The following is a 43989-nucleotide window of genomic DNA, read 5'->3' as shown; positions in this document are numbered from 1 at the left end:
GGAGTAGTTTTGTAACAAAGTTAGAATACAAAGCTCAATGGTTCGGGAAAACGATTCTGAGAATAGGACAGTTTGAGCCTTCTTCAAAACTTTGTAACGTTTGCGGGTATTATAATTCACATCTAACACTAAAGGATAGAGAATGGACTTGCCCTGATTGCAAGACTCCGCATGATAGGGATATTAATGCTGCAATTAATATCAAAAAGTTCTCTCTCCTTGACCAAAATCTAATAACTATTTGACACCTGCGGAACGCAGGGAAGAGCCTATGGACTTGTTCTCGAAAGAGAGAGGGATGAAGTAGAAAGCCCCATAGCTTTAGCGTGGGGTAGTCCACTGGAAAAATAGCTTGAAAACCACGAAAATCAGGATAAATAGCCCGACCCCTATCTGGATGAGAATTTTTCCACGCTCAACGAGCTCTTTTCTGGCTTTAATTACTCCGTAGCAGACCTGTCCCAGGCCTATTCCTGAGGGGAAAACCAGAGGCCACATGTAGATTCCGCTTTGCAGGTTCCCTGTTGCGTACTGATAAAAAAGAACGAAGCCTAACATATTGAGGGTCCAGCCGAGGGAAGCAAGCCGCTCTCCTAATTTAGTTACGGATTCCATAGCTGTAGCAAAGAAAAACATTCCCAACACTATTAGATAGAATGGCAGCGTAAACTTTCCAAGGCTAATTTGTTTAGAAACGATAACCACAAAGACCGCCACAAGAAGTAAAAGGATAAGTACAGCCGTTATTATACTGTAGTCTTTTCCTTTTTCCAGGTTTTCTTCCATGCCGCCCCAAACTAACAGATCTTATTCCTGAAACATTATTTATATTAAATATTATATAATTTTTGTAATTATATCCTTATATTTGATTCTCTCACTTATAATACGCAATTTTATCATTTTACTTACAATTCGAAGAAAAAGTAATATTTCCTGAACAACTAACTTAAATGCATAGGGGGTTTGCAACTGGCACAGAAAACAATTGAAAAATCTGAGGAAGAATGGAAAAAGGTACTTACGCCTGAACAGTATCATGTCCTGCGGGAGAAAGGTACGGAAAGACCCTTTTCCGGCAACCTGTACTATAACAAGGAAAAAGGAGTTTACACCTGTGCTGCCTGCGGCCAGGAGCTTTTTTCCTCGAATACCAAATTCGAGTCCGGAACCGGCTGGCCAAGTTTCTACGATGTGATTTCGAGTGACAGGGTAAAGCTCAAAGAGGATACCAGCTATTTCATGAACAGGATTGAGGTAGTCTGTTCCCGCTGCGGAAGCCACCTGGGTCATCTCTTTGAAGACGGGCCTGCACCAACCGGGAAACGCTTTTGCATTAATGCCGTTTCTCTTAATTTCAAGAAAGAAGGAGAAGAAGGCAAGCAAGGCGAAGAATTAAAGTAAAGAGATTAAAAGTAAGAAAATTAAAAGTAAGAAGGTTTTTGGTCAAGCTTTTTTTTCAAAAAGCTTGTGTAATCCGGATAAGCCCAATCTCTGTGATTTCTAGATTTTACGGTTGCGGATGGGGGGTTAAGGTAAAACTTGAAACTGGAAAAAAAATATATTGAGATAATTGGGTTTTTAACCTTTTTAATCTCTTACCTCTTATTTTTCAACCTTTTATTTTCCGTCGAGGGATCCGACCTTCCGGTCTACGCTCCAGGCACGCTTATTTTTGCCTTTTTCGGGTACTGGCTCGGAGGTTACCTGTACGAGAAATATTTAAAATGAAACGGATGAAAAGGCTTGCTGGAAAAATTACTCCGGTTATCACAACCTTAGACATATCTATATAGAGATTTTACTGAACTTTGATTTTCATAATATTTATTATAGATTATAACAATCTATTGAATAGATGTTAAAAGCGATAATTTTTGATGTGGATGGGGTTCTTGTAGACTCCATGCGTTTCCAGGCCGACGCCTGGGTTAAAGCCTTCAAGGAAGTTGGTATTACCATAACCAGGGAAGATATTTACGAGCTCGAAGGCTCAAACAACAGGAGGTTAATTAAGTCAGTTTTCGAAAAGGCCGGAAAAGAGCCTGAACCCTGGCATTTAGAGCAACTGCCTGAAAAGAAACGCGAAGCTCTTGAGTTTGATCAGATAAAACCCTTTGAAGGCATTCTGGATTGCCTTAAGGAGTTAAAACGGCATTTCAAGCTCGCCATGGTTTCCGGGTCACACGTCGATACAGTAACCAAAGTTGTGAACAAGTATTTTTCTAACTGCTTTGAGGTAGTAATTACCGGCAGCGACATGGAGCGCGGGAAACCTGATCCTGACCCTTACCTCAAAGCCCTTGAAGAGCTTGATCTGACAAAAAACGAGTGCATAGTAATTGAAAACGCACCTCTGGGGATAACTGCCGCCAAAAGGGCAGGGCTTTACTGTGTTGCAGTTGCAAGTATGCTTGAGCCTGAAAAGGTGGAGCACGCGGATCTCGTGCTCGAAGATCATGCTGCCCTTCTCGACTATCTGAAGAGCCTCATTCCCGAGTGATCAAGGCTTTTTCTGATCATTTTTTTCTGATCATTTTTTCTGGTCATTTTCTTCACTCAACCAAAGGTTTGCAAAAGTATTGCGGGAACTGAAGAGGCTTTTTAAAAAGTTTTTTCTCTAAACCCTTTTTCAAGCATTTCCCTTACAGCACGGGGCCCGTCCAGTTCTCTGGCAAGCCTTCGCAGCCTTTCGGTTTTATTCCTGTACCTTTCTTCTTCGAGAACTTCCCGAATACATTCGAGGACGACCTCAGGAGGTGTGGAATAACTTAGTATCCTTCCATAGGCTTCTTCCTCAATCACTTCAGCATTATTCTCCTGCTCGCTATGCCCTCTGTCAGGGAAAGAAAGGATAGGAATCCCGAAGCTCAGGGCTTCCATAATGGTACTGTGCCCTCCGGGAGCTATTACTGCATCAGAACTTTTCAGGTATGGGTAAGTATCTTCTATGAACTTAAGAAGCTGTACATTTTCCGGCAGGTCAACAAGCTTTGAGGGATCAAATGAAGGGCCTGAAATCAGGGTATAATTAATGGATTGTTCCAGCTTTGCTGTTTCGAGTACCTTTCTGAAAATAGGTTCTCTGTACCCAAAGCCCCCTATAAGGGAAACAATATGCGGCTTCTTAAGGGGAACCTGCTCCACTTCTTCGTATTTTTCTTTTACAAGGGGGCCACTGTAGAACAGCTTTTCCTGAATTTTACTCCGAAAATTCAGGTTTTTCTTGCAAACGGTATAAGGAAGCGGATAATCAGGAATAATTATTTTGTCTACCTTTTCAAAAATCTGGTTGTAGAACCTCCTGGTCACTTCCCCAAGAAGCCTTAAGGATACTCCTCTATTTTTAAAAAATTCTTCCATATTTGATTGGTTCAGGATAAGGTATACCGGAATTCTACGTTTAAAACCAGCAAGCGTTCCCAGATAATAGCTGTCCGAAAAAATGACATTCGGGTCTATCTCTTTTATCAACTTCAGAAGTTTCGGCCCCCCTAAAATATCCGCGTTTTTGAGGGTTGCCTCAATCGAGCCTGTGAAATCCAGGGTTCCAGCCTTTCCGATCAGCTTTATCTCTGAAGGGATTTCATGTGTCGAATATCCTGCCTTTTCAACCATTTCTTTTGAATATCCATAAGCTCCGAAATGCACTTCGTGCCCGCCAGCCAGAAATTCTTTCCGAGCGCAAGACTGCGGCTTGTATGTCCAAGCCCTTCTCCACAGATTAAAATTATTACCTTCATTCTTATCCCTCTTTTTCTGAATGTTCTTATTCCCTATTCGCTTTTCGCTCGGATTTTTTATCTTTCTGTCTTCAGTCTTTTTCATTAGATTTTTCTTTAATCTCTTTTTCAAGAAACTTCCTTACAGCTGCAGGTCCGTCAAGTTCCTCTGCAAATTCTCTCAAGCTTCTGGTCTTCTTGTAGTACTCTTCCCCTTCCAGAATTCCTCTAATACAGGCAAGAATAACTTCCGGCCCTGCAAGGTAGCTCATTCTCTTTCCGTATCCCTCTTCTTCAAGTACGGTTGCATTATTTTCCTGTTCTATGTGTTTTTCATCCGGAAAAGAAAGCAGAGGGAGTCCGAAAGAAAGACTTTCAAGGATTGTTCCATGTCCTCCTGCAGTGATTACCAGGTCCGAGCCTTTGTAATAAGGAAACGGATTTTCCGTAAAGCCTACAAATTCAACGTTTTCCGGGATTTTTGGGAACTGTTCGGGATCTATTCCGGGCCCTGAAATAAAGGTATAGTGGATACTATGATCCAGTTCTGCAGCCTCAAGTACGCTCCTGAATATGGCTGCTCTGTATCCGAAAGCACCAATGGTTGAAAGGACGTTTGGGCGCTGGAAGGTTTTTGACTCAACTTCACTATATTTGCACCTGATAAGTGGGCCGCTGAAGAAAATGGTATTATTGATACTTTTTGTAAGTTTGAAGTTTTTTCGGTTTACAGAATATGGAAGCGGATAATCAGGCACAATGATGCCATTTACACTTCTGAAGATGTAGTTGTAAAAGCTCTTGACTAATTCTCCTGCTACTGTCACCAGGAAATCCTGATTCTGGAAAAATTCCACCATATTGAACTGGTGACCAATAAAATAAACAGGCGTTCTCTTAGCCCGTGCAGCAAGAATACCTGTATAGTAGCCATCCGAAAGTATGACATCAGGTTTGAGTTTCTCAATCAACCTCAAAAGTTCTCTGAATCCTGAAAGGGAAGTATTCTTGAGGGTTTCTTTAATGGACTTTTTGATATCAAAGATCCCGGCCTCTCCGGCTAGCGTTATTTCAGGGGGAATTTCATATGCCTGATATCCTGTTTTTTCTACCAGCTTTTTTGAGTTCCCATATGCCCCAAAGTATACTTCATGCCCGCCAGCCAGAAACTCTTTTCCCAGAGCAAGACCTCGACTTGTGTGGCCAAGCCCTTCTCCGCACATAAAAAGTAAAATTTTCATTTTATTCAATCCCGGTATTTACCTTTCTTCCATTACTCTAAACTGCTTCTATGGGCTTAAAACTTTCAGGAGTAATTTGCATAAAAATAATCTATTCTGTACGAAGCAACCGTATATTCAAAAATAGAATGAAGAGATTCAGGAGCAAATCCAATTTAAAAGGGAGTAACATGGGAAATTTGGGTTTAATAGATGTTGGCATATTTTCCGGTCTGTTCGTATCTTTTTCTGGTCTGTTCGTATGTTCTTGTCCCACGCTACTAAGTAATAATACTCATTTCCTGTTTATATATTTTTCTTCTTTTCTATGTAATTGGCTAATTAAGTATGGATATTTAGCCTCAAATGTATATTTATTTGTCAGAATTTTATTTTCTGAATAAAATACCTTTGAATCCATCTTACGAAACTGATTAAAGACTGTCAACTGAGGCCTTGTTCGTGATAAGAAGAAACCTTTGAATCACCTGAATAAGGAAATCAGTTGTTTTCATGAGTAGCATTGTAACGATCAAAAATAACACTCAGGCCAGTTTTTGAAAGCCGCTCTTCCCTCGGCACAGAAATATGAGGCTCCTGGGTTTCTGCCGGAGAATATTTGACAGCCAGTACTCTCATTATACCCAGTACGAGCAGTAGAGTCGCCAAACTTAAAACAAATTCGTACCCGAATTTTTGTGCATAAAGTCCAACAGCGATTTCACGCAGGACTATTAGAATTGTGGCATCCGTTATATCCGTAAGCTTAATCCGATCGTTCTCCTGGTAATCCACGAAGGCTTTGAAAAGGTCAATGACAATAAAAACCGTCAGTACACTTGTCACCATATGATTGAATCCGCTTTCAAGGGATTCAAGCAAAATAAAACGAATATCCAGTAAGGTTTTTGCCATCCCCACAACTAATGCAAGCAGCAATATGTAAAGAAAAATCGTACTTATCATGTCTGTTACTTTTTTGAACAATTTTATGCTATCCACATCTTTCCTCCTAATATTGGCTGCATTACTCATATTTTTCAGATCATATATACTCTTCCGCATTATTCTATATAGTAATCTCCAAGAACCTATTGTTCGATTTTTCATTATTTTTATTGATCTTTGTTTGCCGGACATGGGACTTTTAGTTTCCCTGTTGTACTATTATTATTCTCAACAAACTTATTAATCGAAAACTTTGTGAGCTTACCGAAAGTTCTGTGAATGTAACTTACTAATTACCCTCTTCTTTCATCACGAAAACAGTATCTAGAGTCAATTGTTAATTTCTTCTCCTTATAAAAACAGATTTAATAACCGATTTGATTTAACTGAATTCACTCACATTCAAAGCAAGTTAATCGTAGGACAGCAATGTTTATTTAAGTATAATATAGATCAACTGTAAATGGACGGTAAAGAAAGAAAAGATCCTCGAGAAGCTAACCTTCAAGAGACTAAGCCTGAAGGAGCCGATTTTATAGAAGCTAATCTTGAAAAGGCAAATCTTATAGGTGCTAACCTTAAAGGGGCTGACTTTAAAGGAGCTAACCTTAAAAAGGCTAAACTCCAGGGAGCTGAACTTCAGGGAGCTAACTTTGAAAAAGCTAATCTTCAAGGAGCTAAACTTCAAATGGCCATACTTTGCGGAGCTGACCTTGTAGAGGCTGACCTTCAAGAAGCTAACCTCCAGAGAACCGACCTTACAGAAGCAAATCTTGAAAGGGCTAACCTTCAAGAGGCTAACTTTAATGGAGCTGATCTTCAAGAAGCCAACCTTCAAGAGGCTAATCTCCAGAGAACTGCCTTTATAGAGGCTAACCTTGAAAAGGCTAATCTTCAAGGGGCTAACCTTCAAGAGGCTAGCTTTAATGGGGCTGACCTTGAAAAGGCTAACCTCCAGGGAGCTAACTTTCAAGGAGCCGACCTGGAAGGGGCTAACCTCCAGGGAGCTAAACTTCAAGGAGCTAATCTTCAAGAGGCTAATCTCCAGAGAACTGACCTTAGAAAGGCTAACCTGGAAGGAGCTTACCTCGGAAAGGCTAACCTTGAAAAGGCTAAACTTAAAGGAGCTAACCTTAAAAAGGCTAAATTTGAGCAGACTAACCTGGAAGAGGCAAAATTTAAAGAAGCCAGCCTTCAAGGAGCTAACCTTATAAAAGCTAAACTTATAAGGGCCAAACTTCAGGGGGTTAACCTTAAAGGGGTTAAACTTGAGGGTGCTAACCTTATAAAAGCTAAACTTGAGGGCGCTAACCTTCAAAGGGCTAACCTCACTGGGGCTAACTTTAATGGAGCTGACCTTCGAAAAGTCAACTTTAGAAAGGCTAATCTTAAAGGGGCTAAATTTAAGGAGGCAAATTTAGAAGGGGCTCAGCATTTATTAATTGACCAGCTTTCTAATGTAAAAACACTTTATAATGCAAAATTAGATGAAAAACTTTCAACAAAATTAAAAGAGATGCATCCTGAGCTGTTTAAAGCATCTGATTAAGAGCCTATCCGAAAAGTGTATAGCCTATTGCAGTTTTCAAAATAGAAATATTCACAATCTAACAGGTACTCGATATTATAGACCTATTGTACCTTTTAACATGTATTATTGGCTTTCTGGATAGTCTCTGAGATAAATAACCCGCGAATAGGTGCTTTTCACTCACAGTAAGTGATCGTCAGTCGTTATCTTTTTCCTTACATGCCTTTTTCATTCAGGGGCAATTTGCTTAGTTTAAAAAACACTTTACCTGGACTTTCTTATAGGAAAATTCCAGTATCCAGTATTCTTATTAATTCTTATTATTTTTCAACGAACCCGGTAGAGCTATTTTTCCTGTTTCACTCTAAGGATTGGAGATATCGTGAATTTCAAAAAAGATTATACCATAGCAATTATGCCATAACAATTATGCCATAGCAATTATACCGTATCAATTATACCATAGTAATTGTAACACATAACAGGCAAAAATCAGGATACTGAATCGGTATCATTCCTCAAATGTCTGCAAAATCCAGTCTTTTATCTCATCTCTGACTCGCCTGAAGACTCTGAGCCGCTCTTCTTCTGATCCAACAGCCGCGGCAGGATCTTCAAAACTTTTGTGAATTACTCCTCTTGCTCTGGGAAGTCTGGTCGGAAGCTCCGGATTTGTGCTGCAGATAGGACAGGCCGCTTTAGCCCGATCGCAGACCGTGACCGCTAAGTCAAATACAGTATCCTGAAATTCCTGGAAAGCTTTGGAGCGCTGATTGGATACATCGATGCCGATTTCCTTCATGACTGTAACAGCGTGAGGATTAACAGTTGTGGCTTCAATGCCGGCGCTGTAAGCCTCGTATCGATTTCCATAAATAGCCCTTAAAAGACCTTCGGCCATCTGTGACCTGGCTGAGTTATGGGTACACAGAAAAAGGACCTTCTTCTTTTCCTCTGGTCTCATACTTGTTACCATCTTATTATTATTGCGCATGATGATAGATTAGCATTGTGATTGTTCCTGCATCCGGTTTCGTGAGGTCTGGGATGCCAGAAAATTTCGCTGGTTTTAGTTTTCATTTTTTTAGCTTCATTCTGTGTCTCTTTTACAATCTGGTCTAAACTCAGATTATATTATACTATCAACAACTTTTTCTTTTTCTCCTCCCGAGAAAACTCTGCAAACTTGCAGATGCCAGCGCGTGCAATCGGATTCTGGCGCATCAATTTCAATCAGGTTGTAACACTGAGACATTTTTCCACGAACTTTGGAAGAGCAGACGGTTCCCGCACTGATGACAAGCATATCGTTTAACCTCCAGACCCAGGGGATGTGCCAGTGCCCGCAGAGTACGAGGTTCACACCTGAACGGTCCAGGAGTTCCAGGACATCTCCTGCGTCTACAAGTACATTATTTCCTCTGCCAGTCCTGGGAATTGGAATAAGGTGGTGGTGCAGGGCAAAAATTTTGAAACTGCCTAATGAGAAAATAGTCTCTATCCAGCCGTAATTCTCCCTTCCTATGTGCCCTTCTTCAAGCTCAGGCTGGGAAGAATCAAGCCCTATTACAGTGACTTCGTCAAAGTGCCCGAAAGTCGATCTGGTTTTGAAAAGATCCTCAAAAAAGAGGTAACCTGCGTTTCTGGAGTCATGGTTTCCTGGAACTATTACCTTGTTTTTGCATTCAATCCTGTCAATGAATTTTTTTGCCCCATTATACTCGGCTGCAAGCCCATTCTCAGTCAGGTCGCCGGTGATTATTACAATATCCGGAGAGTTCAGATTTATGTTTTCAAGCATTGAATCTGCAATCTCAGGCATATAATATGCCTCTGAGAAATGAATGTCTGAAAGATGTACTATTCTTTTGATATCTATTCCTCTGTCTTACTCATTCAGTTTCGACTTTTAGAATAGAATTCATAGGGTAATATATGTATTTATCCGATTTAGCCTATATATAGGAACGAAATTAGGATATTCATAGACAAAATATCTTTACTATATAGTTTATTATACTTCCAACAGTGATTGATATTTTTTTCTCTTGGTATTCTTTGTTTGAAACCTGTTTTCCAGCTAACCTGCGAGAAAACAAAAATGTGCATACGAGGAATTGAATGCAAAATGTAAGTACTTGAACGTCCGGAGATGTTAACTTATTAATTTATGGGCCACAAAAAATAAAAAAAAGAAATTTAAGATACAGACTTACTGTAATAAAAGTAACATGGGATAATTAAGTAAATTTCTACTGATAGCATATTATCCGGTCTGTTTGCGTGCTGGTTGTTCGTATATTTTTGTCCCACGCTACCAATCAATGATATTCTTTCTCATTATATATATTTTCCCGTTTTCTATGTAATAATCTCATTAATTATTGTTATCTGTTTCAGAAAACAATATTTTTTATTTTTCATGTTTTTCCTTCGGAGATTTTGGGGAATACTCTATCCTTCAAATAGCTTTTTTTGCAAAAATGGGCTTAAAATTCTGCTTTTCCATCTGCTCCTTTTGTTTATTTTATTTATGCTATGACCGATAGATAATCTGCTCACAATCGTTTTCCTTCTTTTTCGCTTATTTTTTCCTCCTTTTCACCTATGTGTTCTTTTAATTTTATATTTAGTGTACTTACTTATCTACACATTCAATTCACTTAATTTAAATATATGAGTTAAATAGAAAAACTATATTCTTTAGCGAAATCTCTTTATACTCGTCCTGCATTCTTTTTACTAAGTAAGAATTCTTGAACCTTTTCACTGCAAGGAATTTCTGAATAAAATGGTCGTGCTTGTTTATGCGAGGAAAAACCGGAAACAATGCTAAAACAACTGTAAGCTCTGAGGTTGCAGAAACTCTTCTTCAGGAAGGATGGAAGAAAATGGATCTGCATGTACACTCTTCCTGTTCCTATGATGTCCCTCCTGTGAGGGCAATGCATCCTGCAGTTCTCTTTGAAAAAGCAAGGTCGAAAGGGCTTGATTTTGTGACTTTTACCGACCATGATACTGTCAAAGCTTACGATCTGCTTGGTTGGGAAAGGGAAGGACTGGTTCCAGGGGTTGAAATTTCACTTAACGACCCTGAACACATAGGACACACTCTTCACGTTAATGTTTTTGAACTTGATTCGGAAGAGTTCAGGGAACTTGAGTTGATTGCAAATCAGGAACGCGATTTTAAAAGCTTTATCCGCTATCTCAGAACTCACGACCTTCCCCATATGTATAACCATCCCTTTCAGTTCGCTATCGGAGACCGCCCTAATCTATGGGCTGTACCTGAACTTATAAAGCAGTTTCCAGTTGTTGAATATAACATGCAGAACTTAACGGAGAAAAATCTCATAACTGCAGCACTTGCCAGGAAGTACGGAAAAGGGCTTGTTGCAACTACAGATAGCCACACAGGAGGCATGGGAGCTGTTTACACCCTCGCAAAAGGGGAAACTTTCAGGGAGTTTTTTGAAAATGTTAAAAAAGGAAGGTCATATATTGTGGTTGAAGGAGGGGCCAGGCGACATATTACAAAAGAATTGAACTCCTGGATTGAGCTTGTTTTTACCATGGATAGACAGTTACGAGAAGATCTGAGTTTCACTACAAAGGTCCCAAGCTTTGATAGAGTAATAAGTCTTTTTGCAAATGATAGAATTAAAGATTTTCCCAGAATTAACAGCCTGGCAATGAAATTTTTCCAGAATTTCTCAAGGTCGGGACTCCCTGCTTACATGTACATAAGGGCTGAAAAGCCTATGGTATCCAGAATAGAAAAGATCTTGAATCAGATAGCATGAGTTATTGGGTTGCTTAAATATCCGGTAATGTTTAATTTAAATCAAGTTTATAAGTTTTTTCACAGCTTTTCTGTTTTTTTGCTAAACCCTTTTCCCGCCAATTCTTTTGTAGAATCAGATGTATTTTTAACGCAGCCTGCCAAAGTAGATTTTTCGCTTTTTAGCACCCTATCTGTCTTTAATTCTATTACACTATCAATAACTTGCTCTTTTCCAGAGGAAAATGAAAAAAACCAGAAAATAAGTAGTGGGAATTGAGATGTAGAACATAAGTATGTTAACGTCTCAAAAATGTCAACTTATTAACTGGTAAATCACAAGAAATAAAAAGAAAAGTTTTGAGGGATTGGTTCACTGTAAAAAAGTAACATGGGATAGCCAAGTAGGTTTTTTTTACTTATGGCACGGTTTCTGGTCTGTTCGTATATTTTTTGTCCCACGCTACTATTTATCGATAGTCCTATCCTGTATATAGGTTTTTTCTTTTTTTCTATGTAATTATAAAATAAGTATTGTTCTCATGTCCAGGGAATATATTTTCTCTTTCGAATACAATTCTAAGATTTTTTGACCTGATTTATTCTGCTTCTCTTCTTTACTTCTTTATATTATTTCCTTTTTTAATCGGTTCGTTAACTGAGTGAAAGTCCCTCAAACCTGCAAACCTTTTCAAAACCTGCTTGATCGCAAACTTTTTCAGAAAAAGTTTGATCAAAAACCCCTGGAAGCGGCGTGGTTAAGCGGCGCAACGCAAACCTTTTTAAAAACGGTTTGACCGAAAACGACGCAACTGTGTGGTCAGGCGGCGAAACGCTTGCAGGTCAATGTTTGTGGTCAAAAGGGTGGATTTATGGGCAAGAGAAACTGTTTTTCAACTTTTTCAAGAGGGGTAATTTACAAAGTGGGTTTTCTCAGGGTTGCAGATATGTCTCGGATTTAAAATCCGGTGTGAACTTTTCGTGTCTGCCGTTATTATTAATCATTGACGAACTGAAATGCAAGTGTTTATACGCAAAGATATTGAGAATTGGGGTAGGAACAGAAATAAGGGTACAGGGCGACAAAAACAATGCAAAAATACGGGTCAAAGGTAGCGAGAAGTATTAAGAAATCCAGGGATTAAAGACGAGTTTAAAAAAGAAAAAGAGAACCGGAGGGTTCGGCTTAGAAGCCGTAGTTCTCCGGCAGGAAGACTTTAACTTCACTCTTGTATTTTGTAAGGCAGTCGTCCATGAAGGTGTCCATGTCGTCTGTGAGGGAGTCCAGGGATGCCTTTGCGTCTGCGAGTGCTTTGGTTTCGAACCTGGAGAGCTCGAGCTTGCCGGCTGCACCTTCGCTGACAATGTCGCAGCATGCGATTGCAGCGTTCTTTGCCCTGAGGTAGATGTTGTCTCCGTCCTTGACAATTGCTTCGCCGACTCTGTATGCATTGTCGTATGCGAGTACGTATGCCTGGGGGTCTCTGTACCTGTCGGAAAGCATGAGAAGGTCCCTGAGAACTTTGTCGTTCTTGGTTTCAAGAGCGGTGTTCATTAGGGCGCAGTCGTATGCCAGGGTTTCGGACCAGCACTGAACAGTTGTACCACCGAATTCACCGTGGTATTCAACAGACTCGTTGGACCAGCAGTCACAGCACTGCATAATGAGGTTACCCATTACATCAGAGTGAGCGCAGGTGGAGGTCTTACCTTCCTGGGTCATCGGCATACCGGTGATGGCTTTAATGATGACGTTTTCATATCCGCAGTCCTTACCAGGGCCTTTTGCGCCGGCTTCGTATGCAACGAGGGACCTTGGGGCAGAGATTGCCCTTGCGAGAATTGCGAGGGTGTGGGCAAGGTTCTTGTCGAGCAGTCCACCGCCGATGAACATTGCGGTGTTTGCCTGGGCGCAGTCGGTGTCACCAGCTGCAACAGTGCCGGTCTTCTGTGCAATTGCTGCAATATCGGACCAGATCATTTCCATATCAATGGAGCCGAGACAGCCGATTGCATAGAGCATACCAGCAATGTCGTTCCTGAGAACTGCGTAGTCGAATACTTCCTTACCACCCATGCTCTCTACGGAAAGCAGGTCAGCACCGGCCTTGGCGCATTCTTCAAAGGCTTCGAGGAAGACAGAGTACTTGTCGCCTCTAAGCTGGAGGAAGTCCCTGTTCTCACGGATGTCACCGATTGTGTGGCGGAGTGCGCACTTTATGCCGTATTCATCGTGGTATTCTTCCATGATGGTTTTCTGGGCATGTGCAACTTCTGCTCCCCAAGAGGGGTTGTTGGACATCTGCTGAACGTGTTCGGTTTCGAGGATGACTGCCGGGAAACCGACCTGGACCATTCTTGCCATAATGTCGGTAGTGATCCTCTCGTATTCCTTTACGAGCTTTTCCTTGGATGCACCGGCTTCTGGCCTTGGGGCATAGTTAACTTCAGGAATTGTATAGCCTGCACCGATCTCGAGACCGAGGCCTGCTTTTACCGGGTACTTGGATACGCCGAAGGTCATCTCGTCTGCGCTTGCGTATGCCATTGAAGTGTATCTTTTTGCTGCCATTTAACTCACCTCAGTGCTTGTGGAATTTGTCTCTTAATGCTGCGATATCTGTAGTACCTGCAACGATTGCGTCAGCAATCTTGGGGGCGTCAGCGGCTTCTTCACCGTATACACCAAGTGCATACTGGGATACGAAGTCCTGGTTAACTGCGCCGCCACCGCATGCGAATGGAATCTTATATCCTTTCTCAAGGAGTTTGTCGTTAACTTCCTTGAATGCATACATGGTGGTGGTCATGAGTGCAGTGCCTGTGACCAGGATTGGGTTGTTTGAGGCAACTGCTGCAATGACTTCGTCCACAGGGACGTCCCTTCCGAGGTCAACTACATTGTAGCCGTTTGCCCTGAGGAGAGCGGTAACGATGTTCTTTCCAATGTCGTGAACGTCACCTTCTGCGACGTGGCAGACAACGGTTCCCTTTGTTACAGGAGCAGTTTCGGAGTTTTCCTTACAGAATTCGATACCATCGAGCATGGCGTCAGCAGACATCATGACATTGGGCAGGAAAATTATACCTTCATCATAGAGCCTTGTGACAACACCCATACCGACCATGAGAGCGTCATCGATAAGAGCAATGGGGTCCCTGCCTGCATCGATTGCGGCCTGGAGACCCTCGATAACGTCATCTTCTTCTCCTTCGAAGATGGCCTTTGCGATCGGGTAGATTAATTCGTCCTTAGGATAGATCTCTTCTGCGGCTTCTTCAGGCGTCATTGCCTTTTCCAGAGCCACATTGTATCTGGTTAACACTTTTTTCAGACTTGCCTCTGTAAAGTCCAACATATTTTTAAACCTCCGTTTTGGTTTTTAGCAAAAAGGTCGCTACCGTCCCCGGGTCTGCAGTCCCGGAGATATCAGGCATCGTGAGGTTCCGGCTTTACCTCCGTGAAGTTCTTTCTTTCGGGGTATTCAGCCCTGAAAAAATCCGCAACGCATCCGTTCTAAGGATTCTATCACCAGATTTTCCTCAGCATCTACCAGCGAAAAATTTTCTTCTTCTCACCGGAACTTTTCCTTTTTGATTGATTCGCTTTTGATTGATTCGCTTGCCTGTAATGCTGACAAGCGTATACAGCATAATTAGGGGAAATTATCACATATACCATAACCGACGGAAATTTTTTCCTGGTTTTTACGGCGCAATATGGGGTCTGAAATTTTGAGCCGATTGCACGGCTTTCTACCCTCAAATTTTTTGCTGTTTTTTCTCTTAATAAACGAGCCTTAAATTTTTGAGATGATTTGGCAAGTTCCCTCAACTTTTTTTAGACGTGTGGGTCGAAACTTGATAAATCTTTTTGAACAGTGCAATTATTCAGATAAAGCCTATCAAAAATTTCAATGTTCGTGCTTTGCTCTCTCAATTTTACACAACTTGATTATTCACTCAGTCAGGGTGCAGAATTTTCTACTCTACCCAGTGATACCGTTTTCATGGGAACCGGGGATTTTCCGAAACTCCTGATATTACATTGTCTAGTTCCCTCACGTTTAAAATTATTCATCCAAATCCTTTTATATAAATGGATATATCGAATATCCCCAATATATGGCACAAACGCTTCTTCCTATGCAGGTCGTACAGGACCGGACCGGAACTCGAATTTTCATCCGTCTTCGTACGGAGATTTTAGTGTCACATGATACAGATATTCTATATTTAAACAAAAACGCGATAGAAGTGGTTTGAATGCAACATGAGTTAATAGATGTCGTATTTCGTTCCCAGAAAAGAAAAGACCTCCTTTTACTCTTGGGAGAGGAACCAAGAACAATGGAAGAAATTAAAACCCTCCTTGATGTTTCTCCCACGGCTATCTTACCCCAGATCAAAAGGCTTACAGACAGCGACCTTGTTATTCAAAAAAATGGCAGTTACGAATTGACAGATATGGGAGACCAGGTGTTTAAAAAAGTTCAATCCCTTGTCAATGTCCTTACTTTGCTCGAACGAGACAATTACTGGATCGAACACGACCTGAGCGGAATTCCTCAGTATCTTCTCGACAGAATAGGGGATCTGAGGGACTGCAAGCTGGTTGAAGCCGATCCGAGCCAGATTTTTGAGCCAAGTACGGAACTTTTGAGTTTCTTCTCTTCTTCACGTTATCTTATGGTATTTTCATCCTTTTACAGGCCCGAATTCCTACCCCTTTATACAAAGCTCGGAAGGCTGGAGTCGGAAGTCACCCTTATCTTCACGGAGTCGGTGCTCGAAAAAATCCTGCATAATTATGAAAAGAAAATAAGGAAGCTTGCTACGCTGCAAAACACCGAACTTTTTGTCTGTAATGACGGGGTCAAACTGGCTGAACTTATGGTATCGGACCGTGGGATGATGATCTCTCTCTTTGATTGTAACGGAAGATTCTATCATAATTACATGTCCTGTTCCGAACCTGAGGCCATAAACTGGGCAAGGGAACTTTTTGAATTCTATAAATCAAGAGCCTGGCAGATCGAGAGTGAAAAGTGCATTGATAACTTTGTCTGTACAGTCGAAAGCGGAACTTTTCCGGAATCTATGCTGCTCAGCCTGCACTGAGGTATAAAGGCAATTGTAAGGTAGATTGTAAGACAATTTGTGCAGACCTAATCTTTAGAGTCTGTGCAGACTTGATCTTTAGAGTCAGATCCCCCAATGAAATTCCAGATATCACTCCAGAATCGCTTTCCGGAGGTTAAATTGAATGAGTATGGAACTGCAGTTAATAGACATAATTTTTTTTTCGGACAAGAGGAAAAATTTGCTTCTGCTCCTGAAGGAAGGGCCAAAGACAATTGAAGAAATTAAGACCGCGCTTGACGTCAGTTCCAGTCCTATAATGGCCCAGATCCGCATTTTGCTCAAGGAAGGGCTGCTGGTGCAAAGAGGAGACAGCTATGAGCTCTCGATAAAAGGAAAGCTTATTATTCCCAAAATGGAACCTCTTCTCTCCACTTTCCAGATTTTCGATGAAAACCATGATTACTGGGCAAGACAGGAGTTGCGGACTCTTCCTCCCCACCTGCTGGACCGGATTGGAGAACTTGGCAGCTGTAGAGAGCTTTTACCCGAGAGAACCCATATCTTTGACTACCCTCCTGAGATCATGGACCCACTTTACAGATCAAGGACAGTTATGGAAATCTCTTCATTTTTCCGCCCCGGATATCCGAGCCTCTATCTGGACCTTGCAAAAAGAGGTATTGAAGTTTCACTTGTTCTGGAAAGGCCAATCTATGAAAGACTGATTTCCGACTACACGACAGATGCAGAAAAGTTCTTAAACCTGGAAAACACGCGCCTTTTTGTATGCGACCATAAAATCGAGCTTGCTTCCAGCATCGTTACCGATCGGTTTGTTTCTCTATCCATGATCTCTAAAGAGGGAAGATACTATAATCATGAAATGGTGAGTTTCGAGAAAAGCGCTCTTGCCTGGGGACAGGAGCTTTTTGACTATTACAAAGATATGTCCGAACAGGTAACTGAGATTTAACTAAAATTAACTGAAATTTCAGTTTTTTGTTCCCAAAGTTTGAAATAGCCTTAAGTTCCAGCTTCTTTAATCAATGAAAAAGCAAGGTTTTCCAGCAGTAATTGATGAAAATACTGAAATCCTGATTCTCGGGTCTCTTCCGGGCGACGTTTCTATCAGGAAACATCAGTACTATGGGCACCCAGGCAATGACTTCTGGAGGCTGCTCGGCAGTATTCTCGGAGAAGATCTTCAGGGTATGAATTATCAAAACCGGCTTGAAACCCTGAAAAGCAATAAAATAGGGCTCTGGGATGTGTTTAAAGCCGGAAAAAGGGAAGGAAGCGAGGATGCAAAGATAAAGGACGAAGAGATAAACCGATTTTCAATGCTGAAAGATATGGCTCCGAACCTGAAGCTGGTTCTTTTTAACGGCAAGAAATCCGGACAATATGAACCGATTGTAAGGGCAATGGGGTATGAAACAAAAGTCCTTCCCTCTTCAAGCGGAGCGAACCGGCGATTTCCGAAAAATAGGAAGTCAGAATGGGAAGCAGCTTTCAAGCGTTGATAGGCCAGGCGTTGATAGGCTCTTCCTGATCTCCACAATCTCCCCACTCCTCGAAATAATCTTATTTTGTTTGCAGAATCTATTTAAAACGTGTAATTCCTGTCTTTTCAGGTTATCTTATCTCTATAGCATGTATGGGGCAAGCTTCTTCACAGGCTCCGCAGTCTACACATTCTTCTTCATCTACGACTGCACAACCTTCGTCCTCGTCAATAACGATTGCTTCTACAGGACACTCCTCCACACAGGTTCCACAGCCTGTACATTCTTCTTTCTTGACTTTTGCTGGCATATTTTTATAACTCCTTTCTTTCGTTTTTCTCCATACCTTTTTCTATACTTCTCTATTACTCTTCTAAACTACTCTGTTCCGATCTACTGGGATCAGTATTTCTTAAGTACATCCGGGATTTAGAAGCTAAATTTATCTGAAATCTAAGTTAGTCTGAACCCATTTTTATTTATGTTATTTTATATATAAATTTGCTCTTAAAATTCACCAACCCTTTTTGCAGCCAGGCTTCCTTTTTTGTTCTTTTTCACTCGCCGATTATTCGGTCTTCTCCCAATCTATCCAAAATTTCAAGCAACTTTCTTTTACGTCTGTTAATTTCCCTTATCTCCCCGAGATAAGCTTCCCACTCTTCTTTCTTTCCAATGGACTCCAGAGTTTCCTTTATTTTTCGGAAATACATTGATGCTGTTTCATATGAGCTTACTTTTGTTTCGGAGATCAAACTTTCTGCAAGTTTTTTCCATATTTCAACTGCGATTTCAGGATATTTGCCCTTTATTGCATCAGCAATTTCATTTTCTGAGACGGAATCCCTGTATTTTTCGGTCCCACTCCTGCTTTTTTTAAGCTCTTCGTACCAGTGGACTGCTTCGTCAGCATCATTCTCTTGAATAGCTATCTGTATTAACAGGTCAAGGACAGGAGGTTTGATTTTTCTTAAAGAGCCAGTCTCCAGAAGCCCTGTTTTCGGGAGAATTTCAGGAAGGATTGAAGATTCCTCCGCAGTTTTGGCTTCCTTGGCTGGCAGCTTTCCGTTTCTCAAGTACTGGAGGGCAGCCTCTCGGATTTCCTGCCATTTCCCGATTTTTCCGGCTGCTTCCCGCATCTTAATATAGCTGGCCAGCTGGGGAAACCTGAAAAACTCTTCCGTTTCAAGAGCAGCTACAAAAAGCCAGTTTTCTTCCTTTTCTTTAATCTCAACAAGCATCTGCAGGAGCTCCCTGGCATTGCCAGGTTTATCTTCTCTGCTCTCTTTAACTCCCTTATAGATCCATTCTTCTGCTTTCTTTTTTTGTCCGGAGCCGAGTAGTTCTCTGACAAGCCTTAGATAATTGCCTGTTCTTTCGGCTTCGAGTTCGGAGATCGGGATAATCTCTTCAGAAAGCCCGCCTTTTCTCAGGGCATCAATAAGCCTGTCAACAACATAATCTCGTTCCCAGGATGAGTCCTGCAGGACACCTTTTCCTTTTCCGGTTTTTTGCAACCGGGCTTTCAGGGCTTTTGCAAATAACCGCCACTCTTCCCGAGTAAAGTCTCCTTTCCAGAAAGTATGCTCATTAAGAATGTTGTAGTTGTCTTTTAGCTCAAGCTCAAGGGCATAAAGCATTTTCTTATGTGCAGGAAGAGAAGATTGAGGTAACGCTCTGAACACCACGTCCATGCAGCTTGAAATTTCGGTTCCGATTTTTCCTTCTTCGTCATATTCCGCAATTTCCTCATACCTGTCCATAAGCTCTTTTCCTATCTCGAGCAGCTCATCAGGATGGCCTGAATCAAGGATACTTTCCAGCCGAACCTGCACGTTTGAAAAATCAGGCACATCCTCGCCTTCGGAACTCCAGAAATCATAGTCCTCAGTTTCTTTCCAGAGCTTGTCCAGCTCGGAATATATGCTCCGAATAATTCTCTCCGGATTTTCGGATGCAAGGCTCTGACGGTCTCTGAGATACCTGGCAAGCCTGACATCTCTTTTTGCAAACGCTGTCAGTATTTCGATTAATTCCGATTTTTCCAGCTGTTCCAGATACTCACGAAAGGCCAGTGAAGATTCCTCGGCCCCATAAGCTCCGGAAGTGCCGGCTCCTGCATACCGTCGCCTGGATCTTTCAATAAACAGGTCTTCCTCAGTAATAACCGGGATGTCTTCTCCCTGCTCTATATGGTCGAGATATTCGAGTACGACTGCAACTGCGTGTTTGCACTCATATCCAACAGGGCAGGTGCAGGTCGAGCTTAGTTTCCCGTTTTCCAGGTGCACTTCTGTAAAATACTCTGTTGTCCCCTCTACAAGGGCAACCAGGCTGCCCGTGGAGGTGCATTTGATTTCTTTCACCCGCCCTTCTTCCTGGTATTTGATCCCCTTTGCAGTGGCCTTATCTCCAGCCCAATTCTGGAGATCGCTCCATTTGAGTTCCTTGAAAGTGTGGGGATCTTTGCTTTCTTCTGGCATATATGATTATTTATACGCCGTAATATAAAAATAGAATCATGAGCCGAATTATAAGCTCGGCCATAGAATTCGGTCTTTTAGTCCGGCTGCAAACCAGCGTTAAGTAAGGAAAAAATCTCATATTTTGAATGTTAACCGAAATGGCACGGATATTAAAGTGTTAAAGCGGGCATATCCTTCAGGAATCTTCTTCTACTTTCCGGAGCCTTCTGTTGCCTTCAGGAATCTTCTGCCAGATAGATCCGTGTTGTGAACTCCGTTCCGCCATCGGGTTTAAGTTCAAGCTCTCCGTCCAGCTGATCTACCAGTGCATTTACCAGTTGCAGGCCAAGTGTATCAGGGTTCTCGATATCAAGTTTTTCAGGAAAACCCACACCGTTATCCGAAACTATCAGAATAATTCTTGTTCCCTTACATCTTTCCTTATACTCTTTATCCTCATACTTTTTATCTTCAAACGGTTTATCTTCACATTTTTTACCTTCAGATCCTTTATCTTCGTCTGCGAAGGGTTTACTTTCGCTCTTTTCGTCTTTATAGAGCCGGATTCGGATTTCCCCTTTCCTCTGTCCTGGAAATGCATGTTTTAATGAATTCGAGACGAGCTCATTGACAACAATTCCGAGGGGAATTGCCATATCCACATCGAGGAAAACATCCTCTTTGAGATCGGTTTGCAGGCCTACTCCGGGATGATCAACCCTGTAAGTCTGGAAAAGGTTCTCGACCAGTTTCCTGAGATATGCTGCAAAGTTGAGTGTCTCGGTATTCTTTTCCTGATAAAGTTCCTCATGGATAAGAGCCATGGATATGATCCGGCTCTGGCTCTCCCTGAAAGCTTCTCTCACTTTTTCGTCTTCGAACTTTTCAGCCTGGAGATCCAGAAGTGAAGAGATTACCTGCAGATTATTTTTGATCCTGTGATGAATCTCCTTTATGCGGGCTTCTTTTATTTCGCTCAGAGCTTCTTCTGCCTCTTTTTTCTCTGTAATATCGTAAACTGCCCCTTGATACTTATCTGACTTCCCATCCCTTCCCGGAATTTTCTGATACAGCTCTTTTATCCATCTTACTTTTCCGTCCTTACATACTATCCTGTACTCAAATTCGGTATCATGAGCACGGGCAGAATTTTTAATCATGGTTACCTGTTTAAGGACAGCAGGTCGATCTTCTGGATAAATGATGTTCATCCACATAACCTGCGTAGACATGAAATCCTCTTCACTATATCCGGTAATCTCTTCGACAGTCCCGTGAGTGAACTCAGGAATAAGGTCTTCATCAAGCTGAAAAGCAATTCCCTTGAAGTTATGTATAAATGAACGGTATTTTTCCTCGCTTTTTTCCAGCCTTTCCTGGGTGAGCTTTCTTTCAGTAATATCTTTAATTATTCCGAGAATTCTGTTCACTTTACTTTCTTTATCTTTCAGGCAGACCCCGGTGTCTTCAATAAAAATGTAATTTCCATCCTTTTTCGTGTATCTGTATTCTGAACGGTAAGTGCCCCCATCCGTAAGACACCTGTGGTAAGCTTTCTCTATATTATCCCTGTCTTCCGGGTGAATCCTGCTCAACCATAATTGAATGCCCGCATCCTTGAAATCTTCAAATGGAAAACCCGTAAGTTTCTCAATATTGCCTGCCCAATCAGCATAATCTTCCTCTACATCGTAATCGTATACTAACTGCCCTGTCTGTTCAGCAATTATACGGTGTATTTCTTCACTCTTTTCAAGCCGTTTGCGGGTAAGTTTCTCTTCTGTAATATCCTTGACTACCCCAAGAACTCTATAAGTCTTGCCATCCTCGTTTACGAGATATGTCCCTGTATCCTCAACGTAAATATAGGTCCCGTCTTTTTTCCTTAGCCGATACTCTACACGCTCTCTTCCGCCGGTTTTCCTGGCTTGCATAAAGTTTTCAATCACATAATTCCGGTCTTCAGGATAGATATGCTCTATCCAGTTCTCCAGAGTAAAATTTTTAACCTCTTCCAGGCTGTACCCGAAAACTTCTTCAACAGCGCCTGCCCAGGAAAGCCTGTTATTTTCCAGATCGTTATCATATACTAGCTGTCCTGTCTGTTCGGTGACGATTCTGTACCTCTCTTCAATTTCTTCAAGGGATTTTTCGGATTTCCTGAGGCTGGTGATGTCCTGCAGAACCGTAACAAGCCCAAATATGTCCCCGCTTTTATCCTTGAAAGTGGATCTATTTACAAGGAAAATTCTTTTTTCTCCGTCTGCAAGGACCATTTCCTGCTCATGAGTCCGGCTTCCTCCTGACTTCAAGAGGTCGATGTCAACCTTATCCCATTCCCTGCAAATTTCCAGGAACTGCCTTCCGTCCAGTATAGCTCTTTCGGGAAACCTTTCTACTAATTTCCTGCAGATTTCAGATGAGGTGAATCCAACAATTTCCTTCTCAGGGAGACCGATAACCTGTCTGGCAAATATCTCATTAACCCCCAGATACATCCCATTCTTATCTTTATAGGAGATGGGATTGAGTATTGTATCAAGCATAGTTTTAAGAAATTGAAAGTCGCCCTGAATTACAGGCTCGTTTTTATCACTTGCCGGAGTCTGGCTGCGGAATATCTTGCCTGCGGCGTTTAACTTTTTAGTGCTCTCATCTTCCGGTTTTCCAGGTTGCTGCTCTCCACTTTTCATTTGCTTGGCTCCTTTTCCTGGCTTCATAAGCTCCTGGCGCTGCATTAAATGGAAAACCCTCAAATTTCGCCAGATGCGATTATTCCGTTTGAGCTCAGAATTCTTTTCAGCAAAACGGCCTTTTAAGGTTTTTACTCGAATCGTACGATATTTTTATAAACTATTCTATGGCCTTTATAAATTTATACATATACATTGAACAAATTCACATTGAACAAATTCCTGAGTCGCAAACCTTTTCAAAAAACGCTTGATCACAAACCTTTTCAAAAAAGGTTTGATCGAAAACGCAAACTTTTTCAAAAAAAGTTTGATCAAAAACGGCGAAAGTCTGTGATTGAGACTGATAATAATCCCCAAACCCTATCCGGCGTGATCAACCGGCCCAGCGGTTGCGGCCCAACGTTTGCGACCCAACGGTTGCGCTCAAGGAGGCTAATTTCTAATAAAGACACTGAGCTGCACTGGAAGGGCTGAATTATGGGCAAGATAAACTATTTTTCAATTTGCTGAAGAGGGATAATTTATCGATATGAAACGGTGCTTTTAACTCGCCCAGGTAGGAGAATTTAAAAAAGTTGAAGCTTTTCCAGGTCTTCTTTCTGGTTTATGAAAAGTTAAATGAGTCTTTTCGTGTGGCCGGAATTTATGGAAACTTGAGCGGGTTAACTGCGTTTATCTATCTTAAGCTATGAAGAAATTTCGATTTTTCCTCTTCCTCCTCATTTTCTTTTTCTCGGTTTTTACTTTCTTCCTCTTTTTTCTTTGTTTTGAGGTTTCTCTGAGTTTTCTGAGAGATGTGGTGGGTTAAAATGAGCGAGGCTTAATGGATTAATTTTCAATAAAATGAATCCGGAGGAAAGAGTTTTTAATCGAATTCAAGAAAGGGAAAGATCTGAAATATGGTTAAAACTACCTGAAACGATTGTTAATTTTTAGATAGACTGGGGATTTTTCCTTAGGCGGATTGGTGATTTTGCTGTTCAATCAGCAAAAATAGTTGAGATATATTACTTTTTTGGATAACAAAGAGCGTTTTGAGTAAGTCATCCTTATATTAAAAAACAATTTCCAGAGTGGAACCCCTTTTCGCTGAGCTAACTTAAGATACTTTATTCAGAATTATTGTTATCTGGAAACATATATAATTCATAACATATATCTGATATTTAATAAAAACTTCCTTTTGGATGTATAAAACTCTTTAATTCTGGGGGAAATTCTGGGGGAGCGAGCAATCGGGCGATGATAATTCCCTTGCGTAGTGTAGACGCCGGATCTTTCAGGCTTCTGGCTGTTTTATTTTTTTGCTCTAACTTCTGGTTTACTTTTGATTTTGTCTACTTCTGAGGCAGGAGTGAAATTACTTTCAGCCAGGTATATAGAAGGGGGTGATTATATTATTTTATGCGAATGTGGGGAGTTAGTAGAGGAAGACACTTTTAAAGATTATATACAAACTTCGGCCAATCCTTCTACAAGAACTATAGGTCATCGAAAGTGCGGGATAATTTTCAATTTTATTGACGGTAAAAGTCCAAAGAAATATTCTTCTCGAAAAGAATTGAAAATACTGGCCGCTAAATTTGCAGGTAAAAATGAGCTGCTTACGGAAAATACAGAAAGATTTCTGCTTGAAGTGGACCGTCTAAAGTCCTGCGGCCAATTCTCCGATGCCGAAATCCTGGTTGGTGCATATAAAAAAATACTGGAAGCTGCTGGAAGCGAAAAGCGCCCTGAAAGCCAACCCGAACGAAACCGGGGCCTGATAGGCTGATTTAGAATGTTCACTTCGGTAATGTCAAAGCGTGCATACGGAATCCACATGAAACCTTATGCTGATAATTTCGAGCACCTTCTTGATGAATTCTCCAGAATCGATCGACTGATCCGCAGCTACCTTAAAGTGTTTCAGGCAGGGCTTTCTGAGCCTGTTGATGAATTTAGAGGACTTTACGTTTCGGAAGCTGAAATCGAGGCATTTCTAGAGTCCCGGGGTCTTGAAACGGGGCAAAAGCTTCTGCCGGATTCCGTACTGGAAGAGGTCGAAGCTGCACGCAGGGATAGCAATATCAGAAACGTAGAGAGCCTGAAATGTGGCAGGGAACTGAGGCTTCAGATTTTATCCGAACTTTTCAACCTGGATACCTTTGAGATTGATGTGCTTTTAATCGGGCTTGCCCCGGCACTGGATCTCAGGTATGAGAAAATCTATTCTTATCTTCAAAACGATGTGACCAAAAAACAGCCTTCAGTCGACCTGGCTCTTAACCTGCTCTGCCCGACAATAGAAGCAAAACTTCAGGCAAGAGCGTATTTCTCGCCAGTCTCTACCCTGCTCAAAAACAATCTGATCTACCTTGCAGGAAAAGAAGCAGGTGAGTATCCTGAAAAGCAGCACTCTGTCATATCGGCTTTCATAAAAGTAGATGACAGAATAACTGACTTTTTACTCGGGTTCAATGAGCCGGATTCGCAAATTCTGGGTTTTTCATATCTCATAAAAGCAAAAAATTCCTTTGAGACCCTGATCTTGCCCGAGGACCTGAAAAACAGGTTGCAGGACTCTGTAAACTGGCATCTTCAAAATAAAATTCCTTTGAAGGTTTTATTCAAGGGGCCTCACGGAAGCGGGAGAAAAGCTACAGCAGAGGCTGCCTGCAGGGAAGCTGGGATTAATCTGCTTATCGTTGATTCGAAAGCCTTTTCCAGGCACGGATTCTCTGAAATTGCGGATCTGGTGCTCAGGGAAGCGCTCCTTCAGGAATCAGCCCTTTATCTTGAAAACTTTGATGTTCTGGCTGCAGATACAGAGGTCGGGCTTTTCATGAAAAATTTCCTTCATGACCTGAAGACCTTCCCAAACTGGGTCTTTCTGGCGGGAAGCTGGTCCTCCGAACAAAAAGAAGACCTGCAAGAGAACCTGATGGACGGCCTGGTAAATTACGGCTTTCTTCCTTTCTCCTTTCCCGTCCCTCCTTATTCACTGAGAAAAAAGTTGTGGGAAGCTTTCCTTGAAGGAAACTCCCTTCTGGAAGAGAATGCGGATCTGAAAGAGCTTGCGAGCAAATTCAGGTTCACAGGAGGCCAGATAAAAGATGCGGTCTGTACGGCAAAAGAGATTGCAAGGGCAAAAAACCCGGATGTTCCGGCATTGTCGGCAGGGACTCTTTATGAAAGCTGCAAAATCCAGTCAAACCAGAAACTGAGCGCGCTTGCCGTGAAAATCAGCCCGCAATATAACTGGGGAGATATCATTCTTCCGGGAGATACCCTGGAACAGTTAAAAGAAGTCTGCGGCTTTGTCAGGTACAGGGATACTGTGTACTCAGACTGGGGTTTTGAGAAGAAATTGTCTCTAGGAAAAGGTTTGAATGTGCTGTTTTCTGGCCCTTCGGGGACCGGAAAAACCATGGCAGCGGAAATTCTTGCATCGGAAACTCAGCTGGACCTCTATAAAATAGACCTTTCATGCGTTGTCAGCAAATACATAGGAGAGACTGAAAAGAATTTGAGTAAAATTTTCAAAGAAGCTGAGACCTGCAATGCAATTCTCTTCTTTGATGAAGCCGATGCTCTTTTTGGCAAGAGATCCGAGGTGAAAGACGCCCATGACCGTTATGCGAATATTGAGACCGCTTATCTGCTCCAGAAAATGGAGGAACATGAGGGGACCGTGATACTTGCGAGCAACTTCCGAAAAAACATGGACGACGCATTTCTTCGCAGGCTGCATTTTACAATCGAGTTTCCTCTTCCCGATGAAAAATCCAGGGAACTCATATGGAAACATACCTTTCCTGCCGAAACTCCGCTTGGGAAAGATATTGATTTTGCTTTTCTCTCAAAATTCAAACTTACCGGGGGTAATATCAAAAACATAGCGCTCTCAGCTTCCTTCCTGGCCGCAGCCGGCTCAGGAGAGGTTGGAATGGAACATCTAATCAGGGCTACAAGACGTGAATATCAGAAAATTGGAAAACTTTTTACTGAAGCTGATTTTGGGGAGTATTCCAGATTTTTGAAATAAGGGCACAGGCCCTGTTTACAATACAGCCTTAAAACTACGGATTTTCCTGAGTGGGAAATCTCTGTCCATTATTTTCAAGCAATATGGGGGGATAAGATCATTGTCTGATTACAGAGCAATAGCTGACGTTGGAGAGACCTTGATTGAACTTTTAAGGGACAACATGCAGGACCTGGTTGACAGGGACTCAATAGTGTTATTTTCTCCTGGAGAAATCGATTTCAATGAGAATGTGCGGCTATCTCTTTTTCTGTATCAGGTGCTTGAAAACGCCCACCTGAAAAATCAGGAAATGCAGGTTGCAAATCACACAACGCTTACATTTCCGCCGCTTACCCTTGAGCTATATTACATGTTGACATCGCATGTAGCGTCAGGAGCCCAGGATAAAACTGCCAGGTCGCTGGAAGAATATACCGTACTCGGGAGGGCTCTTAGAATCCTGTACGACAATTCCATTCTGAAAGGTTCGGTTCTGAAGGGAAACCTGGACAAAAACCAGGAATTGCACATCGCGATAACTTCCCTGAGCCTGGAAGACCTGGCAAAAATCTGGAGTACCTTCCCGAATAAGCCTTTCAGGCCTTCAGTTTGTTATGTGGTTACTCCTGTAAGTATCGATTCGGAAAGGGAAATGGGTGTTCAGAGGGTGGTGTCCAGGGAAATAAACTATGCGCAGATGAAGGCCGGTAACGGGGGAAAATGAAATGGCTTTTTCCAGGCTCTGTGAGACCGATACCTGTACTGTATATCCTGGGGATGTTCGAACTCTCAAGCTGTCTTTTGCAATCTGGCTGATCGATGATTATACAGAAGACAAACCTGTCGGCGGCATCCGGATGGAGATTAAAAATACGGGTAAAAAAGCCTTCAGGAACCTCAGCGGATATTATTGTTTTACGGGACTTGAGGCAGGGAGTTACACTGTAAGCATCAAGCCTGAGCTGTATTTCCCTGAAGAAATAATAGCCGATATGTCAGCTTTTTCCGATCCGAAGAACCCGGTAGTTGAAGTTAACGGTAAACCTGAAATTGCCCTTAAACCCAACCCGGGGTATCCGTTCCCTGCCATTGCGACTCTTGTTAGAGGTCTGATAGAGTCAGGCTCAGGAAAACCGGTAGCTGGCCTGAGAGTTCGCGTGAAGGGAAAAGATATAGAAAATCTCACAGACAACAGGGGAGAGTTCGTACTTTACTTTAAAAATGTCGTAAAAACCGAGGAAGTAATCCTGATAATAAACGGAGAGCCTGGTGAGCACTCCATAACAGTAGAAGAAGGAAAAACAGTTTCTGCAAAAAAAATTTTGATACCGTGAATAACTTAATAACGCAGGTTTTTGAGAATCGGGCAAACTTCAAAATCAGAAATCGGGGGACTGCCCGGATATAATGTTGATCTATGATCAAAATAGGGGGAATAAATATACCGGAATATTTAGCACCAGGGGTATATATTGAAGAATTCGAAATCGGGGCAAAACCTATCGAAGGTGTCAGTACAAGTACGGCTGGATTTGTAGGCTTTGCGGAAAAGGGTCCTCTTAACAGGCCGACTCTGGTAACGAGCTTTGCGGAGTACCAGAGTATTTTTGGGGGGTACCTGTATAAAGATGGCCAGCTTGACGATACAATATATAATACGATACGCTGGCTGCCTTATGCGGTAGAAGGTTTTTTCAGCAACGGAGGCAAGCGAGCATATGTAATCAGGGTAGCTGGCAAAAATGCAAAACCTGCTTCCGGTCATATACCGGACATCTCGGGAGTTACGACTACACTGGTTGCAGACGCTAACGCAGGATCTTTATTGCTGGATGTCAAGGATGCAACAAACCTCAACCCTGAAGATCTTGTATTTCTCAGGGACGGCGCCCTTTCGGAATACATACAGGTGAAATTTGCAGGTCTTTCCAAAGCCCTTGCCCTGAACACGCCACTGACAGGTGGCACTCAGGAGGACGGGACTTTTCCTCCAGGCACTAAGATCGTAAAACAAACTATTGGTTCCACGTTCACTTTAAAAGATGATGTGAATGCAGGCGATCTAAAAATTAATGTCGACGAAGACGTTAGCGGGTTAGCCGAGGATGTAATACTTTTACTCAGGGGCAAAGAAATCGAGATATGCATTGTCAAGGCTGCCGACGCAGGCGCAAAGTCAATTGAAGTAAAATCTCCTCTAAAGTTTAAACACGCTAAAGGTGTGAAGATAGATCTGGTTTCCGATTCGACACCGATAGACCCGCTTTCTGAACTGGAAAATGGAGATTTTATTATCCCGGTTGATCAGGCTGCATCAGTGAGTAAAGACGATGCTGTCAGGATAGGTGAGAATTATTTCCTCATTAATGAGGTAACAGGGCCCGATATACTGCTTATTACGAAAGACAAACTCAGGTACACACACAACGTGATAGCAGGTCAAAAGCCGCCGGAAATAAAAAAGCTGGTAGACGCTATCAAAGTCAATGCCTCAAACGAAGGAAAATGGGGTAACAGCATAAAAATAATAATAAAAGATAGTTCCCTTTCTAAAGCAAAACTAAAAGGAGACGTTGCAAATAAAGACACCTTTGAACTGAGTACCGTAAACGGTATGGAAAAAGGAACCCTGCTGAAATTCGAATCTACTGACAAAGACCCCTCCTATGGAGTGGTAAAAGAAGTCATCAACACCGGAGACAGTAAAAAAGTACAGCTCTATGATAAAATCTCTGAAACCCTGAAAGATGGTATAAACGTTTCTTCAGTTGAATTTGATCTTATTGTCCGGTTCAACGGTTCTGAAGAAGTCTTCAACCAACTTTCCATGAACAGCGATCACAGCCGCTACATAGAAAAAGTAATTACTGAAGACAGTTCGCGCCTTATAACAGTAGAAAACGTCAGTAGTACGGGAGACCCGGCTAAAAAAATCCCATTGCCCACACTGGATAAGGAGCCCGGATGGCTTCTTACTGGAGGAACTGACGGAGCCCCGGCAGATGCAAAGTCAGTTGAGCAAATCTACGAAGGCAAGGATGATGTAATCCCTGAAAACAGGAAAGGGATCTATGCGCTGAAAAACAAAGACGATATAAGCATAATTGCGGTTCCGGGAATCACTGCACAGGCAATACAGGATAAGGTAATTACCCAGTGTGAAGAATTAAAAGACCGGTTTGCGGTTCTGGATCCAGCCCAGGGTGCCGACCTCGATGAGGTTCAGGAACAGCGCAATTTGTACGATTCCAAATATGCTGCCCTTTATTATCCCTGGATTCAGGTCTATGACCCGGTTTTCCTGAAACCGGTCAACGTTCCTCCAGGCGGGCATGTCTGCGGAATTTATGCCCGCAGCGATACCGAAAGGGGGGTCCATAAAGCTCCTGCGAACGAAAAAATCAACGGGGTACTGGATCTTGAAAAGTATAAGGGTAGTGCAAGGATTATTACGAAAGGCCAGCAGGAAGTCCTGAACCCTAAAGGGGTTAATTGCATTATTCCTTTCCCGGGCAGGGGGATCAGGGTCTGGGGTGCCCGTACAATTTCCAGTGATTCGCTCTGGAAATACATAAACGTCCGCCGCCTGTTTATCTATATCGAGAAATCCATTGAAAGAGGAACACAATGGGTCGTTTTTGAACCGAATAATGAAAAGCTCTGGGCAAGGGTTAATGCAACAATAACCCAGTTCCTTACCGGGGTCTGGCGGGACGGGGCGCTTATGGGGACAAAGCCTGAAGAAGCCTTTTTTGTCAAATGTGACCGTACAACCATGACCCAGGACGATATTGACAACGGAAGGCTGATATGCATTATCGGGATTGCTCCTGTAAAACCTGCAGAGTTCGTTATCTTCAGGATAGCCCAGTGGGCCGGGGGATCTGCAGCGACAGAGTAATTGCTGGCAGAAATTCAAGTGAAAACTGATTAAAATCATTCAGAGAAGGGGGATAAGATATGGTAAGAGCAGATCCATACAGACAGTTCAGGTTCAGGGTAGAAATTGACGGGATCACTCAGGCAGGCTTCAGTGAATGCACTTTCGGAGACACGACCACCGATGTGGCCGAATACAGGGAGGGAGACGAGTCCCCAAGGCCCAGAAAGTTGTCAGGGCTGACAAAATACGGAAACATAACTCTCAAGTGGGGCATTACGGATTCACTGGATCTATACAACTGGAGGCAGCAGGTGATAGATACAGGCGCCGAGGGAGCGCGGAAAAATTTGTCGATAATCCTGATTGATGAAGCCGGGGCAGATAAAGCCCGCTGGAACATTGAGAGAGCCTGGCCAAGCAAGTACGATCCCGCTGACTTCAATGCCAAGGGGAATGACGTGGCCATAGAGACCCTTGAAATCGTCCATGAGGGTTTCAAGCGGGCTTCGTGAGAGTGCTGAATGTCTTTTTAGAGAAATTTAAGGGGGAATTTTTCTGGAGTTTCAAACCGAGTTTGATTTCACCCTGCCTAAAGGCTATGTGGACAGTGAGGGGAACCTTCACAATAAAGGTACCATGAGGCTGGCAACAGCTGCGGATGAGATTCTTCCCCTGAAGGATCCGAGGGTCAAATCCAATCCTGCATATTTGACTGTAATTTTGCTTTCCAGGGTTATTACGAAGCTTGGGTCCCTTGAAAACATTAATCCGGCTCTCATAGAGAATCTTTTTGCTTCGGACCTGGCATACCTTCAGGATCTCTATGCAAGGATCAATGAAAACGCTGCAAACGAAATCCAGGCAGTCTGCCCAGAGTGCGGGCACAAATTCGAATTAGAGGGGCTGGAACCGGGGGAATGACCGGCTACCCCCTCGAGAGATTGTACGAGGAGGTAGCCTTCATTGCCTATCATTTCCACTGGCCTCTTGAGGAGATCATGACGCTTGAACACAGGGACCGCCAGCGCTGGTGCGAGGAAATCTCGAAGATAAACCAGCACCTGAGTAAAAACCGTGAAAGAAGCATCCTCGAGGCCGAATAAGGAAGGAGAAAACGCCAGGAACAAAAATGCGAAAAGCGGAGATAGAAAACGGAAGAATAAGGAAAAAAAGACAAAAATAGGAAGACTGAGGCAAAAAAACGGAAAACGATGAATATTGGGGTAAAAAACAGGAAAATGGGAAAAAAGGCAGTTTTGCTATTTTATGCAGGCATTATAAAAGGCCAGATGCCGGGGTTTATGGAGGGGAGATAGAATGGCAGGTACGGCAGGGAAACCGGATCCCTACATGTCTTACCGTTTCAGGGTGGAAATCGGGGGGATTACTGTTGCCCAGATGTCCGAGGTAACCGGGCTTCAGGCAGAAACGGAGACAGAAACCTATGAGGAAGGCGGGGTCAACAATTTTGTGCACATCCTTCCTAAAAGGACCAAATACAGGAACCTGGTCCTCAAGCGAGGCATAACCGAGCTTGATCAGATCTGGCAGTGGCATCAGGATGTTATCAACGGCCGATTTGACAGGAGAGACGGGGCTATAATCCTTATGGATTCGGCAGGGAATGACAAATGGCGATGGGAGTTTTCCGGGGCTTATCCTGTTCAGTGGACGGGCCCCGAATTAAGAGCCGACAGCAATACGGTAGCGTTTGAGACTGTAGAGCTTGCCCACCAGGGTATCTGGAAGGGGCGCAGATGAAGAACCTGAAAGTCCGGGGAACAGGCAGACTGTGTGGAACAGGCAGGCGACATATTACGGTATCGAACCCGAATTTCCATTCCAGGTTTATGAAAAGACATTCTTCCGTGAAAAAGAGATTCTTAAGTTTCCCTTTGCTGTTTTTCAGAGAGGGGGTCGGAGGAGGTCAGGTCTGGAAAAACCAGTTTTGTTTCCCGGTTCACTTTCAATTCTTCAAGCAAATTCTTTCCCAGGCATTCTGTAAAAAAGAAACGAGAGTTGAAAACCGGCTTTTGCAATTCTCTCTCCGGGGAGGGGAGCACGACGTACATCAAGGAGTGCCGGATATCCGGGGCATGATTCCGGGAAGTCGGGACGCTGCTCGAAAAATGATACCGAGCACTCAAAAAGGCGTTCATTTCCGGTATTCATCAGGGAATGAGGGTTTTCATCCATTATTGTATTCGGTAGCAGCCGGGAAGATCCTGCACAGAGAAACTCCTGGAAGGAATCTCCTGCACGGTTCGGTTACTGCACCGAAAACAGCGAAATCTGCATTCTTTCCGGATGAGAAAGGGCGAAAACCCATAAATAAGACCTATCCCTTGAAGGAAACTCCTGAAAAATCTCCCGGAAATCCTGTCCTGGCAAAAAGAGAAACTCAGGATTTAAATCGACCCATTCTGAAAAGCCTGGTTGCTAAAAGTATAGTTACTGGAAATGTTACTGGAAATGTTAATGAAAATGTTACTGGAAATGTTACTGGAAATGTTACTGGAAATAAGTTTCCTGATACAAATGCCGTTCCCGGAGAAACTTCCAACGGCAGAAACGCTGTGCCTGAAAAGTTTTTCCCGGTCAGGAATCCTGTTTCCAGGAGGGTTTTACTCGACAGGACTGCCGTTTATGAGGGCTCAGCTATCTCAGATCCCACCTGTTTCCCTGGGTTAGCAGCCAACTTTAATTCCAGGCTTATCGTTCCTTCAGATCCGTTTTTTGAGCCTGTTGTTGACAGGTTTCATGCAAAAGGGGTTTATCCTCAGGCCTCAGGGAAGGAACTTGTTTTTAACACAGGGGCCGGGGTAAGCCAGGAACTGGAACAGGAAGTGACAGCAATAAAAGAGAAACTGCTTAAGGCCGAGCAAGCTTCTCAGGCCAGTCACTCATCGATTTACTCGAAAATAGAAGAAGAATTGAAGCAGAAGCTTGAGATAAACCGGATTTCGGAACAGGTTCTACAGCAGATCGTATGGAGACTGAAAATCGAGAAAGAAAGAAGAGGGCTTCTCTAAACCTGGAAAAACTGAACCGGAAACTGGAAGAGAGCTTTGTAAGCTGGAGGGAAATGGATGAAACGCAATCCAAGGAAAGGTTTTATTGAGGTTGTCCGGGGGGGAAAGGAACAGCCAAAGCAAATTGAGATTCTTTATTTTCCTTCGGAGTATTCAATTGAAAAAAGTAACAGTTTTTCGGAGGTTTCGGTACCTGGGCTCGAATCCTCTTACCTGCAGTATGTAAAAGGTAATTCGGGAAGTATCAGCCTCGAAGTTTTCTACGATACCTATGAAGAAGATGGGGTTGATGTCCGAAAATATACGGACCAGCTTACAGGGCTTATGAATATCGATCCGGAACTGCATGCCCCTCCAGTGCTTCGCTTTATGTGGGGCATGGACTCAAAAGAGCCGTTTTACTGTGTACTTGAGAGGGTGACCAAACGGTTTACCATGTTCAACTCGGACGGCATTCCTGTCCGGGCAAAGCTCAGCATTACTCTCAAAGAATTTAAAATGGAACTCAGCAGCCGCGAGAAAAAACTTCAATCACCTGATAAGACCCATGTTTATACCGTAAAGCAGGGAGACAGCCTGTGGATGATAGCTCATAGCGAATACGGGGATTCCAGGCTCTGGAGGCCGATCGCGCTTGCAAACAGGCTTGAGCATCCCAGACAGCTCAGGCCCGGTACCGAGCTGACCATACCTCCGGTGGAATAAAGCATGACACAGGAAATTTCGTCCGCTGAGATCTACGCCCCCGCCTTTTCCGTATCCTGGGCAGATACCGATAAGGCCATTCCGAAAAACGAAATCACAGGGCTGGAAGTGGACGAAGACCTTGAAAGCCCGGGGATGTTCCGGCTTTCTTTTAATGAAACTTTTGACCTAAAAACTCAGCAGTTCCGATGGCTGGACGACAGCAGCATTGCTCCGGGGACCATGCTTATAGCTTCTTTCGGGTACGCTTTTCCTCATAAAGAAAGCCGGATCAGGGGCAGAATCAGGGCATTATCCCCGGGTTTCCTTGCAGGAGGGCCTCCAACGCTCACGGTTGAGGGGTACGACCTTTCCCACGACCTTAAGAAAACGCATTCGGAAGCCAATCTCAATGAAGTAACATACTCCGATGTGGCCCGCGAGATTGCCAGGAAAAACAAGCTTGATCCCTCAGGAGTGGAAGATTCGGGAATGGGGCCTTCGAGAAGGATTGAAAGGAGGGTAAATGAGAAAGATTACGATTTTTTGAAGAGACTGGCAGACAATCTCGGGTTTGAATTATTCATCAGGAACAGAACCCTCTATTTCCGGAAACCAGATGATGAGCGAAGAGGAAGTATGGATTTTCAGTATTATAAAAATATAATAAGTTTTACCCCGAGAATGAGCGCGGCAAATGTAGTAAATGAAGTTCGGGTGACTGCCTGGAATGAAAAAGATAAAGAAAGGATTTCCGAGACTGCAGAACTTAATGAAATAAAAACAAGCATTGGAATCCCGGGATTTGCTGATATTGTAGAAGAATCTCAGGGAACCAGGCTGAGTGTGAAAATCGAGGGGCGGGTTGTAAGATCAAGAGAGGAAGCAAAAGCAATTGCACTCTCTGAGTTAAAAAAGCGAAATGTCGGATTCATTACCGGAACCCTTGAATGTGTCGGGAATCCTGAGTTGAGGCCAGGGATTACCGTAAATATCGTTAAGGTGGGGGAACGCTTCAGTGGAGTATATTATATTACGAAATCCAGGCATGTTCTTGGCGAGAACGGATACAGGACGACCCTTGAAGTCCGGAGGTGCCTCTGATGGCCCTTAATGAACTGTTCGGGCAGGAAAATGAAGACCAGGCCAAAAACATATACGGAGTTGCAATTGGCATTGTTACCAACAATAAAGATCCTGAAAAGCTTGGCAGGGTAAAGGTAAGTCTGCCCTGGAGGGGAGAGAACGACGAAAGTTACTGGGCAAGGATTGCAAGTCCTATGGCTGGCAATGAAAGGGGCATGGTTTTCTATCCTGAAGTTGACGACGAAGTTCTTGTAGCCTTCGAACAGGGAGATGTAAACCATCCCTATGTGATAGGGTCACTATGGAACTCGAAGGACCGCCCTCCCGAAACCAACAGCAGCGGAAAAAATAATCTCCGCAAGATAAAGTCAAGGAGCGGGCATGAACTCATTTTTGATGATACTGCGCAGCAGGAAAAGGTTGAAATTAAAACAAAAGCAGGGCACAGGATCGTGCTTGACGATTCTTCGGGCCAGGAAAAAATCGAAATTACCGACAGGACCGGAAATAACAAAATCATGATTGATTCCGTAAAGAACTCCATTGCAATGGAATGTGCCATGCAGATGACTATTAAGGCCAATATACTCGAGATCGAGGGAACCACTTCCCTCAGTTTGAAGTCTAATGCTGTTCTCACGATCCAGGGCCTGCCTGTAAAGATAAACTGAGGAAGAAACAATGCCGCCTGCTGCAAGAGTTGGAGATATGACTTCCCACGGGACTCCACTTGGGCCCGGCCCAGGAAGCCCGAATGTTTTGATAGGGGGAATGCCGGCCTGGAGAGGCACGGCAGATTTCCATGCATGTCCTCTTTCCTCAGGCCCTGTACCTCATGCAGGAGGAGTTGTTGTGCCGGGCAGCGTCACGGTTTTAATCAATAACCTGCCCGCTGCCCGCCAGGGAGATATTATTACGGAAGCAGGGCCACCAAATACGATTGTGCTTGGGTGCCCTACAGTGCTTATAGGGTAAAACCCGAGACAGAACACGGATTTTGGGGGGATTTGACATTAGTATGGATTTTCTCGGAAAAGGATGGAAATTTCCCTTTAACATAAACCATCTGGGAAAGGTGGATATTTCCAGCTATGAGGCGGATATAAAAGAGGCGATTTTCATAATCCTGGGAACTGTACCGGGAGAACGCATTATGCGGCCGGATTTTGGATGCGGGATCCATGAATACGTTTTTTCCACAATGGATACGCTCAGCCTTCGCCTCATCGAAAATGCCGTAATTGAAGCCCTGACCCGATGGGAGCCGCGTATCGAATTAATTGAGGTTAAGGTAATAACCGACCCCTCAAGCGAGGGAAAAATTTTGATAAATCTTGATTACAGGGTCCGAACCACAAATACCAGTTTCAATCTTGTATATCCGTTTTATTTAAAAGAGGGGGTGTAAGTTGTGAAAGTTCCTGAGATCAGTCGGCTGAATAAAGATGCTGTGCTTCAGGAAATTATTAAAAAAGCTCCCTTCTATCTGCCTGAATGGAAAGCGGAAGACCGGAATGATACAGGTTTTGCCCTTTCAAGGATTTTTTCAGGTATGGCAGGAACTATTTCTTCCAGGGTAAACGAAGCCCCTGGCAAGCATTTCCTGTCCTTTCTTGAGATGCTCGATTTTTCCCTCATTCCGCCGGGGCCTGCAAGGGTTCCGCTCAGTTTCGTACTGAGTGAAGGAGCTTCGGGAAATGTCCTGATCGAAGCTTCTACCCAGGCCTCGGCTAAAGGCCCTGAAGGAGAAACGGTTATTTTTGAAACCGAAAATAACCTGCTTGCAACGCCTTCAAAAATCACGGCCGTATACAGCGTGATAGAAAAGAAGGATGAAATTTTTGACCACACGCCTGCAGTAAACGGAGAAGGCCGGACAGAGCTTTTTTCGGGCAAGGAATCTTTACAGAAACATACACTTTATATCGGGGACGAAGAGCTTTTCAACCTGAGCCAGGGCTGTATAGAGATTTCCTTTGAGGGAGTCGGGAAAGAATTTATAGACCTGCTTGCAAGCGAGAAATACGCTTTATGGAAACGGCCTGTCGAGATCACGGAAAAGAAAAATGGGGAGAAGAAAGAAATCAAATGGGTCGATTTCAGGAGTGTAAAAAGCGTATATGACAAAGAGGCAATAATAAGGCTGGAGATTAATCCTGCCGGAGGAGAGGAGGCCAAAGAAAATCTCCTTCCTATTACTAAAGTTAAGGTGAACGGGCTTGAGAGCAGGTGGATAAGCTGTGAAATTAAAGAGTCAATGATTAATGAATTTAAGGATTTTAAAGTTAAGTATCTAAAAGTTTCAACATTTCCCTCTAAAATTCCCAAAAAAGAAGATTCTATACTGAAGGTCCAGGGTATAGGAAGTATTTATTATTCAAGACTCGCAGGAAATCAGGCTAAACAAAGAATTGAAACAATAAACGAACTTCTGGCCCTTGATGATGAAAAGCTGGCAAATCTTCTCCAGTGCAGTAAAATAAGAGCTCAGAACATTCTCGAAGCTGCAAGAAAGGAATTCTATGACAAAACCGGAGAAAATGCGCTGGAGAGCAATAATAAAATTAAAGGCATTGATCCGGATTTCCTGTTCTATAATGATGTGCCGGTTGAAGTTTCCGGAAAAGAGCTATACCCGTTTGGGAGCAGGCCCAGGCTGAGCGACACTTTCTATATAGGCAGCGCTGAGGCCTTTTCAAAAAGGGATTACAAAGTATGCCTGGCGTTCTACCTTGAAGCCGGAAGGTCGTATTTGACTCGTAGAGACCCGGCAGTTATAGACGATCCTCCTCAGCTTTCCTGGGAGTACTGGGACGGAGAAAGCTGGGCCAGCCTTGGGATTGATGAAAACCTATGTGAAGACGGGGGATGCCAGGATAGGAATAATGAAGAAGATAACCCGAAAGAATTTTACAGGATAGAAATTCCTGAAATGCCTCCTGTAAAGCCTTCAAAGGTCAACGGCAAGGAAAGCTGCTGGATTAGGGTCAGGCTGGTCGGAGGAAATTACGGGAAGGACTATGAGATAATCGGAAGAAATGTCATTAATGGCAAATTTTGCCCTCCTGTTATAAATGATTTAAAAATTAATTATTCGAGTTCGGAGGGTAAGCAGCCAACTCTCGTTCTTGCTGAGAATAACCTTGAATTCAGGAATTTCACGAAGGAACTCAAAGACTCCAAAGAGTTCTGGCCTTTCAAAGCCCTGCCTGATGCTTTCCCTTCAATATATTTCGGGTTTGACAGGGCTCTTAATGAGGGGCCTATGAGCCTTTTCATAGATATCGAGGAGGGTTTCGAGTACCCGGAGACTTTCCTGCCCGAAGTGAAGTGGCAATACCTGGCAGAGGGTGAAATAGGCGGGAAAGATAATCCGGAGAGCTGGAAATCGCTCGAAGCCCTGGATGAGACCGCAGGGTTCACAAAAAAGGGGATGCTTCAGTTTGTTGTCCCTGGTAAGATGCTTGCTTCCAGCCTTTTTGGTTCGGGAGAACAATACTGGATAAGGGCACTCGTAACCGGACATTTCTTTAAAAAAGATATGAATGAAGAAATTAAAGAGATGAACTCAGGTCGGGTATCCCCTGCATATGCCGGATTTCTCAGGAAGGAAAGGCCGGAAATCTACAGGCTTCTGGATTCCAGGAATGCGTTTCCTTCAGGGACAGGCGACAGGGAGGCAGCCGGTGAAAACGTAGTTCTCGGAACCGAAGCGTGCAAAAAAGCCTTTGAAATTTTCAATATTGATTTTCAACCTGAGGCTGCCCGTGAGCTTCCTCCGAAAGTTTCTGGCTTTTATCTCAACTCGGTCTGGGCTGTCCAGGCAAGCACGACTTATGACGAGATAATCGGTTCAAGCAGCAGGGAGCCGGATCAGGAGTTTTCCCTCATCCACAGGCCCGTACTCGAAGAAGAAATATGGGTTGATGAGTACGGAAGCATCCCGGAAGAAGAGATAAAAAGCCTTCGAAAAGACCTCCTGCAATTGGAAACGGATAGCGAAGGAAGGCTCAAAAAAGCCTGGGTGCGGTGGAGCAGGGTAGACGATTTCCTGGGTACAGGTGGCATAGACAGGCACTACACACTCGACAGGACTGCAGGAAAAATCCGCTTCGGGGATGGGGGAGAAGGCAGGATTCCTCCTGCAGGCTTTGAAAACCTCAAGGCTACTTACAGGAGCGGCGGAGGAAAAGCAGGAAACCTCAAGGCTCTTGAAATCTCAAAACTCCTGAGATCCATAGCTTTTGTTGACAGAGTTTACAACCCTGTATCCTCGGGAGGAGGAGATAATGCCGAACAAACGGATTCGCTTCTGACACGAGCTCCTGTCACCCTGAAGCACAGGAACCGTGCAACGGCAGCCGAGGATTATGAATGGCTCGTAAAAGAAGCTTCACGCGAGGTCGCAAGGGTAAAGGTACTGCCGAACTTTAATTCGGAAGGCAGGTTCAGCACCGGCTGGGTCACAGTCGTCATAGTCCCGGAAGGAACCGGAACAAAGCCCCTGCCCTCAAGCGAATTAAAGCGGAATGTAAAACGCTACCTGGAAGCTAGGTGTCCTCCTGTGCTGTTCCTGAGGGTAATTCCTCCTCTTTATGTCCGGGTGGATGTACTGGCAGAGATCAGGACACAATATATTGATGCTATTCCTGTAATTGAAAAGATAGCCAGGGAAAAAATTGCTGATTTCCTGCATCCTCTGACAGGCTTCGCTGAGGGAAAAGGCTGGAATTTCGGGGATGCACCCTGCCTTTCTGACATATACGCCATACTCGAGGGTATCGAAGCTGTAGATTATGTGGCGAATGTGGAAATAAGGTATTTTGAGGGCTCAAAGGTCCTCACTCTGACCGACACTTCCGTAATCAAACTGCCTGAATATGCGCTTCCTTACAGTGGAAAACATGCAATAGCTGTAAAATGGATTAATGGCAAGAAGGAGGGGTAAAGCCTGTCCGTACCCGTACCCAATCTCGATGACAGGACATTTGATCAGCTTGTAGATGAGGCAAGAAAGTTAATTCCTGTGTATGCCCCGGAATGGACTGACCACAACCTGAGCGATCCCGGGGTTACACTTATTGAGCTTTTTGCGTGGCTAACCGAAATCGAACTGTATCGAACGAACCTTGTAACCGACAGGCACCGCCTGAAATACCTCAAGTTGCTGGGTATAGCTCCAGAAAATGAAAAACCTGCACATGTGGACCTCAGCTTCAGCTCACCCGAAAAAACGGAACTGGCAAAGGGGATGAAGGTCTCAACCGAGCTTGCTGGCAAGCGAATTTATTTTTTGCTGGATGAAGACCTGACTGTAGCTCCGGACACGTTTAAACTTGAAAAACTGATAGTTGACGAAGATACGGGAGGAGTTTTTGACCGCACAGGTGCAAACGAAGCAGGCGACCTTTTCTTTGCTCCTTTCGGCGAACAGGTTCGGGCAGGATGTACCCTTTACCTGGGTTTTGTAACCGATAAGGCCACCCCGCCTGAAACTCTCAATTTCATGTGTTATCTTTTTGAAAAAGACCTGAAAGTTCCGGGGAGCCATGGGGACGAGAAAGAATACGAATTTGAGAATGCAAAGTTGAAATGGCAAATCTGGCCCCAGGCAGGAAACGGTCCCGATGAAGAAATCTCAGTTGCGGACAACACGGCTGGGTTCAAAAAAAGTGGGAGCATTGTTTTAAAAGGGCTTGAAAGCTGGAAAGCAACTGACAAAATTCCGGTCATGAGCTTTGAAAAACCCTATTTCTGGCTCCGCTGTATTGTCGAAGAATCAAATTACGAATACCCTCCAAGAATTGAGAAGATAAGGCTGAATACGATCCCGGCAACCCAGTACCTGACTGCAGGAAGCAGGGAAGAAACCGAAAACGGGGCTGAAAGCAAAAACGAAGACGGAAATCTTAACGCTGGCTTTAAATGGCAGGTCGAAGGGTTTGAACGCCTGGATATTACAAATTACAGGCCTTCGGCCGGCTGGAAAAAGGCACAGTCCATTGGAGAGGCAATTGAGGCTTTTCTCAGGGATTTTAAGGTGCCGTATACAGCAGTAACAAGTTCCGATTATGAGTACATAGCCCTGAATACTCCTGAGCTTAGAGTAGCTAAAGCAAAGGCAGTACCCAACTACCGTCCTGATGCCTTCCAACAGGCAAAATCCCTGCGTACGGAATCGGTAAAATCCGAATACAGCAGAGGCTCGGTCACGGTTGTAGTAATTCCTTATACCCCGCTTGAAATTCTTAAAACTCCGCCTGAACCGTCAGCAGGTTTTATACAGGCGATATGCAGGCACCTTGACAGGCACCGGCTGATAGGGACCGAAATCCATGTAATCCCTCCCAATTACGTAAAAGTGACAGTTAGTGCCACTATTGTTCCGCTGGAGAGCTATCCTGACGATGATTTGATCCTGACGGATGTGCTGTCTGCACTTAACAGGTATCTCCATCCCGTAATCGGAGGATCCGACGGGCAGGGCTGGCCTATTGGGAGGGATGTTTACCTTTCTGAGCTTTATGAACTCCTGGAAACGGTCGAGGGGGTAAAATGCATTATCAGGCTTTCGGTTTCAGGGGAACCCGGAGCGGTTCGGGATTCACAGGGTAACCTCCTCCTGGGTTCGAAGTTTTCGAGCGTCTATTCCGGGAAACACAGTATAGAGATTGCAAGGGAGGCTGAAAGTTGCCTGAAAGGGGGTGATTTGCATTCAGGAAATTAAATGTGAATGGATCAATACAGGGGCACTTCTGGAAGAGTTCATGGAAGGGGTCGAGAATCTCGACCTCGGACAGGGAGACCTGAGGCTTTCCAGTGCTTATTCGTATTTATTCGAGGAGGTATTATTCGAAAATCCGGGTTTTACTATTGAAGATATTGCAATCGATGAATGTGGTTTTCTTTATCTTCTGGGCACAGAGAAGCTTGCAGGTACGGAAAATCTTCCGGGTACGGAAAAAAGCCTGATATTCAAATATACAGGAAATTCGGCTGCTCTTAAGCCTGCAGGAAATTGTCCGGAAGCTTTTCCTTTAAGGCCTGGAAAAATTTCTGCAATTGGGGTAGACGAAGATACCCTGTATGTTGCGGATACTCTTGACGGCAGCAGTTTCCGCCTTCATGCTTTTACAAAAAGCGATTATCAACTTCGCTGGACTCTTTCAAAAGGTCCGGCTGGAAAGGATCTTGAAAAAATCCTCGGCATAAAGTGCGATAAAAAAGGGAATATCTATATTCTTGAGGTAAAGAGGGTGCTTTCTATCAATAAGCAAAGCCCCCTTTATCCGGAGCCTGCAATTTCCTGTGAAATCAATGAACCCGGAGAGCCGAAAGCCCTGGAGGTAGATAAAGAAGGTAAGCGCTACGTCCTTGCAGGAAACAGGGTCTATATCTTCAGGGAGGGGGAAACCGGGGTGGAAAGGAAAATCGATATCGAGAACTTTTCCCCCTCAGGAATTGCGGCTGACTCCTGGAAGGAAATCTTTGTAGGAGAGGCGGATAAAACAGGAAACGAAAACCAGAACGAAAATACCATCCATAAGCTGGGACCCGACGACCGGTTTTATCCTCTGTGGTCTTACAGGGGTAGCTGTAAAAAGCTGTTATCCGGTCCTGAAGGCAGGCTTTATGTGCTTGACGAAAAAGGAAAAAAGCTTACCAGTCTCATACGCAAAAAAATAAACCTCAGGGCTTCGGATGGTTCTTTCCGGGGAACCTATCTCTCAAAACCTGTTGACAGCCAGGAAAACGGTATTGTATGGCACAGGCTTTTAATTAACGGAGACTTCGTAAAAGGCACTCAGACAGAATTTTTTTATTATGTTTCGGATGAAAAACTCTCACAAGCTGAGATTAAAGCTCTTGATCCGGGCAGGTGGAAAATAGGCATCTCCAAAACATCTGCAGTTCAGGGCGATAAGAAGAGGGATGCTCTGTTTCTGGATAACGCAGAGGGAAGATATCTGTGGTTTAAAATTGTTCTTTCCGGTACTGAAGAACTCTCTCCTGCTGTCAAATCCATAGCAATATTTTACCCGAGGGTTTCGTATATTGATTACCTGCCCGCCATCTACCGGGAAGAACCGCACAGCAAAGACCTTCTGGAACGTTTTCTTTCCATATTCGAGAGCATAATCTTTGAAATTGATTATACCATTGAGCACATTGACCGCGTTTTCGATGCCGATTTTGCCCCGCCTGAATTCCTTTCCTGGCTTGCTTCCTGGCTTTCCGTTCCTGTAGAGGAGGGCTGGACTGAGGAGAAAAGAAGGCTTTTTATCAGGCATGCGGTCTCACTATACAAAAAAAGGGGTACGAGAGAAGGGCTTTCTGAA

At 43.5% G+C, this 43989-nt stretch carries 37 protein-coding genes and 1 pseudogene (1 of these 38 cut by a window edge); 27 read left to right on the top strand and 11 right to left on the bottom strand.

The window, feature by feature from the left end; genetic code table 11:
• The coding region (locus ACPK8D_RS14340) for a zinc ribbon domain-containing protein (RefSeq protein ID WP_424718534.1) at positions 1 to 245 on the top strand (245 nt) is incomplete at its 5' end.
• 76 nt (positions 246 to 321) lie between these two features.
• On the opposite strand, the gene ACPK8D_RS14335 is transcribed toward ACPK8D_RS14340, so the two are convergent.
• Entirely contained in the window at positions 322 to 786 is a 465-nt protein-coding gene (locus tag ACPK8D_RS14335) for a hypothetical protein (RefSeq protein WP_424718533.1), read from the bottom strand.
• A 186-nt stretch (positions 787 to 972) separates the two neighbouring features.
• On the opposite strand from ACPK8D_RS14335, the gene msrB reads away from it, so the two are divergent.
• The 3 genes from msrB (at position 973) to ACPK8D_RS14320 (ending at position 2503) form a co-directional block, all read left to right on the top strand.
• Entirely contained in the window at positions 973 to 1404 is a 432-nt protein-coding gene (gene msrB, locus ACPK8D_RS14330) for a peptide-methionine (R)-S-oxide reductase MsrB (protein WP_424718538.1), read from the top strand.
• Positions 1405 to 1542: 138 nt separating this feature from the next.
• The gene (locus ACPK8D_RS14325) at positions 1543 to 1731 is read left to right on the top strand and encodes a hypothetical protein (protein WP_424718532.1); all 189 of its coding nucleotides are present in this window, start codon (positions 1543 to 1545) and stop codon (positions 1729 to 1731) included.
• 127 nt (positions 1732 to 1858) lie between these two features.
• A complete protein-coding gene (locus tag ACPK8D_RS14320) occupies positions 1859 to 2503 on the top strand; it encodes an HAD family hydrolase (RefSeq protein WP_424718531.1) in 645 nt (214 codons plus the stop codon).
• Between the two features lie 101 nt (positions 2504 to 2604).
• Here ACPK8D_RS14320 and ACPK8D_RS14315 read toward each other — a convergent pair.
• From ACPK8D_RS14315 to ACPK8D_RS14305, 3 genes and pseudogenes are all read right to left on the bottom strand, one after another.
• Positions 2605 to 3743 (bottom strand): annotated as a pseudogene (locus tag ACPK8D_RS14315) (UDP-N-acetylglucosamine--N-acetylmuramyl-(pentapeptide) pyrophosphoryl-undecaprenol N-acetylglucosamine transferase).
• Between the two features lie 71 nt (positions 3744 to 3814).
• A complete protein-coding gene (locus ACPK8D_RS14310) occupies positions 3815 to 4963 on the bottom strand; it encodes a UDP-N-acetylglucosamine--N-acetylmuramyl-(pentapeptide) pyrophosphoryl-undecaprenol N-acetylglucosamine transferase (RefSeq protein ID WP_424718530.1) in 1149 nt (382 codons plus the stop codon).
• A gap of 480 nt (positions 4964 to 5443) precedes the next feature.
• A complete protein-coding gene (locus ACPK8D_RS14305; protein ID WP_424718529.1) occupies positions 5444 to 5944 on the bottom strand; it encodes a phosphate-starvation-inducible PsiE family protein in 501 nt (166 codons plus the stop codon).
• Between the two features lie 409 nt (positions 5945 to 6353).
• Here ACPK8D_RS14305 and ACPK8D_RS14300 point away from each other — a divergent pair, with 409 nt between their 5' ends.
• Complete coding sequence (locus ACPK8D_RS14300) at positions 6354 to 7439, top strand: pentapeptide repeat-containing protein (RefSeq protein WP_424718528.1); 1086 nt, start codon at positions 6354 to 6356, stop codon at positions 7437 to 7439.
• Between the two features lie 493 nt (positions 7440 to 7932).
• On the opposite strand, the gene ACPK8D_RS14295 is transcribed toward ACPK8D_RS14300, so the two are convergent.
• Positions 7933 to 8385: an arsenate reductase ArsC gene (locus ACPK8D_RS14295; RefSeq protein ID WP_424718527.1), complete on the bottom strand. Its 453-nt coding sequence runs from the start codon at positions 8383 to 8385 to the stop codon at positions 7933 to 7935.
• 165 nt (positions 8386 to 8550) lie between these two features.
• The gene (locus ACPK8D_RS14290) at positions 8551 to 9300 is read right to left on the bottom strand and encodes a metallophosphoesterase family protein (RefSeq protein ID WP_424718537.1); all 750 of its coding nucleotides are present in this window, start codon (positions 9298 to 9300) and stop codon (positions 8551 to 8553) included.
• A gap of 928 nt (positions 9301 to 10228) precedes the next feature.
• Between ACPK8D_RS14290 and ACPK8D_RS14285 the strand changes: the two genes are divergently transcribed.
• Positions 10229 to 11227 (top strand): PHP domain-containing protein, encoded by a 999-nt coding sequence (locus ACPK8D_RS14285; protein WP_424718526.1) that lies wholly within the window; start codon positions 10229 to 10231, stop codon positions 11225 to 11227.
• 1164 nt (positions 11228 to 12391) lie between these two features.
• Here ACPK8D_RS14285 and mtaB read toward each other — a convergent pair.
• Both mtaB and mtaC read right to left on the bottom strand, forming a co-directional pair.
• Positions 12392 to 13777, bottom strand: a complete 1386-nt coding sequence (gene mtaB / locus ACPK8D_RS14280) for a methanol--corrinoid protein co-methyltransferase MtaB (protein ID WP_424718525.1) — start codon at positions 13775 to 13777, stop codon at positions 12392 to 12394.
• Between the two features lie 10 nt (positions 13778 to 13787).
• Complete coding sequence (gene mtaC, locus ACPK8D_RS14275) at positions 13788 to 14564, bottom strand: methanol--corrinoid protein MtaC (RefSeq protein WP_424718524.1); 777 nt, start codon at positions 14562 to 14564, stop codon at positions 13788 to 13790.
• Between the two features lie 991 nt (positions 14565 to 15555).
• On the opposite strand from mtaC, the gene ACPK8D_RS14270 reads away from it, so the two are divergent.
• From ACPK8D_RS14270 to ACPK8D_RS14260, 3 genes are all read left to right on the top strand, one after another.
• A complete protein-coding gene (locus tag ACPK8D_RS14270) occupies positions 15556 to 16326 on the top strand; it encodes a helix-turn-helix transcriptional regulator (RefSeq protein ID WP_424718523.1) in 771 nt (256 codons plus the stop codon).
• Between the two features lie 145 nt (positions 16327 to 16471).
• Positions 16472 to 17263 carry a helix-turn-helix transcriptional regulator gene (locus ACPK8D_RS14265; protein WP_424718522.1) on the top strand — a complete coding sequence of 264 codons (792 nt, stop codon included), beginning with the start codon at positions 16472 to 16474 and terminating at the stop codon, positions 17261 to 17263.
• A 73-nt stretch (positions 17264 to 17336) separates the two neighbouring features.
• Positions 17337 to 17813: a DNA-deoxyinosine glycosylase gene (locus ACPK8D_RS14260; protein ID WP_424718521.1), complete on the top strand. Its 477-nt coding sequence runs from the start codon at positions 17337 to 17339 to the stop codon at positions 17811 to 17813.
• Between the two features lie 112 nt (positions 17814 to 17925).
• On the opposite strand, the gene ACPK8D_RS14255 is transcribed toward ACPK8D_RS14260, so the two are convergent.
• From ACPK8D_RS14255 to ACPK8D_RS14245, 3 genes are all read right to left on the bottom strand, one after another.
• Positions 17926 to 18105 carry a 4Fe-4S binding protein gene (locus tag ACPK8D_RS14255; RefSeq protein ID WP_424718520.1) on the bottom strand — a complete coding sequence of 60 codons (180 nt, stop codon included), beginning with the start codon at positions 18103 to 18105 and terminating at the stop codon, positions 17926 to 17928.
• 247 nt (positions 18106 to 18352) lie between these two features.
• Positions 18353 to 20278 (bottom strand): SWIM zinc finger family protein, encoded by a 1926-nt coding sequence (locus ACPK8D_RS14250; protein ID WP_424718519.1) that lies wholly within the window; start codon positions 20276 to 20278, stop codon positions 18353 to 18355.
• Positions 20279 to 20496: 218 nt separating this feature from the next.
• Positions 20497 to 22998 (bottom strand): PAS domain-containing protein, encoded by a 2502-nt coding sequence (locus ACPK8D_RS14245; RefSeq protein WP_424718518.1) that lies wholly within the window; start codon positions 22996 to 22998, stop codon positions 20497 to 20499.
• A 1312-nt stretch (positions 22999 to 24310) separates the two neighbouring features.
• Here ACPK8D_RS14245 and ACPK8D_RS14240 point away from each other — a divergent pair.
• The 18 genes from ACPK8D_RS14240 to ACPK8D_RS14155 form a co-directional block, all read left to right on the top strand.
• Positions 24311 to 24730, top strand: a complete 420-nt coding sequence (locus tag ACPK8D_RS14240; protein ID WP_424718517.1) for a hypothetical protein — start codon at positions 24311 to 24313, stop codon at positions 24728 to 24730.
• 6 nt (positions 24731 to 24736) lie between these two features.
• Positions 24737 to 26983, top strand: a complete 2247-nt coding sequence (locus ACPK8D_RS14235; protein ID WP_424718516.1) for an AAA family ATPase — start codon at positions 24737 to 24739, stop codon at positions 26981 to 26983.
• Between the two features lie 100 nt (positions 26984 to 27083).
• Positions 27084 to 27689, top strand: coding sequence for a DUF4255 domain-containing protein (locus ACPK8D_RS14230; RefSeq protein ID WP_424718515.1), 606 nt, complete (start codon positions 27084 to 27086; stop codon positions 27687 to 27689).
• Position 27690: 1 nt separating this feature from the next.
• Entirely contained in the window at positions 27691 to 28299 is a 609-nt protein-coding gene (locus ACPK8D_RS14225) for a hypothetical protein (RefSeq protein WP_424718514.1), read from the top strand.
• A gap of 83 nt (positions 28300 to 28382) precedes the next feature.
• On the top strand, positions 28383 to 30866 hold the full coding sequence (locus ACPK8D_RS14220) for a phage tail sheath family protein (RefSeq protein ID WP_424718513.1): 2484 nt from the start codon (positions 28383 to 28385) through the stop codon (positions 30864 to 30866).
• A 59-nt stretch (positions 30867 to 30925) separates the two neighbouring features.
• Positions 30926 to 31360, top strand: a complete 435-nt coding sequence (locus ACPK8D_RS14215) for a phage tail protein (protein WP_424718512.1) — start codon at positions 30926 to 30928, stop codon at positions 31358 to 31360.
• An 88-nt stretch (positions 31361 to 31448) separates the two neighbouring features.
• Positions 31449 to 31769: a phage tail assembly protein gene (locus ACPK8D_RS14210; RefSeq protein ID WP_424718511.1), complete on the top strand. Its 321-nt coding sequence runs from the start codon at positions 31449 to 31451 to the stop codon at positions 31767 to 31769.
• Positions 31766 to 31951 carry a DUF6760 family protein gene (locus tag ACPK8D_RS14205; RefSeq protein ID WP_424718510.1) on the top strand — a complete coding sequence of 62 codons (186 nt, stop codon included), beginning with the start codon at positions 31766 to 31768 and terminating at the stop codon, positions 31949 to 31951. Before ACPK8D_RS14210 ends, ACPK8D_RS14205 begins: the two co-directional genes overlap by 4 nt.
• Positions 31952 to 32165: 214 nt before the next feature.
• Positions 32166 to 32609 (top strand): phage tail protein, encoded by a 444-nt coding sequence (locus ACPK8D_RS14200; RefSeq protein WP_424718509.1) that lies wholly within the window; start codon positions 32166 to 32168, stop codon positions 32607 to 32609.
• Positions 32606 to 33880, top strand: a complete 1275-nt coding sequence (locus ACPK8D_RS14195) for a hypothetical protein (protein ID WP_424718508.1) — start codon at positions 32606 to 32608, stop codon at positions 33878 to 33880. Before ACPK8D_RS14200 ends, ACPK8D_RS14195 begins: the two co-directional genes overlap by 4 nt.
• Positions 33881 to 33937: 57 nt before the next feature.
• A complete protein-coding gene (locus tag ACPK8D_RS14190) occupies positions 33938 to 34585 on the top strand; it encodes a CIS tube protein (protein ID WP_424718507.1) in 648 nt (215 codons plus the stop codon).
• A gap of 3 nt (positions 34586 to 34588) precedes the next feature.
• Positions 34589 to 35668: a phage late control D family protein gene (locus ACPK8D_RS14185; RefSeq protein WP_424718506.1), complete on the top strand. Its 1080-nt coding sequence runs from the start codon at positions 34589 to 34591 to the stop codon at positions 35666 to 35668.
• Positions 35668 to 36321 (top strand): phage baseplate assembly protein V, encoded by a 654-nt coding sequence (locus ACPK8D_RS14180; RefSeq protein ID WP_424718505.1) that lies wholly within the window; start codon positions 35668 to 35670, stop codon positions 36319 to 36321. The genes ACPK8D_RS14185 and ACPK8D_RS14180 overlap by 1 nt, the downstream gene beginning before the upstream one ends.
• Before the next feature lie 10 nt (positions 36322 to 36331).
• On the top strand, positions 36332 to 36625 hold the full coding sequence (locus ACPK8D_RS14175) for a PAAR domain-containing protein (protein WP_424718504.1): 294 nt from the start codon (positions 36332 to 36334) through the stop codon (positions 36623 to 36625).
• A 43-nt stretch (positions 36626 to 36668) separates the two neighbouring features.
• Positions 36669 to 37058 carry a GPW/gp25 family protein gene (locus ACPK8D_RS14170; RefSeq protein ID WP_424718503.1) on the top strand — a complete coding sequence of 130 codons (390 nt, stop codon included), beginning with the start codon at positions 36669 to 36671 and terminating at the stop codon, positions 37056 to 37058.
• A 3-nt stretch (positions 37059 to 37061) separates the two neighbouring features.
• On the top strand, positions 37062 to 40598 hold the full coding sequence (locus ACPK8D_RS14165; RefSeq protein WP_424718502.1) for a putative baseplate assembly protein: 3537 nt from the start codon (positions 37062 to 37064) through the stop codon (positions 40596 to 40598).
• Between the two features lie 78 nt (positions 40599 to 40676).
• Positions 40677 to 42377: a baseplate J/gp47 family protein gene (locus ACPK8D_RS14160; protein ID WP_424718501.1), complete on the top strand. Its 1701-nt coding sequence runs from the start codon at positions 40677 to 40679 to the stop codon at positions 42375 to 42377.
• A protein-coding gene (locus ACPK8D_RS14155) for a phage tail protein (RefSeq protein WP_424718500.1) crosses the window boundary here: on the top strand, positions 42355 to 43989 show its 5' portion. It continues 486 nt past the right edge of the window; 1635 of the gene's 2121 nt are visible here — the first part of the coding sequence; its start codon is at positions 42355 to 42357; its stop codon lies beyond the right edge, outside the window. Before ACPK8D_RS14160 ends, ACPK8D_RS14155 begins: the two co-directional genes overlap by 23 nt.

Source organism: Methanosarcina sp. (genome assembly GCF_049706645.1).
Classification (GTDB): Archaea; Halobacteriota; Methanosarcinia; order Methanosarcinales; family Methanosarcinaceae; genus Methanosarcina.
Note: the sequence above shows the minus strand (reverse complement) of the source record. Positions and strands in the feature narration are given on the sequence as shown.

Excerpts from the sequence above, each read along its gene's own strand:
- ACPK8D_RS14295 (WP_424718527.1), bottom strand. The coding sequence starts at position 8,385 with ATGAGACCAGAGGAAAAGAAGAAGGTCCTTTTTCTGTGTACCCATAAC.
- ACPK8D_RS14185 (WP_424718506.1), top strand. The coding sequence starts at position 34,589 with ATGACACAGGAAATTTCGTCCGCTGAGATCTACGCCCCCGCCTTTTCC.
- ACPK8D_RS14215 (WP_424718512.1), top strand. The coding sequence starts at position 30,926 with ATGGTAAGAGCAGATCCATACAGACAGTTCAGGTTCAGGGTAGAAATT.
- ACPK8D_RS14335 (WP_424718533.1), bottom strand. The coding sequence starts at position 786 with ATGGAAGAAAACCTGGAAAAAGGAAAAGACTACAGTATAATAACGGCT.
- ACPK8D_RS14250 (WP_424718519.1), bottom strand. The coding sequence starts at position 20,278 with ATGCCAGAAGAAAGCAAAGATCCCCACACTTTCAAGGAACTCAAATGG.
- ACPK8D_RS14220 (WP_424718513.1), top strand. The coding sequence starts at position 28,383 with ATGATCAAAATAGGGGGAATAAATATACCGGAATATTTAGCACCAGGG.
- ACPK8D_RS14170 (WP_424718503.1), top strand. The coding sequence starts at position 36,669 with ATGGATTTTCTCGGAAAAGGATGGAAATTTCCCTTTAACATAAACCAT.
- mtaB (WP_424718525.1), bottom strand. The coding sequence starts at position 13,777 with ATGGCAGCAAAAAGATACACTTCAATGGCATACGCAAGCGCAGACGAG.
- ACPK8D_RS14320 (WP_424718531.1), top strand. The coding sequence starts at position 1,859 with ATGTTAAAAGCGATAATTTTTGATGTGGATGGGGTTCTTGTAGACTCC.
- ACPK8D_RS14300 (WP_424718528.1), top strand. The coding sequence starts at position 6,354 with ATGGACGGTAAAGAAAGAAAAGATCCTCGAGAAGCTAACCTTCAAGAG.
- mtaC (WP_424718524.1), bottom strand. The coding sequence starts at position 14,564 with ATGTTGGACTTTACAGAGGCAAGTCTGAAAAAAGTGTTAACCAGATAC.
- ACPK8D_RS14200 (WP_424718509.1), top strand. The coding sequence starts at position 32,166 with ATGGCAGGTACGGCAGGGAAACCGGATCCCTACATGTCTTACCGTTTC.
- ACPK8D_RS14245 (WP_424718518.1), bottom strand. The coding sequence starts at position 22,998 with ATGCAGCGCCAGGAGCTTATGAAGCCAGGAAAAGGAGCCAAGCAAATG.
- ACPK8D_RS14270 (WP_424718523.1), top strand. The coding sequence starts at position 15,556 with ATGGAAGAAATTAAAACCCTCCTTGATGTTTCTCCCACGGCTATCTTA.
- ACPK8D_RS14180 (WP_424718505.1), top strand. The coding sequence starts at position 35,668 with ATGGCCCTTAATGAACTGTTCGGGCAGGAAAATGAAGACCAGGCCAAA.
- ACPK8D_RS14235 (WP_424718516.1), top strand. The coding sequence starts at position 24,737 with ATGTTCACTTCGGTAATGTCAAAGCGTGCATACGGAATCCACATGAAA.
- ACPK8D_RS14285 (WP_424718526.1), top strand. The coding sequence starts at position 10,229 with ATGCGAGGAAAAACCGGAAACAATGCTAAAACAACTGTAAGCTCTGAG.
- ACPK8D_RS14175 (WP_424718504.1), top strand. The coding sequence starts at position 36,332 with ATGCCGCCTGCTGCAAGAGTTGGAGATATGACTTCCCACGGGACTCCA.
- ACPK8D_RS14190 (WP_424718507.1), top strand. The coding sequence starts at position 33,938 with ATGAAACGCAATCCAAGGAAAGGTTTTATTGAGGTTGTCCGGGGGGGA.
- ACPK8D_RS14195 (WP_424718508.1), top strand. The coding sequence starts at position 32,606 with ATGAAGAACCTGAAAGTCCGGGGAACAGGCAGACTGTGTGGAACAGGC.
- ACPK8D_RS14225 (WP_424718514.1), top strand. The coding sequence starts at position 27,691 with ATGGCTTTTTCCAGGCTCTGTGAGACCGATACCTGTACTGTATATCCT.
- ACPK8D_RS14205 (WP_424718510.1), top strand. The coding sequence starts at position 31,766 with ATGACCGGCTACCCCCTCGAGAGATTGTACGAGGAGGTAGCCTTCATT.
- ACPK8D_RS14255 (WP_424718520.1), bottom strand. The coding sequence starts at position 18,105 with ATGCCAGCAAAAGTCAAGAAAGAAGAATGTACAGGCTGTGGAACCTGT.
- ACPK8D_RS14260 (WP_424718521.1), top strand. The coding sequence starts at position 17,337 with ATGAAAAAGCAAGGTTTTCCAGCAGTAATTGATGAAAATACTGAAATC.
- ACPK8D_RS14310 (WP_424718530.1), bottom strand. The coding sequence starts at position 4,963 with ATGAAAATTTTACTTTTTATGTGCGGAGAAGGGCTTGGCCACACAAGT.
- ACPK8D_RS14265 (WP_424718522.1), top strand. The coding sequence starts at position 16,472 with ATGAGTATGGAACTGCAGTTAATAGACATAATTTTTTTTTCGGACAAG.